The sequence below is a fragment of the Kluyvera genomosp. 3 genome (genome assembly GCF_011765685.1).
Classification (GTDB): Bacteria; Pseudomonadota; Gammaproteobacteria; order Enterobacterales; family Enterobacteriaceae; genus Kluyvera; species Kluyvera georgiana_A.
Genome location: NZ_CP050321.1, coordinates 3,367,872 through 3,425,094 on the forward strand (window position 1 = coordinate 3,367,872; position 57,223 = coordinate 3,425,094).

At 54.7% G+C, this 57,223-nt stretch carries 56 protein-coding genes (2 of these 56 only partly in view); 31 read left to right on the top strand and 25 right to left on the bottom strand.

Going from position 1 to position 57,223, the window contains the following annotated elements; all coding sequences use genetic code 11:
* The 4 genes from cydD to infA all read left to right on the top strand — a co-directional run.
* Nucleotides 1–1,635: the 3' portion of a heme ABC transporter permease/ATP-binding protein CydD gene (gene cydD / locus GY169_RS15830; protein ID WP_167576300.1), read on the top strand. It extends 132 nt beyond the left edge of the window; only the last 1,635 of its 1,767 coding nucleotides appear in the window; its start codon lies off the left edge, out of view; its stop codon occupies nt 1,633–1,635.
* Nucleotides 1,636–3,357, top strand: coding sequence for a heme ABC transporter ATP-binding protein/permease CydC (gene cydC / locus GY169_RS15835; RefSeq protein WP_167576301.1), 1,722 nt, complete (start codon nt 1,636–1,638; stop codon nt 3,355–3,357).
* 41 nt (nt 3,358–3,398) lie between these two features.
* Nucleotides 3,399–4,103 carry a leucyl/phenylalanyl-tRNA--protein transferase gene (aat, locus tag GY169_RS15840; RefSeq protein WP_163447742.1) on the top strand — a complete coding sequence of 235 codons (705 nt, stop codon included), beginning with the start codon at nt 3,399–3,401 and terminating at the stop codon, nt 4,101–4,103.
* A gap of 284 nt (nt 4,104–4,387) precedes the next feature.
* Nucleotides 4,388–4,606, top strand: a complete 219-nt coding sequence (gene infA, locus GY169_RS15845) for a translation initiation factor IF-1 (protein ID WP_001040187.1) — start codon at nt 4,388–4,390, stop codon at nt 4,604–4,606.
* 104 nt (nt 4,607–4,710) lie between these two features.
* On the opposite strand, the gene GY169_RS15850 is transcribed toward infA, so the two are convergent.
* From GY169_RS15850 to clpS, 3 genes are all read right to left on the bottom strand, one after another.
* Complete coding sequence (locus tag GY169_RS15850) at nt 4,711–4,941, bottom strand: DUF2554 family protein (protein ID WP_163447743.1); 231 nt, start codon at nt 4,939–4,941, stop codon at nt 4,711–4,713.
* 171 nt (nt 4,942–5,112) lie between these two features.
* Complete coding sequence (gene clpA, locus GY169_RS15855; RefSeq protein ID WP_163447744.1) at nt 5,113–7,389, bottom strand: ATP-dependent Clp protease ATP-binding subunit ClpA; 2,277 nt, start codon at nt 7,387–7,389, stop codon at nt 5,113–5,115.
* Between the two features lie 30 nt (nt 7,390–7,419).
* On the bottom strand, nt 7,420–7,740 hold the full coding sequence (gene clpS / locus GY169_RS15860) for an ATP-dependent Clp protease adapter ClpS (RefSeq protein WP_064548721.1): 321 nt from the start codon (nt 7,738–7,740) through the stop codon (nt 7,420–7,422).
* Between the two features lie 395 nt (nt 7,741–8,135).
* On the opposite strand from clpS, the gene cspD reads away from it, so the two are divergent.
* Nucleotides 8,136–8,357, top strand: a complete 222-nt coding sequence (gene cspD, locus GY169_RS15865; protein ID WP_163447745.1) for a cold shock-like protein CspD — start codon at nt 8,136–8,138, stop codon at nt 8,355–8,357.
* Between the two features lie 78 nt (nt 8,358–8,435).
* On the opposite strand, the gene macB is transcribed toward cspD, so the two are convergent.
* Together macB and macA are read right to left on the bottom strand one after the other, a co-directional pair.
* Complete coding sequence (gene macB, locus GY169_RS15870) at nt 8,436–10,376, bottom strand: macrolide ABC transporter ATP-binding protein/permease MacB (RefSeq protein WP_163447746.1); 1,941 nt, start codon at nt 10,374–10,376, stop codon at nt 8,436–8,438.
* On the bottom strand, nt 10,373–11,488 hold the full coding sequence (gene macA / locus GY169_RS15875) for a macrolide transporter subunit MacA (RefSeq protein ID WP_163447747.1): 1,116 nt from the start codon (nt 11,486–11,488) through the stop codon (nt 10,373–10,375). The genes macB and macA overlap by 4 nt, the downstream gene beginning before the upstream one ends.
* A 161-nt stretch (nt 11,489–11,649) precedes the next feature.
* Here macA and GY169_RS15880 point away from each other — a divergent pair, with 161 nt between their 5' ends.
* Nucleotides 11,650–12,603 carry a VirK/YbjX family protein gene (locus GY169_RS15880; RefSeq protein ID WP_167576302.1) on the top strand — a complete coding sequence of 318 codons (954 nt, stop codon included), beginning with the start codon at nt 11,650–11,652 and terminating at the stop codon, nt 12,601–12,603.
* Nucleotides 12,604–12,777: 174 nt separating this feature from the next.
* A complete protein-coding gene (locus GY169_RS15885; RefSeq protein WP_167576303.1) occupies nt 12,778–13,734 on the top strand; it encodes a VirK/YbjX family protein in 957 nt (318 codons plus the stop codon).
* Here GY169_RS15885 and GY169_RS15890 read toward each other — a convergent pair.
* Nucleotides 13,731–15,389, bottom strand: a complete 1,659-nt coding sequence (locus tag GY169_RS15890) for an ATP-dependent endonuclease (protein WP_163447750.1) — start codon at nt 15,387–15,389, stop codon at nt 13,731–13,733. The two genes, GY169_RS15885 and GY169_RS15890, sit on opposite strands and share 4 nt — an antisense overlap.
* The gene (locus tag GY169_RS23630) at nt 15,379–15,543 is read right to left on the bottom strand and encodes a hypothetical protein (RefSeq protein WP_411908097.1); all 165 of its coding nucleotides are present in this window, start codon (nt 15,541–15,543) and stop codon (nt 15,379–15,381) included. Before GY169_RS23630 ends, GY169_RS15890 begins: the two co-directional genes overlap by 11 nt.
* A 219-nt stretch (nt 15,544–15,762) precedes the next feature.
* Between GY169_RS23630 and aqpZ the strand changes: the two genes are divergently transcribed.
* The 4 genes from aqpZ (at nt 15,763) to hcr (ending at nt 20,286) form a co-directional block, all read left to right on the top strand.
* Nucleotides 15,763–16,455, top strand: a complete 693-nt coding sequence (aqpZ, locus tag GY169_RS15895) for an aquaporin Z (RefSeq protein WP_064548706.1) — start codon at nt 15,763–15,765, stop codon at nt 16,453–16,455.
* A 152-nt stretch (nt 16,456–16,607) separates the two neighbouring features.
* Entirely contained in the window at nt 16,608–17,507 is a 900-nt protein-coding gene (locus tag GY169_RS15900) for a lysine exporter LysO family protein (protein ID WP_167576304.1), read from the top strand.
* A gap of 147 nt (nt 17,508–17,654) precedes the next feature.
* Entirely contained in the window at nt 17,655–19,307 is a 1,653-nt protein-coding gene (hcp, locus tag GY169_RS15905; protein WP_065355661.1) for a hydroxylamine reductase, read from the top strand.
* Nucleotides 19,308–19,317: 10 nt separating this feature from the next.
* Entirely contained in the window at nt 19,318–20,286 is a 969-nt protein-coding gene (gene hcr / locus GY169_RS15910) for an NADH oxidoreductase (protein ID WP_167576305.1), read from the top strand.
* Between the two features lie 85 nt (nt 20,287–20,371).
* On the opposite strand, the gene GY169_RS15915 is transcribed toward hcr, so the two are convergent.
* Nucleotides 20,372–22,000, bottom strand: coding sequence for an SgrR family transcriptional regulator (locus GY169_RS15915; protein ID WP_167576306.1), 1,629 nt, complete (start codon nt 21,998–22,000; stop codon nt 20,372–20,374).
* Nucleotides 22,001–22,656: 656 nt separating this feature from the next.
* Here GY169_RS15915 and GY169_RS15920 point away from each other — a divergent pair.
* The 6 genes from GY169_RS15920 (at nt 22,657) to GY169_RS15945 (ending at nt 28,813) form a co-directional block, all read left to right on the top strand.
* On the top strand, nt 22,657–23,463 hold the full coding sequence (locus tag GY169_RS15920) for a GGDEF domain-containing protein (RefSeq protein WP_163447755.1): 807 nt from the start codon (nt 22,657–22,659) through the stop codon (nt 23,461–23,463).
* Between the two features lie 85 nt (nt 23,464–23,548).
* A complete protein-coding gene (locus GY169_RS15925) occupies nt 23,549–23,986 on the top strand; it encodes a FecR domain-containing protein (RefSeq protein WP_167576307.1) in 438 nt (145 codons plus the stop codon).
* Between the two features lie 12 nt (nt 23,987–23,998).
* Nucleotides 23,999–24,580 (top strand): OmpA family protein, encoded by a 582-nt coding sequence (locus tag GY169_RS15930; protein WP_167576308.1) that lies wholly within the window; start codon nt 23,999–24,001, stop codon nt 24,578–24,580.
* Between the two features lies 1 nt (nt 24,581).
* Complete coding sequence (locus GY169_RS15935) at nt 24,582–26,537, top strand: CHASE2 domain-containing protein (protein WP_167576309.1); 1,956 nt, start codon at nt 24,582–24,584, stop codon at nt 26,535–26,537.
* Nucleotides 26,538–26,578: 41 nt separating this feature from the next.
* Nucleotides 26,579–26,956 (top strand): hypothetical protein, encoded by a 378-nt coding sequence (locus GY169_RS15940; RefSeq protein ID WP_167576310.1) that lies wholly within the window; start codon nt 26,579–26,581, stop codon nt 26,954–26,956.
* Between the two features lie 240 nt (nt 26,957–27,196).
* The gene (locus tag GY169_RS15945) at nt 27,197–28,813 is read left to right on the top strand and encodes an FAD-NAD(P)-binding protein (protein WP_167576311.1); all 1,617 of its coding nucleotides are present in this window, start codon (nt 27,197–27,199) and stop codon (nt 28,811–28,813) included.
* Nucleotides 28,814–28,871: 58 nt separating this feature from the next.
* On the opposite strand, the gene GY169_RS15950 is transcribed toward GY169_RS15945, so the two are convergent.
* Nucleotides 28,872–29,306 carry a DoxX family protein gene (locus GY169_RS15950; RefSeq protein ID WP_167576312.1) on the bottom strand — a complete coding sequence of 145 codons (435 nt, stop codon included), beginning with the start codon at nt 29,304–29,306 and terminating at the stop codon, nt 28,872–28,874.
* Between the two features lie 152 nt (nt 29,307–29,458).
* Between GY169_RS15950 and poxB the strand changes: the two genes are divergently transcribed.
* The 4 genes from poxB (at nt 29,459) to GY169_RS15970 (ending at nt 34,771) form a co-directional block, all read left to right on the top strand.
* On the top strand, nt 29,459–31,177 hold the full coding sequence (gene poxB, locus GY169_RS15955; protein WP_167576313.1) for a ubiquinone-dependent pyruvate dehydrogenase: 1,719 nt from the start codon (nt 29,459–29,461) through the stop codon (nt 31,175–31,177).
* 38 nt (nt 31,178–31,215) lie between these two features.
* On the top strand, nt 31,216–32,217 hold the full coding sequence (ltaE, locus tag GY169_RS15960; protein WP_167576314.1) for a low-specificity L-threonine aldolase: 1,002 nt from the start codon (nt 31,216–31,218) through the stop codon (nt 32,215–32,217).
* 10 nt (nt 32,218–32,227) lie between these two features.
* On the top strand, nt 32,228–33,670 hold the full coding sequence (locus GY169_RS15965) for a DUF2867 domain-containing protein (RefSeq protein ID WP_167576315.1): 1,443 nt from the start codon (nt 32,228–32,230) through the stop codon (nt 33,668–33,670).
* 87 nt (nt 33,671–33,757) lie between these two features.
* Nucleotides 33,758–34,771, top strand: coding sequence for an NAD-dependent epimerase/dehydratase family protein (locus GY169_RS15970; protein WP_065355729.1), 1,014 nt, complete (start codon nt 33,758–33,760; stop codon nt 34,769–34,771).
* A 3-nt stretch (nt 34,772–34,774) separates the two neighbouring features.
* On the opposite strand, the gene GY169_RS15975 is transcribed toward GY169_RS15970, so the two are convergent.
* Nucleotides 34,775–35,614 carry an N-acetylmuramoyl-L-alanine amidase gene (locus tag GY169_RS15975; protein WP_163446968.1) on the bottom strand — a complete coding sequence of 280 codons (840 nt, stop codon included), beginning with the start codon at nt 35,612–35,614 and terminating at the stop codon, nt 34,775–34,777.
* Nucleotides 35,611–35,934 (bottom strand): heavy metal-binding domain-containing protein, encoded by a 324-nt coding sequence (locus GY169_RS15980; protein WP_064548683.1) that lies wholly within the window; start codon nt 35,932–35,934, stop codon nt 35,611–35,613. The genes GY169_RS15975 and GY169_RS15980 overlap by 4 nt, the downstream gene beginning before the upstream one ends.
* 192 nt (nt 35,935–36,126) lie before the next feature.
* Here GY169_RS15980 and GY169_RS15985 point away from each other — a divergent pair, with 192 nt between their 5' ends.
* From GY169_RS15985 to artJ, 6 genes are all read left to right on the top strand, one after another.
* Complete coding sequence (locus tag GY169_RS15985) at nt 36,127–36,642, top strand: lipoprotein (protein ID WP_064548681.1); 516 nt, start codon at nt 36,127–36,129, stop codon at nt 36,640–36,642.
* A gap of 311 nt (nt 36,643–36,953) precedes the next feature.
* The gene (artP, locus tag GY169_RS15990) at nt 36,954–37,682 is read left to right on the top strand and encodes an arginine ABC transporter ATP-binding protein ArtP (RefSeq protein WP_064548678.1); all 729 of its coding nucleotides are present in this window, start codon (nt 36,954–36,956) and stop codon (nt 37,680–37,682) included.
* A 17-nt stretch (nt 37,683–37,699) separates the two neighbouring features.
* Nucleotides 37,700–38,431 (top strand): arginine ABC transporter substrate-binding protein ArtI, encoded by a 732-nt coding sequence (gene artI / locus GY169_RS15995; RefSeq protein ID WP_064548676.1) that lies wholly within the window; start codon nt 37,700–37,702, stop codon nt 38,429–38,431.
* A gap of 6 nt (nt 38,432–38,437) precedes the next feature.
* Entirely contained in the window at nt 38,438–39,154 is a 717-nt protein-coding gene (gene artQ, locus GY169_RS16000; RefSeq protein WP_064548674.1) for an arginine ABC transporter permease ArtQ, read from the top strand.
* Entirely contained in the window at nt 39,154–39,822 is a 669-nt protein-coding gene (gene artM / locus GY169_RS16005; RefSeq protein WP_167576316.1) for an arginine ABC transporter permease ArtM, read from the top strand. Before artQ ends, artM begins: the two co-directional genes overlap by 1 nt.
* 174 nt (nt 39,823–39,996) lie before the next feature.
* Nucleotides 39,997–40,728, top strand: a complete 732-nt coding sequence (artJ, locus tag GY169_RS16010) for an arginine ABC transporter substrate-binding protein ArtJ (protein WP_163446970.1) — start codon at nt 39,997–39,999, stop codon at nt 40,726–40,728.
* 45 nt (nt 40,729–40,773) lie between these two features.
* On the opposite strand, the gene GY169_RS16015 is transcribed toward artJ, so the two are convergent.
* From GY169_RS16015 to GY169_RS16070, 12 genes are all read right to left on the bottom strand, one after another.
* Nucleotides 40,774–42,246: an ATP-binding protein gene (locus GY169_RS16015; protein WP_167576317.1), complete on the bottom strand. Its 1,473-nt coding sequence runs from the start codon at nt 42,244–42,246 to the stop codon at nt 40,774–40,776.
* Nucleotides 42,243–42,965: a response regulator transcription factor gene (locus tag GY169_RS16020; RefSeq protein ID WP_167576318.1), complete on the bottom strand. Its 723-nt coding sequence runs from the start codon at nt 42,963–42,965 to the stop codon at nt 42,243–42,245. The genes GY169_RS16015 and GY169_RS16020 overlap by 4 nt, the downstream gene beginning before the upstream one ends.
* A 225-nt stretch (nt 42,966–43,190) precedes the next feature.
* Nucleotides 43,191–44,327, bottom strand: coding sequence for a 23S rRNA (uracil(747)-C(5))-methyltransferase RlmC (rlmC, locus tag GY169_RS16025; protein WP_163446975.1), 1,137 nt, complete (start codon nt 44,325–44,327; stop codon nt 43,191–43,193).
* 41 nt (nt 44,328–44,368) lie between these two features.
* On the bottom strand, nt 44,369–44,857 hold the full coding sequence (locus GY169_RS16030; protein WP_167576319.1) for a YbjO family protein: 489 nt from the start codon (nt 44,855–44,857) through the stop codon (nt 44,369–44,371).
* A 60-nt stretch (nt 44,858–44,917) separates the two neighbouring features.
* Entirely contained in the window at nt 44,918–45,763 is an 846-nt protein-coding gene (gene potI, locus GY169_RS16035) for a putrescine ABC transporter permease PotI (RefSeq protein ID WP_064548659.1), read from the bottom strand.
* On the bottom strand, nt 45,760–46,713 hold the full coding sequence (potH, locus tag GY169_RS16040; protein WP_064548656.1) for a putrescine ABC transporter permease PotH: 954 nt from the start codon (nt 46,711–46,713) through the stop codon (nt 45,760–45,762). The genes potI and potH overlap by 4 nt, the downstream gene beginning before the upstream one ends.
* A 10-nt stretch (nt 46,714–46,723) precedes the next feature.
* Nucleotides 46,724–47,857 carry a putrescine ABC transporter ATP-binding subunit PotG gene (potG, locus tag GY169_RS16045; RefSeq protein WP_163446979.1) on the bottom strand — a complete coding sequence of 378 codons (1,134 nt, stop codon included), beginning with the start codon at nt 47,855–47,857 and terminating at the stop codon, nt 46,724–46,726.
* Between the two features lie 123 nt (nt 47,858–47,980).
* Nucleotides 47,981–49,093 carry a spermidine/putrescine ABC transporter substrate-binding protein PotF gene (gene potF / locus GY169_RS16050; RefSeq protein ID WP_065355638.1) on the bottom strand — a complete coding sequence of 371 codons (1,113 nt, stop codon included), beginning with the start codon at nt 49,091–49,093 and terminating at the stop codon, nt 47,981–47,983.
* Between the two features lie 406 nt (nt 49,094–49,499).
* Nucleotides 49,500–49,979 (bottom strand): YbjN domain-containing protein, encoded by a 480-nt coding sequence (locus GY169_RS16055; protein WP_065355637.1) that lies wholly within the window; start codon nt 49,977–49,979, stop codon nt 49,500–49,502.
* Between the two features lie 128 nt (nt 49,980–50,107).
* Entirely contained in the window at nt 50,108–51,010 is a 903-nt protein-coding gene (gene rimK / locus GY169_RS16060; protein ID WP_163446981.1) for a 30S ribosomal protein S6--L-glutamate ligase, read from the bottom strand.
* 132 nt (nt 51,011–51,142) lie between these two features.
* On the bottom strand, nt 51,143–51,865 hold the full coding sequence (nfsA, locus tag GY169_RS16065; RefSeq protein ID WP_167576320.1) for an oxygen-insensitive NADPH nitroreductase: 723 nt from the start codon (nt 51,863–51,865) through the stop codon (nt 51,143–51,145).
* Nucleotides 51,849–52,127, bottom strand: a complete 279-nt coding sequence (locus GY169_RS16070) for a DUF1418 family protein (protein WP_065355635.1) — start codon at nt 52,125–52,127, stop codon at nt 51,849–51,851. The genes nfsA and GY169_RS16070 overlap by 17 nt, the downstream gene beginning before the upstream one ends.
* A gap of 210 nt (nt 52,128–52,337) precedes the next feature.
* On the opposite strand from GY169_RS16070, the gene GY169_RS16075 reads away from it, so the two are divergent.
* Nucleotides 52,338–52,601 carry a GrxA family glutaredoxin gene (locus tag GY169_RS16075; RefSeq protein ID WP_064548642.1) on the top strand — a complete coding sequence of 88 codons (264 nt, stop codon included), beginning with the start codon at nt 52,338–52,340 and terminating at the stop codon, nt 52,599–52,601.
* 32 nt (nt 52,602–52,633) lie between these two features.
* On the opposite strand, the gene GY169_RS16080 is transcribed toward GY169_RS16075, so the two are convergent.
* Nucleotides 52,634–53,020, bottom strand: a complete 387-nt coding sequence (locus GY169_RS16080) for an inner membrane protein YbjM (protein ID WP_163446985.1) — start codon at nt 53,018–53,020, stop codon at nt 52,634–52,636.
* Between the two features lie 274 nt (nt 53,021–53,294).
* Between GY169_RS16080 and GY169_RS16085 the strand changes: the two genes are divergently transcribed.
* Both GY169_RS16085 and GY169_RS16090 read left to right on the top strand, forming a co-directional pair.
* Nucleotides 53,295–54,983, top strand: a complete 1,689-nt coding sequence (locus GY169_RS16085; RefSeq protein WP_163446987.1) for an aspartate:alanine antiporter — start codon at nt 53,295–53,297, stop codon at nt 54,981–54,983.
* A gap of 275 nt (nt 54,984–55,258) precedes the next feature.
* Nucleotides 55,259–56,056, top strand: a complete 798-nt coding sequence (locus tag GY169_RS16090; RefSeq protein ID WP_167576321.1) for an SDR family NAD(P)-dependent oxidoreductase — start codon at nt 55,259–55,261, stop codon at nt 56,054–56,056.
* On the opposite strand, the gene GY169_RS16095 is transcribed toward GY169_RS16090, so the two are convergent.
* On the bottom strand, nt 56,053–56,604 hold the full coding sequence (locus GY169_RS16095) for a TetR/AcrR family transcriptional regulator (RefSeq protein WP_163446991.1): 552 nt from the start codon (nt 56,602–56,604) through the stop codon (nt 56,053–56,055). The two genes, GY169_RS16090 and GY169_RS16095, sit on opposite strands and share 4 nt — an antisense overlap.
* 81 nt (nt 56,605–56,685) lie before the next feature.
* On the opposite strand from GY169_RS16095, the gene GY169_RS16100 reads away from it, so the two are divergent.
* Nucleotides 56,686–57,223 carry the 5' end (the start) of an MFS transporter gene (locus GY169_RS16100; RefSeq protein WP_163446993.1) on the top strand. Its footprint extends 665 nt past the window's final position, so 538 of the gene's 1,203 nt are visible here — the first part of the coding sequence; it begins with the start codon at nt 56,686–56,688; its stop codon lies off the right edge, out of view.

The window sequence follows — 57,223 nt, forward strand, 5'->3', positions numbered from 1 at the left end:
CTGGCCCGCATCCTTCACCATATGATTATGGAGAACATTCCGCGCGAGGCGCTGCTGATGCCGTTTATTCAGCTGGTGCTGGTTTTCGTCCTCCGCGCCTGGGTGGTGTGGCTGCGCGAGCGGGTCGGTTTTCATGCCGGGCAACAGATTCGCTTTGAGATTCGCCGTCAGGTGCTGGACCGTCTGCAACAGGCTGGCCCGGCGTGGATTCAGGGCAAGCCGGCCGGCAGTTGGGCGACGCTGATTCTTGAGCAAATTGACGATATGCACGACTACTACGCCCGCTACCTGCCACAGATGGCGCTGGCTGCCTGCGTGCCGCTGCTGATCGTCGTCGCCATTTTCCCGTCCAACTGGGTCGCCGCGTTGATACTGCTGGCCACCGCTCCGCTGATCCCGCTGTTTATGGCTCTGGTCGGTATGGGCGCCGCCGACGCCAACCGCCGCAACTTCCTGGCCCTGGCGCGCTTGAGCGGCCACTTCCTTGACCGTCTGCGCGGCATGGATACCTTACGTATATTTGGCCGTGGAAAAGCCGAGACCGACAATATCCGCGAAGCCTCGCAGGATTTTCGCCAGCGCACCATGGAAGTTCTGCGCCTGGCGTTCCTCTCCTCCGGCGTACTGGAGTTTTTCACCTCCCTGTCGATTGCACTGGTGGCGGTCTATTTCGGTTTCTCATACCTCGGTGAGCTGAATTTTGGTAGCTACGGCGCGGCGGTCACGCTCTCCTCCGGCTTCCTGGCGCTGATTCTGGCCCCTGAATTCTTCCAGCCGCTACGCGATCTGGGGACCTTTTACCACGCCAAAGCCCAGGCGGTAGGCGCTGCCGACAGCCTGAAAACCTTCCTTGAAGCGCCGCTGGCGCATCCGGAACAGGGTGAGCAGGTGCTGGAGACCAGCGAGCCGGTGTCGCTTTGCGCGAAAGATCTTTTCATCACTTCGCCGGAAGGCAAAATGCTCGTCGGCCCGCTCAACTTCACGCTCAATGCCGGGCAGCGAGTGGTGCTGGTGGGGCAAAGTGGTTCCGGTAAAAGCTCGCTGTTGAACGCACTGGCCGGTTTCCTCCCCTACAGCGGTTCGCTGAAGGTCAACGGTATCGAACTCCGTCACCTGCAACCGGAAAACTGGCATCGATTGATGAGCTGGGTCGGTCAAAATCCACAGCTGCCGGCCGCCACGCTGCGCGAGAACGTGCTGCTGGGCAACCCGGAGGCCAGCGAAGAACAACTGCATCAGGCGCTGGGAAAAGCGTGGGTCAATGAGTTTCTGCCGCAGCTTCCTGACGGCATTGATACCGCGGTTGGCGAGCAGTCCGCGCGCCTCTCCGTCGGCCAGGCGCAGCGCGTCGCCGTCGCCCGCGCCCTCCTAGCTCCTTGCCGTCTGCTGCTGCTTGATGAACCTGCCGCCAGCCTTGATGCTCATAGCGAACAGCGCGTCATGCAGGCGCTGGGTGAAGCCTCAACGCAACAAACGACCCTGATGGTCACCCACCAGTTGGAAGGCATTACCGAGTGGGACGCTATCTGGGTTATGGAAAACGGCCAGATTATCGAGCAAGGCTCGTATTCGCAGCTGGTTGCAGCCAACAGCGTTTTCGCCAGCCTGCTGGCCAATCGTCAGGAGGAGATCTAAATGCGCGCACTGTTGCCTTATCTGGCGCTCTATAAACGCCATAAATGGCTATTAAGCCTCGGCGTGGTTCTGGCGATTGTGACGCTGCTCGCCAGCATTGGATTGCTGACGCTTTCCGGCTGGTTCCTCTCCGCTTCGGCGGTGGTCGGGTTTGCCGGCGCTTACAGTTTTAACTACATGCTGCCTGCGGCGGGCGTGCGCGGCGCGGCGATTATCCGTACCGCCGGGCGTTACTTTGAACGTCTGGTCAGCCATGACGCCACTTTCCGCGTCTTGCAGCATCTGCGCGTCTTCACCTTCAGCAAACTGCTGCCGCTCTCACCTGCCGGGCTGGCGCGTTTTCGTCAGGGCGAGCTGCTCAACCGCATGGTGGCCGATGTCGATACGCTGGATCATCTCTATCTGCGCGTGATTTCTCCGCTGGTTGGCGCGCTGGTGGTTATCCTGGTCGTTACCGCCGGATTAAGCCTGTTGGACGTCAATCTGGCCCTGACGCTCGGCGGAATTATGCTCGCCACGCTGCTGATACTGCCACCGCTGTTTTATCGCGCGGGTAAACCCACCGGCGAGCAGCTCACTACGCTGCGTGGTCAATATCGCCAGCAGCTCACCGGCTGGCTGCAAGGACAGGCGGAGCTGACCATTTTCAACGCCAGCGATCGCTATCGTAAACAAATGGAACAGACGGAGCTTAACTGGCACGACGCGCAGCGCCGCCAGTCTGAACTGACCGCGCTGTCTCAGGCGCTGATGCTGCTGATTGGCGCCGCAGCCGTGGTCGCGATGTTGTGGCTTGCCGCCGGCGGCGTGGGCGATATCGCCCAGCCGGGCGCATTGATTGCACTGTTTGTTTTCTGCGCGCTGGCGGCCTTTGAAGCTCTGGCCCCGGTGACCGGCGCGTTCCAGCATTTGGGACAGGTGATTGCGTCAGCGCTGCGCGTGAGCCAGATTATCGAGCAACAGCCGGAAGTCACTTTCCCGCAGCAGGCCAGCGTTCGTCCACAGCAGGTAGCGCTCACGCTGAAGGAGGTCGCCTTCACCTATCCAGAGCAGACGCAACCCGCGCTGGAAAATCTCTCGCTGCACGTGGCAGCCGGGGAGCATATCGCTATCCTCGGGCGCACCGGCTGCGGCAAATCAACGCTCCTGCAACTGCTAACCCGCGCATGGGATCCGCAGCAGGGCAGAATTTTGCTCAACGATATCGCGCTTAATCAGTTCGATGAGCAGACGCTGCGTCAAACTATGAGCCTGGTGCCGCAACGCGTGCATCTGTTCAGCGCCACGCTGCGTGACAACCTGCTGCTGGCCCGGCCAGATGCCACCGACGATATGCTTAGTGACGTACTGCGTCGCACGGGGCTGGAGAAATTGCTGGAAGATGCCGGTCTCAACAGCTGGCTTGGCGAAGGCGGCCGCCAGCTTTCTGGCGGCGAACTGCGCCGTCTGGGCATTGCCCGTGCGCTATTGCACGATGCGCCGCTGATGCTGCTGGACGAACCGACCGAAGGACTGGACGCCACCACCGAAAGCCAGATTCTTGAACTGCTGGCTGAAGTCATGCGCGAAAAAACGCTGCTGATGGTTACCCACCGCCTGCGTGGCCTGGCGCGCTTTAATCGGATAATTGTCATGGACAACGGGCAAATTATTGAGCAAGGTAATCATACAGAACTGCTGGCAAAACAAGGTCGTTACTACCAGTTCAAACAGCGTCTGTAGACTATGATTGAGTTAACTTAGTTTCGTGGGGTTTTCGCGACATGCGCCTTGTGCAGCTTTCTCGTCATTCGATTGCTTTTCCCTCCCCGGAGGGCGCATTACGTGAACCCAACGGGCTGCTGGCGCTCGGCGGCGATCTTGGTCCCGCGCGTCTGCTAATGGCCTATCAACGCGGGATCTTCCCGTGGTTTTCGCCCGGCGACCCGATCCTCTGGTGGTCTCCGGATCCTCGTGCCGTGCTGTGGCCCGAGCAGTTCCACCTCAGCCGCAGTATGAAACGCTTTCATCGCCAGTCGCCCTATCGCGTCACGCTCAATTATGCCTTTAGTCAGGTGATCGAGGGCTGCGCGCAGGATCGCCACGAAGGTACCTGGATCACCACCAGCATCAGTCAGGCCTACCATCGCCTGCACGAGCTGGGTCACGCGCATTCTATCGAGGTCTGGCAGGGAGAAACGCTGGTTGGCGGTATGTACGGCGTCGCCATGGGCGAGCTGTTTTGCGGCGAGTCTATGTTCAGCCGCGCGGAGAATGCGTCTAAAACCGCGCTGTACGTCTTCTGTGAGGCGTTTAGTCGTGCGGGCGGCAAACTGATTGACTGCCAGGTGTTAAACAGCCATACCGCGTCTCTGGGCGCGATAGAGATACCTCGCCGCGACTACCTTGAATATCTCAATACGCTACGCATGCAGCCGCTGGAGGACAAATTCTGGGTTCCGGGGCAGCTCTTTTCACCTGAAGCGTAAATGTTTTCAGCACAATTTCCATCAGGATGATATAATTGCCGACGAGAGTCGCTTCTGCCTTTTGCCCCGCCGCCGTTTGGGAATCATTCGAGTCAGATAACGCCCACGTTTATCCTGCTATTTCCGGTCTGGTTCGCGCCCATCACACGCTGTTTTGGTGTGGTGAAAGGGTAATGCGCAAAAACGACTTTCGCCGATTAAGACGGACAATTCTTTACTTACATGATGAACTTCGGCATTATCTTGCCGGTTCAAATTACGGTAGTGATACCCCAGAGGATTAGATGGCCAAAGAAGACAATATTGAAATGCAGGGTACCGTTCTTGAAACGTTACCTAATACCATGTTCCGCGTAGAACTGGAAAACGGACACGTGGTTACTGCACATATCTCCGGTAAAATGCGCAAAAACTATATCCGCATCCTGACGGGCGACAAAGTGACTGTTGAGCTGACCCCGTACGACCTGAGCAAAGGCCGCATTGTCTTCCGTAGTCGCTAATCACCGCAGATAATGAGCGTCTGGCGCGAAGTTCGCCGAGCGCTATTTGCCGAATGTGATGCCCTGCTTATGCGGGGCATCTTTTTGGCTTTCTTTCATCCGTATCATAAAACATAAGTGTCGGGTTTATGCGCCTTTCGCCAGTTATGGCTATCCCGCAACCCTTCCGCCGACTCTTCCGCCACCACGCGCAATTCATCGCTATCAGCCTCATGGCGTAGCTGGTGACCGACGTTCTTAACCCACAAAAATTGGTGGCCTTTATGCCCCGCCATCAGTTGGCCAGAAAATAAGGCACACGTCAGCAACATCACCGATAACACTTTTGTCAACATCATCCCACCGTTCGGCTAAATCCTGTCGTTAGCATGCCGCGGCTTACGTCGGGTTATTATTCAACAGTTCAAATTTGCGAAAATGATCTGTCAACGTCGCCCGAGAAACGAGAGACAAAAAAAACCGAGCCACTATCAGCTCGGTTTTCGTTTTAATGCGAGTGCTCGCCGTTAATGCGCCGCTTCCGGTTTGTGCTTCTGGGCACTGTGGAAGCCGTAGGTCAGCGCATTTTTCTCTTTATCGAGCGCCACGGTCACCTGACCGCCGTCCACCAGCGAACCAAACAGCAGTTCGTTAGCCAGCGGTTTCTTCAGGTTATCCTGAATCACACGCGCCATTGGACGCGCGCCCATCGCCCGGTCGTAGCCTTTGTCGGCCAGCCAGTTGCGGGCTTCCTGGCTCACTTCCAGCGAGACGCCTTTCTGATCCAGCTGAACCTGCAGCTCGACGATGAACTTATCCACCACCTGATGGATCACGTCGGTAGACAGATGATCGAACCAGATAATGTTGTCCAGACGGTTACGGAACTCTGGCGTAAAGATCTTTTTGATCTCTTCCATCGCGTCGGTGCTGTTGTCCTGCTGGATAAGACCAATCGATTTACGCTCGGTTTCACGTACGCCGGCGTTGGTGGTCATCACCAGCACCACGTTACGGAAATCGGCTTTACGACCGTTGTTATCCGTCAGCGTGCCGTTGTCCATCACCTGCAACAGCAGGTTGAAGACGTCCGGGTGCGCTTTTTCGATTTCGTCCAGCAGCAGCACCGCGTGCGGATGCTTAATCACCGCATCGGTCAGCAGGCCGCCCTGATCAAAACCAACGTATCCCGGAGGCGCGCCGATCAGGCGGCTCACCGTGTGGCGTTCCATATATTCAGACATATCGAACCGCAGCAGCTCAATGCCCATCGCCTTCGCCAGCTGGACGGTCACTTCCGTTTTACCTACCCCTGTCGGGCCAGCAAACAGGAAGGAGCCCACCGGGCGATGCTCGTGGCCGAGACCCGCACGGCTCATCTTAATCGCTTCCGTCAGCGCATCGATGGCGTTATCCTGACCAAATACCAGCATTTTCAGGCGATTGCCGAGCGTTTTCAGCGTATCGCGATCGCTCTGGGAGACGCTTTTCTCCGGGATACGCGCAATGCGCGCGACCACGGATTCAATGTCCGCCACGTTAATCGTTTTCTTACGCTTGCTCACCGGCATCAGGCGAGCGCGGGCGCCAGCCTCATCAATCACGTCGATTGCCTTATCTGGCAGATGACGATCGTTGATGTATTTCACCGCCAGTTCCACCGCCGCGCGCACCGCTTTGGCGGTATAGCGTACGTCGTGGTGTGCTTCGTATTTCGGCTTCAGGCCGTTCAGAATCTGCACGGTCTCTTCTACCGACGGTTCGGTAATATCGATTTTCTGGAAACGACGCGCCAGCGCCCTGTCCTTCTCAAAGATATTGCTGAATTCCTGGTAGGTGGTCGAGCCCATCACCCGAATCTTGCCGCTGGAGAGCAGCGGTTTAATCAGGTTTGCCGCGTCCACCTGGCCACCCGACGCGGCACCCGCACCGATAATGGTGTGGATTTCGTCGATGAACAGAATGCTGTTGGTATCCTGCTCTAACTGCTTGAGCAGCGCTTTGAAGCGTTTTTCGAAATCACCGCGGTATTTGGTGCCCGCCAGCAGCGAGCCAATATCCAGTGAGTAGATAGTGCAGTCGGCCATGATTTCCGGCACGTCACCGCGCACAATGCGCCATGCCAGGCCTTCGGCAATCGCCGTTTTCCCGACGCCGGATTCCCCCACCAGCAGCGGGTTGTTTTTGCGACGGCGGCACAGCACCTGAATGGCGCGCTCCAGCTCTTTATCGCGACCGATCAGCGGGTCAATGCCGCCAACGCGAGCAAGCTGATTAAGGTTGGTGGTGAAGTTTTCCATACGTTCCTCCCCGCCTGCTTGCTCTTCATTAGGTTGCTGATTTCCGGAATCGGAAGGCTGGCTTGGCTCGTCTTTACGCGTGCCGTGAGAGATAAAGTTCACCACGTCGAGACGGCTGACTTCATGTTTGCGCAGCAAATAGGCGGCCTGCGACTCCTGCTCGCTGAAAATCGCCACCAGGACGTTAGCGCCGGTCACTTCGCTACGCCCGGAAGACTGGACGTGGAAGACCGCGCGTTGCAGAACACGCTGGAAGCTGAGCGTCGGTTGTGTTTCGCGCTCTTCTTCACTGACCGGCAGAACCGGCGTGGTTTGTTCGATGAAGGCTTCGAGTTCCTGACGCAGCGCCACCAAATCAACCGAGCACGCTTCCAGCGCTTCACGGGCCGATGGATTGCTAAGCAGAGCCAGCAACAGATGCTCGACGGTCATAAACTCGTGACGGTGCTCGCGCGCTCTGGCGAAAGCCATGTTTAAACTGAGTTCCAGTTCTTGATTGAGCATAGGCACCTCCCCCCAATTTTCATGCCTGTATCAGGCTTGTTCCAGCGTACACAGTAGCGGATGCTCGTTCTCCCTCGCGTACTGATTCACCATCGCAACTTTGGTTTCGGCGACTTCTGCCGTAAAAACACCACAAATTGCTTTACCCTGATAGTGAACCGTTAGCATCAACTGTGTTGCGCGTTCTACATCATAAGAAAAGAATTTTTGTAACACGTCAATAACAAACTCCATCGGAGTGTAATCATCATTGACCAATATCACTTTATACATTGACGGGGGTTTAAGCCCATCCTGAAGTTTATCTGCCGCAAGCTGGTCGAAGTCCAGCCAGTCTCTGGTCTTACTCATTGTCAGTCATCATCGTCGGTGTCATCAATTGCTGCTGACGAGGCTGCGTACACGTATGGCTCCGTATTATTGACAGGATTAATGACACATTTCCCCGGCCAGCACGTTACCTTTCGTTCTTGCACATACAGGCTCTCAATTTACTGTAGATCATAGATAACTATCACCTATAGCTGCCATTCGCGAACTCTGTCACATTCCCGTCAATAGCGTTAACTGCTTCAAATTTTGATGCATTTTACCCCTTTAGCCCTCCGCAAACGCTTGACGCACTGTGCGAAATATCTAAATTGTACTGGCGAGAGTTGGTGAGGTTTTGAACAACTCCTGACTCCACCACCGGTTCATTCCATCTACTTATAAACGTATAATAGAGTTACGAAGGATGTCGAAGTATGGAAATGGGTACTGTTAAGTGGTTCAACAATGCCAAAGGGTTCGGTTTCATTTGCCCGGAAGGCGGTGGCGAGGACATCTTCGCCCATTACTCCACCATCCAGATGGATGGGTACAGAACGTTAAAAGCCGGACAAGCCGTCCAGTTTGATGTCCACGAGGGGCCGAAAGGTAATCATGCTAGCCTGATTATCCCCGTGGAAGCAGAAACAGCCGCCTAGTTTACTGCCCCATTGTGTACATCCCGCCGTCAAAATGCCAGTCCTTCTGACTGGCATTTTTTCATTTATTTTTCGCCGTTATTCCCGCGCCAGCGCATCGACCGGGTCGAGCCGCGCCGCGTTCCTCGCCGGTAGCCAGCCAAAGAGCACACCGGTGAGGGTTGAGCAGATAAACGCCGTCAACAGCGCCAGCGGCGAAAAACCAATCTCCCAGCCCGGCAGCACCAGTTGGAGCAGCAGCGCAATCATCAACGACAGCGTGACACCCAGTGCGCCACCCACCAGGCACACCAGAATCGCCTCAATCAAAAACTGCTGCAGGACGTTACTGGCCCGCGCGCCGACCGCCATACGAATGCCGATTTCCCGCGTCCGTTCCGTCACCGACACCAGCATGATATTCATCACGCCAATACCGCCAACCACCAGCGAGATCACCGCCACCAGCGTTAAGAACAGCTGTAATGTATGTGTGGTGCGTTCTGCCGTTTTCAAGATGCTGTCCATATTCCAGACGAAGAAATCTTTCTTGCCGTGACGCAAACTGAGCAGTCGGGTCAACTGCTGTTCGGCGAGACTGCTGTCGTAGCCCTCTTTCACCCTCACGGTAATGGAGTTCAGCCACGCCTGACCCATCACCCGCCCGGACATCGTTGAATACGGTAACCAGACGCGCAGAATCTTGCTGCTGCCAAACATCGACTGTTTCTCATCCGCTACGCCAATCACCGTCGCCGGCGTATTACCCACCAGTATCACTTCCCCCACCACGCTGGCCTTATTGGGGAATAGCTGACGGCGCGTATTGCTGTCCAGGACCACCACCTGCGCGCGTTCTGCGGCCTGGACATCATTAAAGGTATTGCCCTCGCTGAAGGTCATGCCATAAACGTTGAAGTAGTGCTGACCAATGCCCTGCACGCTGGCCGCAACGTCGATATTCCCAGCGCGGATGCGTAGATTCTTTGATACCGACGGCGTCACCGAGCTGACCCACGACTGCTTTTCGATCGCCAGCAGATCGTCATACTTCAGCGATTGCTGGTACTGCGGATCGTCATCGCCGAAATCTTTCCCCGGATAGACATCGATAGTATTGGTGCCAATGGAACGGATATCCGCCAGCACCATCTGTTTGGCCGCATCGCCCACCACCACAATCGATACCACCGAGGCGATACCAATAATAATGCCGAGCATGGTCAGCAGCGTGCGCATTTTATTCGCCACCATGGCCAGCCAGGCCATCGACAGCGCTTCACGGAAACTATTGCTGAACTGCCCCCAGCCGGAAGCCGTCTGTATCACTGGCTGACGTGGGGCGACCGTCGTCTGTCGCGCCGGAGGGTTATGGACAATTTCACCGTCGCGAATCTCAATCACGCGCTCTGCTTGCGCGGCCACCTGCGGGTCGTGGGTGACGATAATAATCGTATGCCCTTGCTCTTTAAGCTGATGGAGAATCGCCATCACCTCTTCACCAGAGCGACTGTCGAGCGCGCCGGTGGGTTCATCGGCAAGGATCACCTGGCCGCCGTTCATCAGCGCGCGGGCAATACTCACCCGCTGCTGCTGGCCGCCGGAGAGCTGAGAAGGCGCATAATCGACGCGATCCGCCAGCCCCAGACGTTGCAACAGCTGCTTTGCCCGCGCCAGCCGCGCCTTGCGCTCCACGCCCGCGTACACCGCCGGCACTTCCACATTCTGCGCCGCCGTCAGGTGCGACAACAGGTGATAACGTTGAAAAATAAAGCCAAAGTGCTCGCGGCGCAGCGCGGCCAGCGCATCGCCGTCCAGCGTCGCCACATCGGTTCCCGCCACGCGGTAGGTGCCGCTGGTCGGCTTATCGAGGCAGCCGAGAATATTCATCAGCGTCGATTTTCCCGAACCAGAAGCCCCGACGATCGCCACCATCTCGCCGGCGTTAATTTGCAGTGAGATACCCTTGAGGACCTCAACGCTGCCATCTCCCGACGGGTAACTGCGGCGAATCTGGGTTAGCTCAAGCAGTGCGGTCATTTTTCCGCTCCGGCTTTACCTTCTCCAATAATCACCTCATCGCCCGCCTCAAGCCCTTTGGCAATCTCTACGTCGGTGTCGTTGCGCGCACCGATGACCACTTCACGCGTCTTGACTTCACCGTTGCGCAGTAGACGCACGTTGTAACGGTTATCCCCTACGCTATCGCCTAGCGCCGACAGCGGAATGGTCAACACATCGTTGACGCCACCGAGCTGGATATGCACCTGCGCGGTCATCTCCAGACGCAGCACACCGTTAGGATTCGGCACTTCAAAACGGGCATAGTAGAAGATGGCATCGTTGACTTTTTCCGGCGTCGGCAGGATATCCTTCAGGGTGCCTTCGTAGCGGGTCAGCGGGTCGCCAAGTACGGTAAACCAGGCTTTCTGTCCCGGTTTGAGATGAATGACATCGGCTTCGGAAACCTGAGCTTTCACCAGCATGGTGCTGAGATCCGCCAGCGTCAGAATGTTGGGCGCCTGCTGAGCGGCTATCACAGTCTGCCCTTGTAGCGTGGTAATTTGCGTCACTTCGCCACGCATCGGCGCCACAATACGGGTGTAGTCAAGGTTGGTTTTGGCCGTATCGAGTGAGGCCTGATTGCGTTTAATCTGCGCATCAATGGTACCTATTTGCGCCTGTTTTACCGCCATATCGGTGGCGGCGGTATCCAGATCCTGGCGCGAAACGACCTGAGTTTTCGCCAGCTGTTGCTGGCGTGAGAAGGTGACGCTCGCCAGCTTCCATTCCGCTTCTGCCTGTTTGCGCTGCGCGCGAAGCTCCATCAGCGTCGCTTCCACTTCTTTAATCTGGTTCTGCGCCTGTTCAGGGTCAATCACCCCTAAAAGCTGATCTTTTACCACCTTATCACCGATGTTCACTGACAGGGTTTTCAACTGCCCGCTCACCTGCGCGCCGACGTCAACTTTTCGCAGCGCGTCAAGCTTACCGGTGGCCAGCACGCTCTGCTCAAGCGAGCCTTTGCGCACAATGAGCGTCTGGTAATTGGGCAACGGTGCGTTGAGCATTTTCCAGACGGCAATGAGCGCCACGATAAGCACGGCAAGCATCAGCCAGTAGCGTTTTTTTAGTTTTCCCTTGATGATCATAAAATCCTGAAATCCCCGAAAATATCGACACAATGTGAAATCAAACTTCAATGCAAGCTAAACAAACCAAGAAAAGTCTGAGCAAATACCCCTGCCCCGCTAATTGATTCATCATGGTGATGTTAAAATCGCCATTCATATGTAATTCTGGATAGTAAACCATGTCACAGCTCAGCGAAAATTCATTCGAGTCTTCCCGCCACCCTTCCGCCCTCGGCCTCTTTTTTAGCCTGTTTAGCGGGCAATGGCGCCCCGGTGAATTCTGGAACAAGCGTAGCTTTCGTCGGAAGTTTATGCTGCGCTCTTTACTGATGCCACGTCTGAGCCGCGAATGGATGAACGAACTGTCCCAATGGTCCCATCTGGATACGCTGCTTACGCGCCAGCCTCGCCTGCCGGTGCGTCTGCATCGCCCGTATCTGGCGGTAAATTTTAGCCGTCACCAGGTGCTGGACGCGCTGCGTTATCACTATACGCTGCTGTCAGAGGCGATGTCCTCCGAAGAGTTAACCACCTACCTGAATACACAGGCCTTAACGCTGGCGCAGATTGAAGGGAAAAATGGTGACACCTTTACTCTTGAGCTGACCATGCAGATTAATCTGGATAAAGAAGGCGATAGCACTATTCTGATGCGCAACGCCGACGGCGATGTGCTGGCGGAGATGACCTTCACCCTGCTTGACCACCAGAACCAGCGCACGCTGTTTATTGGCGGCCTCCAGGGCGGCAAACGCGATTTGCCGCATGAAGCCATTCAGAATGCCACCAAATCCTGCCACGGTCTGTTCCCGAAACGCCTGGTCATGGAAGCTGTATGCCGCTTTGCTGAACGCCTGCACGTGGATCAGATCCTGGCCGTCAGTAACGATGTGCACATTTTCCGCGGCGAACGCTACCAGGATAAGAATAAAAAGATTCTTTCCGATTACGACACGTTTTGGGAAGCGGTGGGCGGCGAGCGCGACAACGAGGGCTACTTCCATATTCCGGTTGCCATCGCCCGCAAGGATATTGCTGAAATCGCAAGTAAAAAACGTGCGGAATATCGCCGTCGCTATGAACTGATGGATGCAATTCAAAGCCAAATGTCGGGCTTATTCCATCAGCCTTAATGTAAATTTCTGCGCGCTGAACCATCAGCGCGTAGAAAACAGCTAAAAATGATCATAACCAAACTTAAACCATTCATAAACAAAATGTAATCTTCACATTCTTTGCATTTGTTGAAATTACGTTGAAGGTTCCGTTGATTAAATAGGCAAAACCTCCTTAACGAGATTTTTCCTATGTCGAGCCTTGTCGATTTTTCCGCGTCCGCGCATCCACAACCTGAATCCAGCTGGCACCTTTTTCGACTACTGTCGACCGGCACGCTTGCGCCCGGCCGCGCGTGGAAAAACCCTGCGTACCGGCGTAAATTCCTGCTGCGCTCGCTGAGCACGCCGCGAATGACCGGTAAACTGCTGGGCAGCCTGGCGAAACAACCGCAGCTGATGCAAATTCTGAACGTACAGCCCGGCCTGCCGTGCCGACTGCATCGACCTTGGCTGTGTACACACCTGAGCCACCAGCAAACCATTGATGCGCTGTGCTGGCACTACCAGCAGTTGCTGGCCAGGCTGCCGGAAAATGTCGCCAATCATTATCTTTCCCCACGCGGCGCGCTGCTGACCACGCTTAGTGGTAAAGACGGACAGCAATACAGCATTCGTCTGTGCGCGGATGCAATGCTGGATAAAGAAGGCGAAGCGACGATTGTTTTCCAGGACGAGAACGACACCGTGCTGGCGGAACTGACGTTTACGCTGTGCCAGTACAACGGGGTAGACACGTTCTTTGTCGGCGGCCTGCAAGGGGCGAAAGCGGACGTGCCGCACCAGCTGATTCAAGCCGCCACCAAAGCCTGCCACGGCTTATTCCCGAAACGTCTGGTGGTGGATGCGCTGTTAACCCTGGGGTCACTGCTGTCCGTTGCACACGTGCGTGCCGTCAGCAACGAAACGCACATTTATCGCAGCCTGCGCTACCGCCATAAAAAACGCGGCAAGCTGCATGCCGACTACAACAGTTTCTGGGCGTCGTTGGGAGCACAGGCCGACGAGGAAGGTGATTACGTTTTACCGCTGACGCTGGCGCGTAAAACGATGGAAGAGATTGCCAGCAAGAAGCGCGCGGAGTACCGCCGTCGCTATGCGCTGCTGGACGAGCTCCAGCAGCAAATTACCGAAACAGTCCAGCGTTAATCCGCTTTCCCGCGCGCCAGCCAGACGACGCGGGAAAACATTTTCTTCAGCAGGGGCGGAACGGCTTCAATACCGCGCCGCCCGGCTTCCATCGCCACTTCAATCGCCAGATCGGGTTTCGATGAACGATGAATCGCTTTGGTGATCACCCGGCGCATATTCATCGGGATGTTTTCCGGCAATTGCGCCACGCGGTGATAAACGCTGGAAAACCCCTGCCGGTACATAAAGTGTTCCATATCCGGCGCGGGCAACGTCGTCAGGTGATGATGTTCGGCTTCACGATCGTTGTTGAGCAGGCTGCGCACCGTGGCCGCATATTTTTTTCCTGCCTCATCCCCATCGACCAGCACGTGCCACTCTATCCCCATTCGACGAGCGAATTTAATCAACGGTTTGAGTCCGGACTGGGCAAACTCAATCACTTTGACCCCTTCAGCATCGAAATGGTGCCCGCACTGGCGCGCCAGCTCGTTAATCACCCAGGTTTCGGTTTCACCTTCCACCAGCAGCCAGCAGCGCGCAAACAGTGATGAGGCGCGATTAAAACGAATGTGGAACGAAATGCGGCGACTGTCTTCAGCGTTCATTCCCTCCGGCCCCAGCCGCCATGCCGATACGCGGGAGGACTCACGGACCAGACGGCAAACGTTCTGCATCGGCGTGAGCGACAACAGCTCACCGGAGTTGGTGGTCGCCACGCGCTGTAATGGCAGCAAGTTCAGCAGATTCCAGGCCACCGACAGCATAATCGGATGCAGCCGCGTTTCCGGATCCTCCACGAGCAGCAGCGGACGCGCGTCTCTATCGAGTTTGACCGTCCCCTTCGCCTGCAGCAGCGTCGCGAACATGCCCAGCAGGATCACCCGGTGATTGCGCGCGCCGGGCTTGTCGATCATACGGTTAATCAAATCCAGATAACGCCAACTGCGCTGCTCGTCGTGCGAGCGACGGCGCATCAAGCGTTGAATCGCCGGGCCAGAGCCCTGCTCAGAGAAGTAGTGCTCCAGCAGTTGTCCCATCGCCGCCAGCCCCTGGCGTATCTGACCATCGCTGAGATTCTGCGGGCTCGTCACCAGCTCGCGGGAAAGGTAATCGAGCTGGCGCGCGGTGATTTCAACGTCAGGCACATCCGGCACGGTGCCGCTGCGGATGCGGCGCATAAAACGGGCATCACGCAGGCGTAGTACGGGCATCAGGCGAATCAACTCGCGCGCCTGGCCGTCAATATCGTCAATGTCCAACGCCTGACCATCGCTGTCGATAAAGCTACGGAGCGTCAGCACGCTACCGTCGGCGGCCAGTTCCCCCTCCAGGCGGTAGAAAATACGTCGAAAACCGTCGTCGCACAGCGTCCAGCAGTCGGAGAGCCCACGGTAGCGTCGGCCCCGGTAGCGGCCGGGTTCGTTTTCGCGAAAAGTCAGTATGATGTGCAGATGGTGCTCACGTCCCTGCACATCGCCGGGCGGAAACCAGAAATCGTTATAGACAAAGTGATACAGCTCATCGTGCGGTGAAAGCAGCAGCGTCAGCGCGTCCAGCAGGCTCGATTTACCCCACGCGTTTTCGCCGATTAAGACGTTATTCTCCTCCAGCATCAACGATAATCGATTAATGCCGCGAAACCCTGCAATTTCGGTGCGCTCAAGAAGCATAACCCCTCCGTAACACGATAGCTGCCATCCCTTCGTTATCGGCAGTATAGCGGCATGCGTCGCACTTGACACCAGACTGGCACGCCGCTTGCGTACGGAGTGATGCTTTATTAACCGCTGAAAGTAATAAAGTGCGTTCTCTATCACCTTCCACGATTATTCCGAAAATAATGCACTACACTCTACTTCAAAGAATAAATTGCTCAAGGAATAACACCACATTGTTTTGTATCAAAGTTCGGCTATTTATTTAACTGGTGAGGGATGACGTTCGTTTTTAAAATAATGAGGACTATGCCTGCCACCCATTTTGGTAGGGATATATTCAGTCGTCACCCTTTATGACGATAATAATTTTTAATTCGAGGTGGTTATGTTTAGAAAATTGGCTGCAGAGTGCTTTGGCACCTTCTGGCTGGTATTTGGTGGTTGCGGTAGCGCCGTTCTGGCTGCAGCATTCCCGGAATTAGGGATTGGCTTTGCGGGCGTTGCGCTGGCGTTCGGTTTAACCGTTCTCACCATGGCATTTGCCGTTGGCCATATCTCTGGCGGCCATTTTAACCCGGCAGTGACCCTGGGCCTGTGGGCTGGCGGTCGTTTCCCGGCCAAAGAAGTGATTGGCTATATTGTCGCACAGGTTGTCGGCGGGATTATCGCCGCTGCGGTATTGTATTTAATCGCCAGCGGTAAAGCGGGCTTTGACGCGGCAGCCAGCGGCTTCGCCTCCAACGGTTACGGCGAACATTCACCGGGCGGCTACTCAATGCTTTCCGCTATCGTGATTGAAATCGTACTGACCTGCGGCTTCCTGCTGGTGATCCACGGCGCAACCGACAAAAATGCCCCGGCAGGCTTCGCACCAATCGCCATCGGCCTGGCGCTGACCCTGATTCACCTCATCAGCATTCCGGTAACTAACACCTCCGTTAACCCGGCGCGTAGTACCGCGGTCGCTATTTTCCAGGGCGGCTGGGCGCTTGACCAGCTGTGGCTGTTCTGGGTGATGCCGATCATCGGCGGTATCCTGGGCGGCGTGATTTATCGCACCCTGCTGGAAAAGAAATAAGCCTTCTGTAAACCGGACATGGCGTGAATGCGCCAACCCGGCAAAGAAAGACCCGGTAAAGCCGGGTCTTTCTTTTTTCGCAGCTTTACTCGGTATGCGGTTTTCGGTAGTGTCTGTGCGCGATTTAAATACTACAAGGAAGCGTGTTCGTTATGTTATCGGGACTGCTCATCATTCTGGTGCCGTTGGTTATCGGCTATCTGATTCCCCTTACCCACCGCGGTGCGCTGCAGCTGATCAATCGCCTGCTCAGTTGGATTGTTTATCTGATTCTCTTCTTTATGGGGATCAGCCTGGCATTTCTGGATAATCTGGCAGCGAATCTATTATCTATCTTCCACTATTCTGCTATTAGCATTGTGGTTATTTTACTTTGCAATATTGCGGCACTGCTGTGGCTGGAAAAAGTGTTGCCGTGGGGACATCCTCATCATCAGGAAAAATTACCCTCACGCCTCGCGATGGCGCTGGAATCATTAAAGCTGTGCTTTGTGGTTATTGCCGGTTTTGTTCTCGGACTCAGCGGGCTTTCCTTTTTACAGCACGCCACCGATGCCAGCGAATATACGCTCATTTTCTTGCTGTTCCTGGTCGGTATTCAGCTGAGAAACAGCGGCATGACCCTGCGACAAATTATTCTCAACCGCCGCGGCATGGTGATTGCGTTAGTCGTGGTGGCCAGTTCGATGGTTGCCGGCGTCATCAATGCGTTTCTGCTTGGTTTGCCCATTAAAACCGGTCTGGCGATGGCCTCCGGATTTGGCTGGTACTCGCTGTCCGGTATTCTGCTGACCGACGCCTACGGCCCGGTAATCGGTAGCGCCACCTTCTTTAATGACCTGGCGCGCGAACTACTGGCCATTATGCTCATTCCCGGCCTGGTACGCCGCAGTCGCTCCACCGCGCTTGGCCTGTGCGGCGCAACGTCAATGGACTTCACCCTACCGGTCCTCCAGCGCTCCGGCGGCGTGGAAATGGTCCCTCCCGCTATCGTCCACGGTTTTATTCTTAGCCTGCTCGTACCGCTGATGATGGCCTTCTTCACCGCCTGATACCTCCATGGCGGTAGCCTTCGCTGCCGCCAAAATTGCGCTAAATCAACCTCCCTTTAAGTTGCACTAAAAATGCCTTTTCAAGGCTGAGTCTCAGGCTTACCCTTAAACATGTATATTAAATATAACTTTAAAAAGGTGTGACCCATGTTTTGTGTGCAATGTGAACAAACCATCCGTACTCCGGCAGGGAACGGCTGCTCTTACGCTCAGGGTATGTGTGGTAAGACGGCTGAAACGTCCGATCTGCAGGATCTGCTGATTGCGTCTTTGCAAGGTCTGTCCGCATGGGCGGTGAAGGCGCGTGAATACGGCATCATCAACCACGACGTTGATAACTTCGCCCCGCGCGCGTTCTTCTCCACTCTGACCAACGTTAACTTCGACTCTCCGCGTATCGTGGGCTACGCCCGTGAAGCGATTGCCCTGCGTGAAGCGCTGAAGGCGCAGTGCCTGACCAAAGACGCTAACGCCACCGTCGATAACCCGATGGCTGACCTTCAACTGGTCAGTGACGATCTGGGCGATCTGCAAAAACAGGCGGCGGAATTTACCCCGAACAAAGACAAAGCCGCCATCGGTGAGAACATTCTCGGTCTGCGCCTGCTGTGCCTGTACGGTCTGAAAGGCGCGGCGGCATACATGGAACACGCGCATGTCCTTGGCCAGTACGACAACGACATCTACGCGCAGTACCACAAAATCATGGCGTGGCTGGGCACCTGGCCTACCGATATGAACGCTCTGCTGGAGTGCTCTATGGAAATCGGCCAGATGAACTTCAAAGTGATGAGCATTCTGGACGCTGGTGAAACCACCAAATACGGCCACCCGACCCCGACTCAGGTCAACGTGAAAGCCACTGAAGGTAAGTGCATCCTGATCTCCGGTCACGACCTGAAAGATCTCTACAACCTGCTGGAACAAACCGAAGGCACCGGCGTTAACGTCTATACCCACGGTGAAATGCTGCCAGCGCACGGCTACCCGGAACTGCGTAAGTTCAAACACCTGATCGGTAACTACGGCAGCGGCTGGCAGAACCAGCAGGTGGAATTCGCTCGCTTCCCTGGCCCAATCGTGATGACCTCTAACTGCATCATCGACCCAACCGTGGGCGCGTACGACGACCGTATCTGGACCCGTAGCATCGTCGGCTGGCCGGGTGTGAGCCACCTCGAAGGCGACAACTTCGGTCCGGTTATCGCGCAGGCCCAGCAGATGGCGGGCTTCCCGTACAGCGAAATTCCGCACCTGATCACCGTAGGTTTCGGTCGTCAGACCCTACTGGGCGCAGCTGATACCCTGATTGACCTGGTGAGCCGTGAAAAACTGCGTCACATCTTCCTGGTGGGCGGCTGCGACGGCGCGCGCGGCGAACGTAACTACTTCACCGACTTCGCCACCAGCGTGCCGGACGACTGCCTGATCCTGACTCTGGCCTGCGGTAAATACCGTTTCAACAAACTGGAGTTCGGCGATATCGAAGGCCTGCCGCGTCTGGTGGATGCCGGTCAGTGTAACGATGCATACTCTGCCATCATCCTGGCGGTCACTCTGGCAGAGAAACTGGGCTGTGGCGTCAACGATCTGCCGCTGTCGCTGGTGCTCTCCTGGTTCGAACAGAAAGCGATCGTGATTCTGCTGACCCTGCTGTCGCTCGGCGTGAAAAACATCGTTACTGGCCCGACGGCACCAGGCTTCTTCACGCCGGACCTGCTGGCTGTGCTCAACGAGAAATTTGGTCTGCGTTCCGTGACCACTGTTGAAGAAGATATGAAGCAGCTGTTGAGCGCGTAAGGAGTTAAGCATGACAATGCCAACAAGTCAGTGCCCATGGCGGATGCAGGTTCACCACATCCATCAGGAAACGCCGGATGTATGGACCATTTCGTTGCTGTGCCACGACTATTATCCGTACCGCGCCGGGCAGTACGCACTGGTCAGCGTGCGCAACTCAGCGGAGACGCTGCGTGCTTACACCATTTCGTCTACGCCGGGAGTCAGCGAGTACATCACGCTGACCGTTCGCCGCATTGACGATGGCGCAGGTTCACAGTGGCTGACCCGTGACGTGAAACGCGGCGATTATATCTGGCTGTCCGATGCCATGGGCGATTTCATCTGCGAAGACAAAGCGGATGACAAATTCCTGATGCTGGCGGCTGGCTGTGGCGTGACGCCAATCATGTCTATGCGTCGCTGGTTGGCGAAGTACCGTCCGCAGGCCGATGTGCAGGTGATCTTTAACGTCCGTTCGCCGGAAGATGTGATCTTCGCCGACGAATGGCGTCAGTATCCGGTCACCCTGGTGGCGGAAAACAACGCCACCCACGGTTTTGTCTCCGGTCGTCTGAGTACCGAATTGCTGAAAAGCGTACCGGATCTGGCGTCTCGCACCGTGATGACCTGTGGCCCGGCACCGTATATGGAGCTTGTCGAAAAAGAAGTGAAAGCGCTGGGCGTGACCCGCTTCTTTAAAGAGAAGTTCTTCACCCCGGTTGCCGACGCGGCCACCAGCGGCCTGAAGTTCACCAAACTGCAGCCAGCGAAAGAGTTCTACTCTCCGGTTGGTACCACCTTGCTGGACGCGCTGGAAAGCAACAAGGTGCCAGTAGTGGCGGCCTGCCGTGCAGGCGTATGCGGCTGCTGCAAAACCAAGGTGGTTTCCGGTGACTATACGGTCACCAGCACTATGACGTTAAGCGATGCGGAAATTGCCGACGGGTACGTGCTGGCGTGTTCCTGCCATCCGCAGGGTGACCTGGTACTGGCGTAATTCACCCACTACTGCAAAAAGGCTACCCTGTAAAACGGGTGGCCTTTTTTAATGGGCATGCATAAAGATAAACAGCTGCCGATTGTCACCACGTATTGTTTTTATCATCAATCCATATCCTCGCAAAATCTGGCCAACACTGAGGATGGCAATGAATCCCCTTCACTGATTTTGGATACCGCAACGTGTACTGCTTTTGATAAAGAGGAACGATCAAATGATGGCGAATAGCATGGCGCTGAAGCGCAATAAGGAGCCGTTTATGACGTTCCGGTTCTCGGTGTACCGACCTGTCCAGTAACCTTATCACGCGTTTTTGACTCTCTTTTGGCCAGAACACCTTTACCATGCTGCTTCTGCGCCAGCGTTCCTCAAAGGTAAATGCTGCTTGCTGGACAGAACTTAAGTAGCCCAGGGCAATATCCATGCTTTCCCAGACCGCCCCGCTTGCCGGCCAGTGGGTATTATGAATGGCCCGTGTCGTTAACCGACATCCGACACGCAGCAAATATCGGGCAAACATTTTGACGAAAATTTCCGTATCCGGCGTACTGAAATAGGCCATGGAAAGCAGCGGAGGGAGCTCGGACATGTCCATTTCCTTTCCAGACATCGTCAGCCAACTCTCAACGGGCAGCAGATCAGACTGCTTCTTCATCATGCTGCTCGCCAGAGTTTTCGCGATTTCTGTCAGCGTGATGCGCTGCTGACGAGAGAGAATACTCGCGCTGCTATTGTTAAATGCCAGGAAGGAAAACGTATCGCTACAGGTCAAGGTTTCTGTCCTCTCCTGCCGCTCCGTAGAGCGCTCGGTCTCAAGTTGAACCACGCCCCAGTCCTTTACTTTCCGCAAACGCGTTTCAAGCGTAATCGCACGCGCTAGCGGCATTTCACCGTACCAGCCGGGAAAGCGGACAAGTGAGATACCGTCATCAGTATGTTTAGCGATCAAAAACGGGCCGATGCCAACAGTGGGGAAAACCGGATGCGGTATTGCAACAACCGGATTCGCCAAACGATGCAGTAACATCTCATCAGGTTGCGTCAGATGGAACTCAATACATTGCTGGTCAGCGGTAATATTCTGAACATAAGGTAACGCTTCTGTTCCTGCAAAAGCGCGCAATGTGCGCGCGCAATCAGCAACACTGAACGGATCGTTATTATGCCAGACCAGCCCCTGTCGAAGATAAAAGCGCCAGCACGTTCTATCGGTAGAAACCTCTACATGGTGGGCAAGAGCCAATTCTGGCTGCGTATTACCGTCAAGATACCTCGCCAATCCCACATGAACCATCCTGATTAAATGCCGGGTGAGATGCTGTGCCGATAATTTAGGAACGATCGCGGAAATCGGACGATAGTAAGGAAAGATGAAATGATACCCGCCAGACGCGGGTATCATCGGTAAGGGTGTCACTGAGGAGTTAACAGGAGCATCAATACCTTCCTGAAGGTGCTGGATGTCATGTCGGCACTGTATAAGGCTTTGCTTCCCCCGCCCAGGCAGGGAAGCCCAGCTAATCCAGCCAATTTGTTGCATCTCTTTTAATAGCGTACGAGCATAACGCGGCGAGCAAGCGAGGGTATCAGCAACATCCTGTAACTGTACTTCACGCCGCTGGTTTTGATAGCGGTTCAACAGTCTTTTATATTGTCGTGCCAGCCGGAGTAATCTCGCGTCTGGTGCTATATTGTTAGACTGCTGGATCATTTCTCACCACCATTTTTTACCGGGAAGTCTCTTTAAAACTAGCGCGATTCTAATACCATACAATAAATCACGTTTAACTTATTATAGTTGCAGGCTGGTCATCTATATTACAAATAAGCCGTTGACAAATCAAAACCAAAGCAAACAAAAAACAGAAAAAATCTCAACATTGCAAAATTTAACACCAATAAACCAATAAAAAACAGAATAAAAAACCGGATATCAGTGTCTGATTTGACACATAACACCAAAAACAAAATGCCAAATACATTTTCATAAATCATTTCAATTAGTTACATTAATTACCTGACAGTTGTTAAAAACAGAATAAAATCGTAATATATCCCCAATCCGATTTCCACGGGCCAAAAAATAAAACTTAAACCATCAAAAATGGGGTACGATTTATCGTGATTTAAGGTTTTTTATTACCTCACTGCAATATCTCAACAAAGACCTAAATTGCAATAATTAAACCTGCACTTGAATTTTAAAAGCATAGTAATTCTTATTATATGATGCAACAAAGAAATATTTTTATATCGTATCTTGTATTGATTATTTCATCCATCTCACTGTTATGTGTCTTTCAGTTAAATAACAGGGAAAACATTAGAGTAAGCAATGTTTTAAAAACCGTCTCGTTTCGGCATTTGATGTTACAAAAAACGCTCTCAGATCAACTTCAGGCAATGTGCCCTGAGGCGGACATTAACCGTAAAGATCTTCATCGTGAGATACAGAAAGAAAAACCAATTGAGTGGAAAAACACAACGACACAACCGATGTCAGAAGTACAATCCGGAGAAAACAATAATCATTGCCAAAAAATAAAAAGGATAAACATTAAACTTAATGAGGTGAGTAAAAAGGAACAACAGGAAGTAAAGTCAGTAATACATAACCTGTCTATACTGAGTTACCTCAATCCTATATTACTACTCATTATACCTCTGTCTTTTGCTATTTGGCGCACGGGAGGTTATATACGTTTAGTTCGCGAACGTAAAAACCTTTATATCGATTCTCTCACCGGAGCTTATAACCGACATTATCTTTATGAAGAGACAAAAAACAACAAACCAAGCCATCTCATCATGCTTGACCTGGATAATTTCAAGCAAATTAATGATAACTATGGCCATCTAATTGGCGATCGAATTTTGGTGGCCTTTAGTAGACTTTTGCGACATTCGTTACGTAGTACAGATCGTATCGTTCGTTTCGGTGGAGATGAATTCATCATTATGCTCTACGACTTCAAACCTGAAGATGCAGAACAATTGATTAAGCGATTACGATTTATGTCGCGTCAATATATAAAGGTTGATGAGCACAATATAATATTGTTACCAGAATTCTCTGTCGGGTTAGCTGAGTATTCAGGGACGCTTGAAGAAACGATTAGCAGAGCCGATGCTTTTGTTTATCAGGAAAAATCTGTTCATCAACATAATACATAACTTGGTTTAGTGCGCTTCTCTTTGCCTTATGTACTTGCTATTCACGAACTGAAACTATTGGTTTATTTTCATGATTGGAGAAAACATGCAAACAATTTCAAAGAGAATAATTGTAGCAGTACTTCTTTTCGTCTCCGCTGATGCTATGGCGGCCGAAAAGGTAGCTGTGATCAAAGAAACGGCACACGCCTGCAAAATGTTGCGTTCATCATGCCAGATCATCTCTTCCGGGGATGAAATACATGAAGGAGATGTGATTCAAACAGGAAAAGATGGCTATGCCGGATTAAGTTTTAACGATGGTACAACTGTCGCGTTAGATTCCGATAGCAAATTCCAGATCAATAAATATGACTACACGCCGTTAAAGCATAGCTACTCTTTTGACGTTTTATTAAGTCGCGGAGCCGCATTATATTCATCGGGAAGATTAGGAAAACTAGATCCTGCAGCCGTGAAATTTAAAACGCCAACAACAGTTATTGCTGTTCGGGGCACACGATTTCTTGTTTCGACCGATTGAGGCCTATTCCACGTGAGAAAGAAAATTATATTATCTGCATTATTATTATTGGCCGGTTGTACGAGCACCAAAGTAACGTTGCTTCCCGATGCCACCGGGCATGTCGGGCGTGTCATTGTAAAAAATAATGATAATCAACCCGTCACATTAGACAATTCGGGGCAAACCCTTGTCGATGGTCTTTTGGGAGAACATGAGGGCCAGTTATCTCCTGCTGATGCCCGCCAGCAGCGTCCTGCACTGTTTAAAGCAGAACCGGCGCCACTTGCCAGTGAAACGGTCTGGTTTCCTAATGATTCAGTTGAACCATTATCGACGACAAGCAACCTCATTCGACGCGTCAGAAAAGATTGTCTGCAGCGTAAACCTTGCCAGATAACCATCATCGGCCATACCGATGGCATTGGTAATAACCAATATAATATGCAGCTTTCCCTGCGCCGGGCACAAGTTATTCATGACATGTTATTACATGGGGGATTCCCTCAATCCGCTATGGATATTCGCTATCATGGCCCCTTTGATCCGCTGATTAAAACGCCATCAGGCCGCTCACAGCCTAAAAACAGGCGAGTAGAAATCATGGTGCACTAATATGCCTCTCACAAGTACGAAAAAAAAACGCCGGACCCATGGCGTCATTGGCCTCACCTTTATGGTTATCTGGCTCATTTTTATCGCCACATCCAATCATATCTTTATCTCACTTGAGGATCATCTACAGGAGATATTTAATATTCTTACTCCATACAAGCCGAAAGCTCCCGCCGTGGCGATTGTGGATATTGATGATTTAAGCTTACAGAAAGTTGGCCAATGGCCCTGGCCGCGTTATGTTCTTGGCAATTTGATCAAAGCCACCAGGCAGGAAAAGAGCCAGGTTATTGGCATGGACATTCTTCTTTTAGAACCCGATAGAACGTCACTGAATTATATTCAGCAACGTTATAAAATGGAGTTTGATATGGATATGTTTGTTGTCGGCGTGCCCGAGGGTATGCGCGACAACGATCATTATCTGGCGAGTGTTTTGCGGGATGAAGCCCCTATCGTTGGGGCGACACAACTTATTCTGAGTCGTGCTCGTGATACTCACACTCTTAAACACATTTTTAACACCAGCTTGAACTTACCCTATGCTGAAATGATATTAAAAAATACACCCGAAATCAGATCATCGCTTACACGCGCTGGTTTTGTTAACTTTATCAATGAAGGTGATGGTGTCCTACGTAATATTCCAATGATAATTAACAGCGACGAAGGTAATATCCCATCATTTACTCTGGCCATGTTAATGGAAAAAGAGGGAGTCGACCACTTTTCAATTGAGAAAACCGTCTGGGGACGGGAAATTAATGTCGGTCAATATCATATCCCGGTAGACAATGAAGGTAAGGCCTGGATAAACACAAAGCCAGGTGAAAGTCAGTTCGTTAGCATATCATCCTCAATGATACTCTCCGGACAATCAGATAAAATATCAGCGCCACTCGTTTTGATTGGCTCCTCTTCTGCAGCGCTCCATGACAAAGTCATCATGCCCGCTCACCATGCGATTGCTGGTGTTGGCGCGCATGCGACGATGCTGAACAATATCATGAACAATAACGTCGTGATACATCCATCATGGCTTAAAATATGGGATGTCATCACCTGCATTAGCTTATTGTCAGTAATTAATATACTCTATTTTTTATCGAGCAATTTTACTCGTCGCATTATTATTATTACATCTTTAGTTATCCTGTTAAATGCCGCCATGTTTTGCGCATTTTATTTCTATAACGTTTGGTTACCGGTTATCTATGCAGTTATAGGGGCATTCATTCTGATCATACTACATGAACTTGTAGAATATTTGATATTACGAAAAAATATGAATATATGGAAAGAAGACCTCGAGAATTCAAATCATGCTCTGCTGCATGCGATGGCCGCCGTATGTGATTCCAGAGATCCGGAGACAGGAGGACATACCAGCCGCACCCAGTTCTACGTGAAACGCCTTGCTGAAGTTCTGGAAAAGTATCATCCAGAAGCACAGCATCCTTTTTTTATCGATTCATTATTCCATGCGGCACCTCTGCATGACGTCGGCAAAGTGGCCATTCCTGACTCAATTTTACTGAAACCCGGTGCCCTTACCGACGAAGAGTTTGACGTGATTAAAACGCACACCACCATCGGTCGGCGGCTGCTAGCCGATGCCGCAGATAAACTGCGAGCACCCAGTGAGTTTCTCCACTGCGCCATTGATATGGCGGGCAGCCATCATGAACGCTGGGACGGCAAAGGCTATCCCGACCGCCTGTCAGGCACCGATATCCCCTTTTGCGCCCGTGTGATGGCCGTTGCGGACGTTTATGACGCATTAACCAGTAAGCGTGTGTATAAAAAAAGCATGTCCCATAGTAAAGCCCTCGACATCATTATTAGTGGGGCAGGAACACAGTTTGATCCCTCGGTGGTAAACGCATTTCTCGAATGTGAACAAGACATTAAGGAAATTTGTTCCCAATTTAATACCGCTCAGGGACATTCACGCTAAGCCTTAACTCCGTAACCTCGCTTTAAGGATTAATTTTCATTATGTTTAATGAAACACTAAGCATTATTAAAAACACAGTAATTATTGTTTTATTCATTCACTCTCAGGCGGTCTATGCTATTAACAACCCATTAAAACATTTAACGCTCAACTGCCAAAAGAGAGGGTACATTGAGGTCATTTTTCATCTATACGGTCATGTTCAGGAAAAATGGGGAGATAATTTTGAAGTGGGCACCAGGCAAAATAATACAGAGGGCTATGAGATAGCCTCGTTTACCAATGGTGATATTCTGTTCCATAACTTGCGCAGTAATACATTTATCTACCATTATTTTGATAATAGCTCGATATTATATTCTTGCGAAACGATTTATCAATCCGCTACGCACCCCGTCAATCTTATAAATATCGATTAAAACAGTTACCGACAGGCTGGCTGGGTTCAACATCAGCGGGCTGTCAATCGCCTATGATCCGGTCTTTTCCAGCGAAACGATGAGTCTCATCTAAACTTATCACTGGGCACACCGTTCAACTGACAGGTGTGTAAACAGCGTGGAATGAATATCGCCAAAATCAATTTATTGACCACAATAACTTTTGCAAGGCTACTCAAGCTCCCCGTCCCGTCTGCGAACGATTAACAAGGATCTGTCATGAAAAAAGTGGCCATCGTCGGCGTCGGCCCTACCGGTATATATACTTTCCACGCCCTGATTGAGCGGGGAGAGCCGCTGTCCGTCTTGCTCTACGAGCAGGCTGAGCACGCAGGCGTTGGTATGCCGTATAGCGGCGAAAATAACACGGAATCAATGCTGGCAAACATCGCCAGCATTGAGATCCCGCCCATTTACATCACCTATCTGACATGGTTACAAAACCAAAGTGATGAATACCTGGCGCAATTTAATATCGAACGTATGACGCTGCATGAGCGCCAGTTTTTACCACGCGTGATCCTTGGCGACTATTATCGCGATCGCCTTTTTGCCATCGCCGACAAAGCGCAATCTTCAGGCTTCGACATTACCCTTAACGAATCAAGTCAGGTCACCGACCTGAGGGCAAATCCGCACGGGGTTTCTCTGTGGATCAACCACGCGGAACGTCCGGTCGACGTTGATTTTGCCGTCATAGCCACGGGCCATCAGTGGCCTGAGGATGATGACTCTCCTCGCGATTTTTTCCCCAGCCCATGGTCCGGCCTGATGGAAGCCAAAATTGACGCCTGCCGCGTGGGGATTCTGGGCACCTCATTAAGCGCGATTGATGCTGCGGTAGCTGTCGTCAGCCAGCATGGTTTCTTCACCACCGATAGGGACAATGTGCCGCAGTTTATACGTAACCCCGGCAGCCAAAACCTGAAAATCACCCTAATGTCGCGCACCGGGGTACTACCGGAAGCCGATTTTTACTGCCCTCTTCCCTATGAACCCCTCAATATTGCCACCGAAGAGGCGATTGAGCATGTCATAGCATCGGGCGCTGATGGGCTATTAGATCGCATCTTTCAGCTCATTGTGAAGCAGTTACAGGACTCCGCACCAAACTGGAGTCAGCAGATTGGCCTGGAAAATCTCACCGCCGATACCTTTTCCACCGCCTACTTTGCCGACAGAATACGCCATGACCCTTTTGACTGGGCAAAGCTCAATCTGCTGGAAGTCGAACGTAACAAGCAACAGCAGCACACCGTGGCGTGGCGCTACACCCTGCTACGTCTGCATGAGATCATCGAAGAGCTTGTGCCTCATCTGGACGAGCGTGACAGGGAACGCTTCAAGCGCGGGCTGGCGCGCGTGTTTATCGATAACTATGCAGCAATTCCGTCTGAGTCGATTCGTCGTCTGCTGGCCCTGCACGACGCCAGGCTAATCGCAATACTGGCGCTGGGCGCGGATTATGAACGACAGAACGAAGGCGACACGACGGTTATTTACCACAATAATCAACGCAGCGAATTTGATGTCTTCATCGATGCAAGAGGACAAAAACCGTTAAAGAGCAAAGATATTCCCTTCCCGACACTACGCACTCAACTGCTGGCCTGCGGTGATGATATTCCGGATATCGGTGACGATTACACACTGCTGGCGCCGGATAACGCCCGTGGGCGGATAGCTTTTGGCGGCCTGCCGTGGTTAATGCACGATCGTCCTTTTATTCAGGGACTGGTGGCCAGCGCCGAGATTGGCGCAGCGATGAGCAACGCGTTAATTCAACACGCGGTGAAACGAAGAAAAAAACGGTTGTTTAGCGACGAAAGAGACTAACGCTCTTTTTAGAGAGAGGCGAGTGAGCTCGCCTCTGCGTTATGTCGTCAGAGAGTCACTACTGCCAGGCTGATTTGCTGCCCAGCGCAAATTTCCCCGCGCCCAGAAAAGCAATCGCCAGCCCCGCGACAAAGAAATAGACCAGGCTCTCAATCGCCCATGCCCCGGTTTTATCCAGCGCGGTGGTTTTATCGAGCCCCACCATCAACCAGGCAACGACCATGGTAAAGGCCAACACTAATGCCGCCGGGCGCGTCAACACGCCAAGAATGAGCAGGATGGGGGCGACCACTTCGCCTACCAACACGCCATAGGCGATAAAGCCCGGCAGACCTTTCGCCACCAGCATGGCGCTAATACCGTCAACACCGTCAAACAGCTTATGCAGCCCATGAAACAGCATCAGCCCACCCACCACCAGGCGCAGCAACAGCTTGCCAAAATCATCACACGATAGTGTGCGGTTTAGCGAATTTAATATGGTTGTCATCATTTATATTTTTCCTGTTTTATCCCTGTTGAACACTACGTTACTGCTTCTCATTTACAAAATATACCCGCTGAAAATAAGGGTATTTTCTCAGCGAAACGACAGGATTCATCTAAACTTGTAACCGGTATCACACTTCAGGAGATGGAAAACCAATGAAACAAACCGTAGCCAACTATATTGCCAAAACGCTCGAACAGGCTGGCGTGAAAAGAATCTGGGGCGTCACGGGCGATTCGCTCAACGGCCTGAGCGATAGCCTTAACCGCATGGGCACCATTGCCTGGATGCCGACGCGACACGAAGAGGTTGCCGCCTTCGCGGCAGGCGCCGAAGCACAGCTGACCGGCGAGCTCGCGGTGTGCGCCGGGTCGTGTGGGCCGGGAAACCTGCACCTCATCAACGGCCTTTTTGACTGTCACCGTAATCACGTGCCCGTCCTCGCCATTGCGGCGCATATTCCGTCGAGTGAAATCGGTAGCGGCTACTTTCAGGAGACGCATCCGCAGGAGCTGTTCCGTGAATGCAGCCACTACTGTGAGCTGGTCTCCACCCCCGAGCAGATCCCGCAAGTGCTGGCCATTGCGATGCGTAAAGCGGTGCTTAACCGCGGCGTATCGGTGGTGGTATTGCCGGGCGACGTGGCGCTGAAGGCCGCGCCGGAAAGCGCCAGCAGCCACTGGTATCCGGCCCCGCACCCAATAGTGACGCCGCCGCAAAGCGAACTGGAAAAGCTGGCCGACACGCTGAAATCCTCACGCAACATCACCCTGCTGTGCGGCAGCGGCTGCGCCGGGGCGCATGACGAACTGACCGCATTTGCTGAAAAGCTTAAGTCCCCCATCGTCCACGCACTGCGCGGTAAAGAGCACGTCGAGTACGACAACCCATACGATGTCGGCATGACCGGGCTCATTGGCTTCTCCTCCGGTTTCCACGCCATGATGAACGCCGATACGCTGATTCTGCTGGGCACCCAGTTCCCGTATCGCCCGTTCTACCCCAGCGAAAGCACCATCATTCAGATAGATATCAACCCCGCCAGCATTGGCGCGCACAGTAAAGTTGATATGGCGCTGGTTGGTGATGTCAAAGCCACCTTGTCCGCGCTGCTGCCGCTACTGGAAGAGAAAAGCGATCGCCGTTTTCTCGACAAAGCGCTGGAACACTATCGCGACGCGCGTAAGGGGCTGGACGATCTGGCCAAACCCAGCGACAAAGTCATTCACCCACAGTATCTGGCGCAGCAGATTAGCCGCTTTGCTGACGACGACGCCATCTTCACCTGCGACGTCGGCACGCCAACGGTGTGGGCCGCCCGCTACCTACAGATGAACGGTAAGCGCCGCCTGCTCGGTTCCTTCAACCACGGCTCAATGGCCAACGCCATGCCGCAGGCGCTGGGCGCGCAGGCGACAGAACCGGGACGTCAGGTTGTCGCGATGTGCGGCGATGGCGGCTTTAGCATGCTGATGGGCGATTTCCTGTCGGTGGTGCAGATGAAGCTGCCGGTCAAAATCGTGGTCTTTAATAACAGCGTACTGGGCTTTGTGGCGATGGAGATGAAAGCCGGAGGTTACCTGACCGATGGCACCGAACTGCACGACACCAACTTCGCGCGTATTGCCGAGGCCTGCGGGATCACCGGCATTCGCGTCGAGAAAGCCGCCGACGTCGATGACGCCTTACAACGCGCCTTCAGTATCGACGGCCCAGTACTGGTCGACGTGGTCGTGGCCAAAGAGGAGCTGGCGATTCCGCCACAGGTTAAACTCGAACAGGCCAAAGGTTTCAGCCTGTATATGCTGCGCGCCATCATCAGCGGTCGTGGCGATGAAGTGATCGAACTGGCGAAAACCAACTGGCTCAGGTAAAAATGGTGGCATTCTTCCGAGTTTAAAAAGGAAATGCCGTGATTGATTTACGCAGTGATACCGTAACCCGCCCGACGCGCGCCATGCTCGAAACGATGATGGCCGCGCCGGTCGGCGATGACGTCTATGGCGACGATCCCACCGTTAACGCCCTTCAGCAGTACGCTGCCGAACTGGCAGGCAAAGAGGCAGCCCTGTTCCTGCCCACCGGCACCCAGGCCAACCTGGTGGCGCTGCTGAGCCACTGCGAACGCGGCGAGGAGTACATCGTCGGCCAGGGGGCACATAATTATCTGTATGAAGCTGGCGGCGCGGCAGTGCTGGGCAGCATTCAGCCGCAGCCGATTGACGCTGCGGGCGACGGCACGCTGCCGCTGGATAAAGTGGCGGCAAAAATTAAAGCCGACGATATCCACTTCGCGCGTACCAAACTTCTGAGCATTGAAAATACCCACAACGGCAAGGTACTGCCGCGCGAGTATCTTAAATCGGCTTGGGAATTTACCCGCGAACGCGGCCTGGCGCTGCATGTCGACGGGGCGCGTATCTTCAACGCGCTGGTTAGCTACGGCTGTGAGCTAAAAGATATCGCCCAATACTGCGACTCGTTCACCATCTGCCTGTCCAAAGGGCTGGGCACGCCGGTCGGCTCGCTGCTGGTCGGGAATCATGACTACATCAAACGCGCCAACCGCTGGCGGAAGATGACCGGCGGCGGTATGCGCCAGGCCGGTATTCTGGCGGCGGCAGGACTGTATGCGTTGCAAAACAACGTCGCGCGTCTGCAGGACGATCACGACAATGCCGCCTGGCTTGCCGCTGCACTACGTGAGATTGGCGCCGACGTCATGCGTCACGATACCAATATGTTATTCGTCCGCGTGGGCGAAGAAAATGCTGCCGCACTGGGGGAGTTTATGCAGGCGCGCGGCGTGCTGATCAACGCCTCGCCCATCGTGCGGCTGGTCACGCATCTGGACGTCAATCGTGAGCAACTTACGGAAGTGGTTGCCCACTGGAAAGCCTTTTTAGCGCGATAAGGAGTTCGGCGTGTCACAGACTATTTTGGTTTTTGGGGCCAGTGGCTATATTGGCCAGCATCTGGTCACTGAATTAAGCCTGCGCGGCTATACCGTCCGGGCGGTGGCACGTCGTATTGAACGACTCCAGAAGCTACAGCTTGCCGGGGTGACTTGCTATTCCGTTGACCTGGAAAAAAACGGCGATATTGCCCGGCTGTTGAACGGCGTGGATACCGTTTATTACCTCGTTCACGGCATGGGTGAAAGCCAGGATTTTATCCGCCATGAACGTCGGGTGGCGGAAAACGTCCGCGACGCGCTGCGGATTACCCCCGTTAAGCAGGTGATTTTCCTCAGCTCGCTACAAGCGCCAGAGCATCAGCAGTCGCCGCACCTGCGCGCCCGGCAGCTTACCGGCAATATCCTGCGCGACGCGGGCGTGCCGGTCAGCGAGCTGCGCGCCGGGATTATCGTTGGCGCGGGCTCCGCCGCCTTCGAAGTGATGCGCGATATGGTCTACAACCTGCCGGTGCTGACGCCGCCGCGCTGGGTCCGTTCGCGCACCACGCCGATTGCGCTGGAGAATCTGCTGGTTTACCTGGTCGAACTGCTTAACCACCCGTCCGCAGAACACCGCGTGTTTGAGGCCGCCGGGCCGGAAGAGCTGACCTATCAGCAGCAGTTCGAACATTTTATGGCGGTCAGCGGTCGTCATCGGCCGCTCATTCCCATCCCCTTCCCCACAAGCTGGATCTCGGTCTGGTTTCTGAACGTGATCACCTCCGTACCGCCGACAATCGCCAAAGCGCTGATCCAGGGATTAAAACACGATCTGCTGGCCGACGATCGCGCGCTGCGCACGCTGATCCCGCAAACCTTAATCCCCTTCGATGAAGCGGTACGCCGCACGCTGGAGGAAGAGAAAAAACTGGCCAACTCCAGCGACTGGGGCTACGACGCGCAGGCCTTCGCCCGCTGGCGTCCGGAGTATGGCTTCTTTGCCAAGCAGGCAGGCTTCACCGTCAGCACTCAGGCAAGCCTGTCGGCGCTGTGGGAAGTGGTTAACCGTCTCGGCGGCAAAGAGGGCTATTTCTTTGGCAACGCGCTGTGGAAAACCCGCGCGGCGATGGATCTGCTGGTCGGGCACCGGCTCGCCAAAGGTCGCCCCGCGCACCCACTGCTCCAGCCCGGCGACATGGTCGACAGCTGGAAGGTGATTATCGTCGAACCGGAAAAAGCGCTGACGCTGCTGTTTGGCATGAAAGCGCCGGGGCTCGGGCGTCTTAGCTTTACGCTGGTCGATAAAGGCACTCATCGCGAACTTGACGTGCGCGCCTGGTGGCATCCGCACGGTATGCCAGGATTAATCTACTGGCTGTTGATGATTCCAGCACATCTGTTCATCTTTCGCGGAATGGCGCGGCGCATTGCCCGTCTGGCAGAAGAAGTCACAGGAAAAAGTGCGCAATAACCCTTTTTCGTCTTAGTTTCCCATTGCATACAAGTGAAATAAACGGAAGAATGCGCACGAAACTCTTTTTTAACACTGTGGATGATTATGAAGGTACTGGTCACCGGCGCCACGAGCGGATTAGGCAGAAACGCAGTTGAGTATCTGCGCCGCAAGGGCATTAGCGTCAGAGCGAGCGGTCGCAATGAAGCGATGGGCAAACTGCTGGAAAAAATGGGCGCCGAATTCGTCCATGCCGACCTGACCGAACTGGTCTCCTCTCAGGCCAAAGTGATGCTGGCGGGCGTTGACACGCTGTGGCACTGCTCCAGCTTTACTTCACCGTGGGGCACCCAGGCCGCCTTCGACCTCGCCAACGTCCGTGCCACCCGCCGCCTCGGCGAATGGGCCGTCGCCTGGGGGGTGCGCAACTTTATCCATATTTCTTCGCCGTCACTCTACTTTGACTATCACCACCATCGGGATATCAAAGAAGATTTCCGCCCGCACCGTTTTGCCAACGAGTTCGCCCGCAGTAAAGCCGCCAGCGAAGAGGTGATCCAGCTGCTGGCGCAGGCCAACCCGAACACGCGCTTTACTATTCTGCGCCCACAGAGCGTGTTTGGCCCGCACGATAAGGTGTTTATCCCGCGCCTCGCGCAGATGATGCACCATTACGGCAGCGTGCTGCTGCCGCGCGGCGGCCACGCGATGGTTGACATGACCTACTACGAAAACGCCGCCCACGCTATGTGGCTCGCCAGCCAACCGCGCTGTGACGGCCTGCCTTCCGGCCGTGCTTACAACATCACCAACGGCGAGCCGCGCACGCTGCGAAGCATCGTTGAGCGGCTAATCGACGAGCTGGACATTGCTTGCCGCATTCGTTCCGTGCCTTATCCGATGCTGGATATGATTGCGCGCAGCATGGAACGCTTTGGCGATAAAAAAGCCAAAGAGCCGTCGCTGACCCACTACGGTGTGTCGAAGCTGAACTTCGACTTTACCCTGGATATCAGCCGCGCCCGCGAAGAGCTGGGCTACGAGCCGATTGTGTCGCTGGACGACGGCATCGTGCGTACCGCCGCCTGGCTCGAAGATCACGGCAAGCTGCATCGCTAGGACTTAGCCCTGGCCATATTTCTCCAGCAGCGCCTCGGCAATCGCCAGACTCTCCATATCCGCGACGCCGTCATAGCGCGCCGGGCGGAAGTGCATCTGGAAGGCCGCAATCACCCGCATCTGCTGGAGCCGCGTCATATTCGGTTTGACCTCATAGCCATAGCGCGCCAGCAAATCCAGCAGGGTATACGAGGCAATCGGCGCATTCGGCGATCGACCGTTCAGATAGAAGGCCACGCGGCTGGCATCCGGCCACGCGCCGATACCCTGCTGCGCCAGCGATTGCCATGGGAATAACGGACCGGGATCGTCCTTACGCTGCGGCGCGATATCCGAATGCGCGACCACATTTTGCGGTTCGATGTTGTAGCGTTTGATAATGTCCTTCGCCAACGGCACCAGCGCCTGGATTTGCGCCGGTTCAAACGGCGTGAAGAACTTCGTCCCCTCCGACTTCTGCCAGCCACGGTTTTCCAGCTCAATACCGATAGAGGTATCGTTAATACGGGTTGCCCCGCGCCAGAAACTCGCGCCTGCATGCCAGGCCAGCTCGGACTCCGGCACCAGCTGCCAGATTCGCGGCTTGCCACGTACCAGCGGCGGCACGGCGGGAATGAGATAATGGACGCTGACATCCTTGCCGGTCAGCGCCGTGAGCGAGACGTCAAAATCGTCCGCCGTGTAGTGGATGACCAGCATTTTAATGCGCGGATATGCCGCCGGGGCCGAACGGCTGGTATCGAGTACATAGTCAGGTTTCTCGATAACCGCTTTTTTCTCTTCTTTACTCGCACACCCCGCCAGCAGCACCGCCAGCATCACGATCGTCAGAAAACGTTTCATCTGCGCGTTTTGACCGCCGTACCGCTCACGCTGACCATCAGCATACTGCTGTCTTTACCCACGGTTTCATAATCAATATCAATGCCCACAACCGCATCGGCACCCAGCGCCGCGGCCTGCTCGCCCAACTCTTTAAAAGCAATTTCGCGCGCTTTGCGCAGCTCTTTTTCGTATGCCCCCGAGCGACCGCCGACGATGTCGCGGATACCGGCGAAGAAATCGCGGAAAATGTTGGCGCCTAAAATCGCCTCTCCGGTGACCACGCCGCAGTATTCGACGATCGTTTGCCCTTCAAGGGTGGGGGTAGTTGAAAATTGCATGGACAGCTCCTTCTTTAACGTTCAATGCCTTAGCTCTCAGCGCTAAACGCATTATCGGACCGATACGCTATGCTTGAAAAGGGATTACTTCATTATCGTATACGTAAATCGCGCCCGCTGCATGGCGGCGGTTGATACGCCCGTGGACGGCGTAGAAGCGACTAATGTTGAGACAGCTAACAAGGAATCACTATGCGTTACACCAACCTTGCACTTATTCTTCCCGCCGCGCTGCTGCTGAGCGCCTGCACCACCGTAACACCAGCCTACAAAGATACCGGCACGCGCGTCGGGCAATGTGTAGAAGGCGGCCCGGATACCGTGGCACAAAAATTTTACGACGACCAGATCCAGCGCCGGACCAGCGATATTAACGCCCTGCGCCCTTACCTCAGCGACGGCCTGGCCAAACTGCTGAACGAGAGCAGCCAGGATGCCAGCAAACGTTCGCTGATGCAGTCCGGCCTGTTCTCCAGCAGCGCCACGGCGCCTGATTCGGCAAGCGTGGCTAGCGCCTCGACTATCCCGAATACCGATGCCCGCAATATTCCGCTGCGCGTCGATTTAAAACAGGGAACCCAGAGCTGGAAAGATGAAGTGCTGATGATTCGGGAAGGTCAGTGCTGGGCGGTGGACGATGTGCGCTACCTTGGCAACAACAGCCATGCGCCAGCCGGTACGTTGCGTCAATCTCTCGAGAAACGTTAATAAAGTGTAAACAAATCCTGCTAAATCGCTTATCCCGGCAAAATGTCTGGCATTCCTCCAGGAATGCCGACATTTATACCCCTCGCCCACCCCGACCGTTATTTTGTGCTAACTTTAAAAGAAAAGTTGGTTTATATTTAAGTTTTAACGCACAAATATTGCATAACTATTCTGTCAAAGGTACTATTTGCGGCCTCAATTGCTGATAATTCCTCTATGGCTGATGCCTTCAGCGGGGAAATAGAAGAGCGGCAGCAGAGTAAGCACCTGGCGTTTCCAGGGCGAGAACAACTCTTTCGTGACGGGTATCAATGAGCATTAAATTAGACGGCATTAACTGCTTTTATGGCGCGCATCAGGCGCTGTTCGACATCACGCTACAGTGCCCGGAGGGCGAAACGCTGGTACTGCTTGGCCCTAGCGGCGCGGGCAAAAGCTCACTGCTGCGCGTGCTGAATCTGCTGGAGATGCCGAAATCCGGTACCCTGGCGATTGCGGGTAACCATTTCGATTTTGCTAAAACCCCGTCAGACAAGGCGATTCGCGAACTGCGTCAAAACGTAGGGATGGTCTTCCAGCAGTACAACCTGTGGCCGCACCTGACGGTGGTACAGAACCTGATTGAAGCGCCGTGCCGCGTGCTCGGCTTAAGCAAAGACAGCGCGATGGCCCGTGCCGAAAAACTGCTTGAGCGTTTACGCCTCAAGCCGTTCAGCGACCGTTACCCCCTGCACCTCTCCGGCGGCCAGCAGCAGCGCGTGGCGATTGCCCGTGCGCTGATGATGGAGCCGCAGGTGCTGCTGTTTGATGAACCGACCGCGGCGCTCGACCCGGAAATTACCGCCCAGATCGTCAGCATCATTCATGAACTGGCGGAAACCAACATTACCCAGGTGATCGTCACCCACGAAGTGGAAGTGGCGCGTAAAACGGCCAGCCGCGTGGTGTACATGGAAAACGGTTATATCGTCGAACAAGGCGATGCAAGCTGCTTTAACAGCCCACAGACTGATGCATTTAGAAGTTATCTTTCTCACTGAGATTCAGGACAATGACGATGAAAAAAGTACTGATTGCCGCGCTGCTTGCTAGCGTTAGCCTCTCCGCTGGTGCTGCTCAAACCATCCGTTTCGCCACCGAAGCTTCTTATCCTCCGTTTGAGTCGATGGACGCTAACAACCAGATCGTCGGCTTCGACGTGGATCTGGCGAATGCTCTGTGTAAAGAGATCGACGCAACCTGTACCTTCAGCAACCAGTCTTTCGATAGCCTGATCCCAAGCCTGAAGTTCCGCCGCATCGACGCGGTCATGGCCGGTATGGATATCACGCCGGAACGTGAAAAGCAGGTGCTGTTCACCACCCCGTATTACGACAATTCCGCGCTGTTCGTGGGCGTGAAAGGTAAATTTACCGGCGTCGACCAGCTGAAAGGCAAAAAAGTGGGCGTGCAGAACGGCACCACCCACCAGAAATTCATCATGGATAAACATCCGGAAATCACCACCGTTCCTTACGACAGCTACCAGAACGCTAAACTGGATCTGCAAAACGGTCGTATTGATGCCGTCTTCGGCGACACTGCGGTGGTCACCGAATGGCTGAAAGCGAACGATAAGCTGGCGGCCGTTGGCGACAAAGTCACCGACAAAGGCTACTTCGGTACCGGTCTGGGCATTGCCGTGCGTCAGGGCAACACCGAGCTGCAGCAGAAATTCAACGCTGCGCTGGAAAAAGTGAAGAAAGATGGCACTTACCAAACCATCTACGCGAAATGGTTCCAGAAGTAAGACTTGATGAACGAAATGTTTCCTTTAGCGAGCGCCGCCGGCATGACCGTCGGCCTTGCCATTTGTGCACTGATTATCGGGCTCGCGCTGGCGATGTTCTTTGCGGTATGGGAGTCGGTAAAATGGCGCCCGATCGCATGGATCGGCTCCGCGCTGGTCACGGTGCTACGCGGCCTGCCGGAAATTCTGGTGGTGCTGTTTATCTACTTCGGCTCTTCACAGCTGCTGCTGACGCTGTCCGATGGGTTTAGCATCAACCTCGGTTTCGTGCAGATTCCGGTGCAGATGCAGATTGAAAACTTTGACGTCAGCCCGTTCCTGTGCGGTGTGATTGCCCTCTCCCTGCTCTACGCCGCCTACGCCTCGCAAACCCTGCGCGGCGCGCTGAAAGCGGTGCCGGTAGGCCAGTGGGAGTCCGGCCAGGCGCTGGGGCTGTCGAAAAGCGCCATCTTCTTCCGCCTGGTGATGCCGCAGATGTGGCGTCACGCGTTGCCGGGGCTGGGTAACCAGTGGCTGGTGCTGCTGAAGGATACCGCGCTGGTCTCGCTGATTAGCGTGAACGACCTGATGCTGCAAACCAAAAGCATTGCCACCCGTACCCAGGAGCCGTTTACCTGGTACATCGTGGCGGCAGCCATTTACCTGGTGATTACCCTGCTCAGCCAGTACATTCTCAAACGCATTGACCTGCGTACCACTCGCTTTGAACGGAGACCAGGCTGATGCTCGAGTATTTACCGGAACTGATGAAAGGGCTGCACACCAGCCTGACGCTAACCGTCGCCTCTATCGTGGTGGCGCTGGTGCTGGCGCTGATCTTCACCATCATTCTGACACTGAAGACGCCGGTGCTGGTGTGGGTGGTTCGCGGCTACATTACGCTGTTTACCGGCACGCCTCTGCTGGTACAGATCTTCCTGATCTACTACGGCCCCGGCCAGTTCCCGACGCTGCAGAACTACCCGGTGCTGTGGCATTTGCTCTCGGAACCGTGGCTATGTGCGCTGATTGCCCTGTCGCTGAACAGCGCCGCCTATACCACGCAGCTGTTCTTCGGCGCCATTCGCGCCATCCCGGAAGGCCAGTGGCAGTCGTGTAATGCGCTGGGAATGAGTAAGAAAGATACGCTGGCGATTCTGCTGCCTTACGCCTTTAAACGCGCGCTCTCCTCTTACTCCAACGAAGTGGTGCTGGTGTTCAAGAGTACCTCTCTGGCCTACACCATTACGCTGATGGAAGTGATGGGCCACGGGCAGCTGCTTTATGGCCGCACCTACGATGTGATGGTATTTGGTGCCGCCGGGCTGGTCTACCTCGTCGTCAACGGCCTGCTGACGCTGTTGATGCGTCTGATTGAACGTAAAGCGCTGGCCTTCGAGCGTCGCAACTGATTTTTGCATAACCATTAAAACAGAAAACGGATAAGCCTCTGGTCTATCCGTTTTTTTTCACCACCAATAAAATATTTAATCAAATATATTGCATATAAATTCACATAATGGCATTGTAACTCCATGCCACACGCAGGGCAGCATTCTATAAGCGAGACAGACAGGAGCTCATCCATGAAAAAATTAGTATTGGCCGCCTTACTGGCCACCGTAACCTTCGGCGCTCAGGCCGCAGAAAAAATCAGCTTCGGCGTTTCCGCGACCTACCCGCCGTTTGAATCCATGGATGCCAACAACCAGATTGTCGGCTTCGATATCGATCTCGCCAACGCGCTGTGTAAGCAGATGCAGGCCGAATGTACCTTCACTAACCATGCGTTCGACAGCCTGATTCCGGCGCTGAAGTTCAAGAAATATGACGCGGTGATTTCCGGTATGGACATCACGCCGGAACGTAGCAAGCAGGTGGCCTTTACCGACGCCTACTACGCTAACTCCGCGCTGGTCATTGCTAAAAAAGGTGAGTTCAAAAGCTTTGACGATCTGAAAGGCAAGCGCATCGGTATGGAAAACGGTACCACCCACCAGAAATACCTGATGGACAAGCATCCGGAAGTCAAAACCGTGGCCTACGACAGCTACCAGAATGCGATTATCGACCTGAAAAATGGCCGTATCGACGGCGTGTTTGGCGACACCGCGGTGGTCAACGAGTGGCTGAAAACCAACCCGCAGCTGGGTACCGCGACCGAGAAAGTAACCGACCCGCAGTACTTCGGTATTGGTCTCGGCATTGCGGTACGTCCGGATAACAAAGCGCTGCTGGAAAAACTGAACGGCGCGTTGAAAGCGATTAAAGCCGACGGTACCTACCAGAAAATTAACGATAAGTGGTTTGCTGAGTAAGCCATCTTTATCCCGGTAAGCGCCCTGCTTACCGGGTTCATTACTCTACAGCGGCACGAAAAAGCGAAAACAGGCGCCCGCCGCCGCGTCGACCAGACGAATACTGCCGCCATGCAGTTCCAGCATCCTGCGAACGATCAGCAATCCCAAGCCTCCGCGGTTTTCACGCGCACTCTGCGGGCTTAACGCGGAAGGACGCTGGAAGAGCTGTTCCCGCAAAGCCGCCTCGACGCCCGGCCCGCTGTCCGCCACCTCGACCTGCAGGCGTTCATTTTCCTGCCACACCCGCAGCATCACCGTGCCACCCGGCGGCGTATGACGCACGGCGTTATCCAGCAGATTCGTGACGACTCGTTCAATCATCGAAACGTCGGCATTCAGTAACGGCAGCGCGCGCGGGATCTCAACCTTCAGCGTAAGTCGACGCGTCTCAATCGCCAGATCGAATTTTTGCGCCACATCCTGCAGTAGCTCACCAATGGCAAAAGGTTCCCGCTGCGGCTTGATGCCGCCGTGCTCCAGTTTTGCCAGCTCAAACAATTGCTGTGACAGATGGCGTACCTTTTGCCCCTGGCGCAGCGCAATCGCCAGATACTGACGATTATCCTCCGGCGTCAGGGTATCGGCCTTCAGCGAAAGCGTCTCCAGATACCCCAACAGCGAAGTCAGCGGCGTGCGCAGGTCGTGGGAGATATTGGCGATAAACTCGCGGCGCTGCCGATCGCTGTCAGAAAGCTGGTCCCACTGACCGGCAATTTTGCGCGCCAGCTCGATAAAGGTGTTGCGCAGAATCGCCACCTCGTTCGAGGAATCCCCCTCCAGCGGTTGCTGAGCGAGTTGCCGGATAGCGCTGATACTGTCCCGGTCCAGCCCCTCAACATCTGCGGTAAGCTGACGTACCGGGCGGGTGACCCAGTACCAGATCATCACCCCCGCCAGCAGGCCAAACAGCGCCACCAGCAGCAGCGACCAGACCACGGTGCTCCACAGCGTTTTCTGCCAGGCGCTCTCCGCCAGCGCGTTGAAATTTTCCCCTTCGAGGACGATATAAAGATAGCCGCGCAGATTGCCGTTTTGCATCACCGGTGCTGCGCTGAAGACCTTGCGTTTATTCAGATTGCGCGGGTCGTCGCCGTACACCGGCCAGGCAGCGCCGCTCAGGAAGGTTTTTACCGGTTCAATGTCGAGCTGCTGGCGCTTAATGTGTCCGGGCGGCGCCGCGTCGGCGATAATCGTGCCTTCGGGCGACAGAAGATAGAGCTCGACGCTGGGATTGAAGGTCATCAGCCGATCGAACAGCATTTTCAGGGTCTGACCATTCACCTCGCCGCGCGCTTCCAGCAGCGGCTCGCGGTTGACGATCTGCTGCGCCAGCCCGGAGGAGAGACGCTGCACCATCGCATTACCGTACTGGTTGCTGTTATACAGCTGTATGCTGCAAGCGGCGATCGCACACAGCAGCAGGATGGCGGTGAAGACCAGCGTCAGACGCTGGCTCAGGCTCAGCCGTCGATTCATGGCGCAGACTCCGGTTTGTCAGTGGCGAACTTATAGCCTTTTCCCCAGACGGTGAGGATGATCTCCGGCTCGGCCGGATCCTTCTCTATTTTGATCCGCAGGCGATTGATATGGGTGTTGACGGTGTGTTCATAGCCTTCGTGCTGATAGCCCCAGACGTTTTCCAACAGCGACAGGCGCGAGAAGACCTCACCAGGATGGCGCGCAAACCAGTACAACAGGTCGAATTCTCGCGGCGTAAGCTCGATTGACTCCCCATGCAGTCGTACCTCGCGAGAGAGCGGATCGATAGTCAGACCATGGCTGGCAATCGCCCCGCTTTCCAGACGGATGCTTTGCCCCATCGCCTCCTGACGACGAAACAGCGCTTTGACACGGGCAACCAGCTCCAGCACTGAAAACGGTTTCGGCAGGTAATCGTCAGCCCCCGTCTCAAGCCCCAACACGCGGTGCGTTTCGCTGGTGCGGGCGCTGATAATAATCACCGGCAAATAGCGCGTCATCTGCCGAATACGGCGACAGATCTCCAGCCCGTCAACGCCGGGCAGCATTAAGTCAAGAATCACCGCGTCCCACACGCATTGCTCAAGCTGCTGTAACGCTCGCGCACCGTCCGCCTCATGCACAATCTGATAGCCCTCATCCTGCAGATTCAGGCGCAACAGGGTTGCAATATCCTGGTCATCTTCCACCAGTAAGATTTTTTTTGCGTTATTCATGACGCTCCACCTACGCTTTTTTTCAAGCTTAACTCAGGCGAGCGTCACGAGTTATCACATTTTATTTAAACTTCCGGGAGTGAAGGCTTAACGCTTAGAGCCTATCCCAGTAGGCGTAATTGTTGAAGCCAGTTTGGGGCCAGACAGCGCGCAGAAACCGGAGCGTACACGTAGTACGTGAGGATTTCGAGCACTGCCCGGCCCCAAAATGGCGAATAAAATAGCCTAATGGGATAGGCTCTTAACCAGCAGCGTCAACACCTCATAGTGCGCGGTATGCGGGAACATATCGAACAGCTGTACTTTTTCGATCCGGTATCCCGGCAGGTGGGTAATGTCTTTTGCCATCGTCTGCGCGTTGCAGCTGGAGTAAATAATATACTGCGGCGCCATCTCGCTGAGATAGTCGCATAACGCTTTACCAATGCCCCGGCGCGGCGGGTTGACCAGCACCAGTTGCGGAATATCCGCCTGGGCGGTGGCAAATTGCGTGGAGTCCAGCGCCTGGAAATGCAGCTTGTCCAACCCCAACTCTGCCGCCGACTGCTTCGCACAGGCAATGGCTTCCGGGGCAATCTCAATGCCGGTCAGGGTCATCTCCGGCGTCGCGCAGTGCAGGCCAAAGCCGCCCACACCGCAGAACAGGTCCCACATGTGATTCACCGGCAGCGCCCGTACCCAGTCACGCGCGGTAGCGTATAACGCGCTGGCCACCGTTGGGTTGGTCTGGAAAAAGCTTTGCGGGCGGATCCACAGCGGCACGCCGTTAAAACGCTCCGCCAGCGCCTGCTGTTCGGTAAAGAAAATCTCCTGCTCGCCTTCCATAATCGCCATATGCACCGGCTGGATATTCGCGGTGATCACCTTCAACTGCGGCAGTTGCGCCTGTAGCCACGGCAGCGCGGCGCGCAGCTGTTCCAGCTTGGTTTCTGACCGCAGTACGAAGCGCAGCATCATCCCACCGTCGAGCTGGCTTTCCGTCAACAGTAAATACTTCAGTTCACCGCGCTTGCGCGCCACGTTGTACGGCGTTAGGCCCGCCCGGGCAATAAACGGCTTAAGCGCGGCGAACACCGGCGCGAACGACGGCGGATAAAGAGGACAATCGGTTAAATCTTCCGGCGTGCCGTCTCGATGCAACATGCCGAGCAGCGGGCGCTCTACGCTGCCGCTGACCACCATTTTGGCTTTATTGCGAAAAGCCTGCTCCGGCCCGCAGACGGGTGCGCACCAGTCGCCGACGGTAGAACCCGCCAGCAGCGTCTGGAGATCGGCCATTTTAGCGGCAAGCTGTTCGGCGATGGGCCGCTCAATCCACTGGCAGGAACGACAGCGGTCGGCATCATAAAGTGCGCACTGCATAGAAAAACCTTGAGACGAATGGGGCGTGGATTGTATCACCGTTATTGTAAGCGGAAAAATCGCCGGGAGGCGGTGGGGATGAAAAGCAGGCATAAAACCAGCAGATCCGGCATTTTTTGCATCACCAGCGAGCGGAAGATCTCGCGCTTCGATTCACCGGCAATGCTGAACAGCTCCGGGTAGCCATAACCCAGCGAGGCTGCCCACAGGTAGCTGGCGGCAATCACCTGCGTTAGCAGATAAACCCAGCGCGCCCAGTTGCGCCCTTTGACCAGCGAAAAGGCGCAGGCAATCTCGATAAACACCAGCACCAGACTGGAGAGAAACACCAGCGTCAGCGACCAGGTCTGGACGCTGCGATGAATAAATTCGCCTATCCCACTTAGCCCCAACAGGTTGAACACCATCAACAGATCGAGACAGCGGATTAAAATAATGGCGAGCGCGGCCACCTGCACTAAAGCAGGAACATTCAGACGGGCGTGCGACCGACGGCTTCGAGTAAACAGTTCCAATGTATCGCCTTCCATGAAAACGATGCCGCGAAAGTTCGCGGCATCGACTGCATATCCGTATCGATTTTAAGTGGATTATCCGCGTCTTGCACGCTGGATATCACGCACCCGTTGTTTTTCCGCGCGCGCCATCAAATACCAGGCGATAAATCCGACAATTCCGACCACGCCAAGGATCAGCGACGCCAGAGCGTTAATCTCCGGATTCACCCCCATACGCACGCTGGAGAAGACCAGCATTGGCAAGGTCGTCGCTCCCGGGCCGGAGACGAAGCTGGCAATCACCAGATCGTCCAACGACAACGTAAAGGCCAGCAGCCAGCCGGAAACGACAGCCGGCATAATCATCGGCAGCGTAATCACGAAAAACACCTTCAGCGGCGTGGCACCAAGATCCATCGCCGCCTCCTCAATGGAGCGATCCAGCTCGCGCAGTCGCGAGGAGATCACCACCGCCACGTAGGCGGTACAGAAGGTCACGTGCGCCAGCCAGATGGTCAGCATGCCACGATCCGCCGGCCAGCCGATGGCGTGCGCCAGGGCGACGAACAGCAGCAGCAGCGACAATCCGGTAATGACGTCCGGCATTACCAGCGGTGCGGTGATCATAAAGGCAAAACCATTGGCACCGCGGAAACGGCCAAAGCGAACCATCACCATCGCGGCAATGGTGCCAAGCACCGCCGCCGCCGTGGCGGCCGCTGCGGCAATGGTCAGGCTCAGCCCCACCGCGCTCATCATCGCATCGTCACGGAACAGCTCGCCGTACCAGCGCGTCGACCAGCCAGCCCACACGGTGACCAGCTTCGAGCTGTTAAACGAGTAGATCACCAGCATCAGCATCGGCGCGTACAGGAAGGTGAAGCCAAGCACCAGAATCAGGATCCGCCACGGTGAGCGGACGACCGGTAGATTGTTCATCCGTGGTCCCCCATCTGTTTTTGCTGATATTTATGGAACCACATGATCGGCACGATCAACAGCAGCAGCATGACGATCGCCACCGCCGAGGCCACCGGCCAGTCGCGGTTGTTGAAGAACTCCTGCCACAACACGCGGCCAATCATAATGCTGTCCGGGCCGCCGAGCAGTTCCGGGATCACAAACTCCCCTACCGCCGGAATAAACACCAGCATCGAACCGGCGATAATCCCCCCCTTGGTGAGCGGCACAATCACGCTGAAGAAGGTTTTCAGCGGGCGAGCGCCAAGATCCAGAGAGGCCTCAACCAACGAATAGTCAATGCGGGTCAGCGCGGTGTAAATAGGCAACACCATAAACGGCAGATAGGCGTAGACAATGCCGATGTAGACCGCGAGATTGGTGTGCAGAATAGTCAGAGGCTGATCGATTACCCCCAGCCACATCAGGAAATTATTCAACACGCCGTTGTTTTTCAGGATCCCCATCCACGCGTACACGCGGATCAGGAACGAGGTCCACGACGGCAGAATCACCAGCAGCAGCAGAATATTTCGCGTTGACGGCTTGCTGTGCGCTACCGCCCACGCCAGCGGGTAACCAAGCAGCAGGCAGCAGATCGTCGAGATGGCGGCAACCTGTAACGACTGGAGATACGCTTCAAAATAGAGCGGATCGTCGGTCAATTGCAGGAAATTGCCAAAGTTCAGCGCGATCGTCAGCTGACCGTCGGCCCACTCCATCAGGTCGGTATACGGCGGGATCGCCCGCGCCATTTCCGCCAGACTGATTTTAAACACAATCAGGAACGGCAGCAGGAACAGCAGGATCAGCCACACATACGGCAGCGCGATCACCAGCTTGCGCCCGTGCTTCATGTTGACCCGCGCCAGCCACAGGGCGAAGCCGCCCGGTTTGTGCGGGCGGGCCGGTGGTTCGTACGTACTCATAACCCCCTCCTTAAACCGTCAACACCACGCAGCTGTCGGCTTCCCAGCACAGACGGACCTCATCGCCCCAGGTCGGCAACCCTTTCTGGTAACGGTGAGCATTCTGCAGCTGTGCGCTGATCATCTGGCCGCTTTTGAGGCGGACGTGATAAATGGAGAGATCGCCAAGGTAAGCAATATGCTCAACCTCCCCCACGGCGAAGTTGTAACCATCCGCTGGAGGATCTTCACAGAGCATGATTTTTTCCGGGCGTAAGGCCACGTACACCGGCACGTTATCGACCACCGAGGCATCCGCATCCACCTTCAACGGATGAACCAGCCCCGGAGACTCAATCACCAGCCCGTCTTCGTCGCGCGCTTTCAGCAGCCCTTCGAAAACGTTGACCGAGCCGATAAACTCGGCGCTGTAGCGGGTGGTCGGGTGTTCGTAAATTTCTTCCGGTTCGCCAATCTGTACAAACTTACCGCGGTTCATAATGGCAATGCGGCCCGCCATGGTCATGGCCTCTTCCTGGTCGTGGGTGACCATCACGCAGGTCGCGCCAACACGTTCAAGAATATCAACCACTTCCAGCTGCATCCGGTCACGCAGCTTTTTATCTAATGCGCCCATCGGTTCATCGAGCAGCAACAGTTTCGGACGTTTGGCGAGGCTTCGCGCCAGCGCCACACGCTGACGCTGGCCGCCGGAAAGCTGGTGCGGCTTACGCTTCGCGAACTCCTGCATGTGCACCAGCGCCAACATCTCGGCGACGCGGGCGCTAATTTCCGCCTTCGGTAGCTTGTCCTGCTTAAGACCAAAGGCGATGTTTTGCTCGACGGTCATGTGCGGAAACAGCGCGTAGGACTGGAACATCATGTTAATCGGACGCAGATACGGCGGAACCTGCGCCAGATCGACGCCGTCCAGCACGATTTGCCCGGCGGTTGGCTGTTCAAAGCCCGCCAGCATGCGCAGCAGCGTCGATTTCCCACAGCCGGAAGCGCCCAGCAGCGCAAATATTTCGCCTTTATAGATAGTGAGATTAACGTCATCCACGGCGTGCTGGCCGTCGAAGGATTTAGTCAGATTACGGATTTCCAGCAGCGGGGTGAGCGCTTTGCGGGTTTTCGCCTGTGGGCGGGGAATAGCGTCGTTCAATCTGGTGCTCTCCGGCAAAAAACGAATATCGATATGACCCGGTTGTCATATCAACCTCTGGACACCCGCCATGTGGTGGGTGTCCAGATTGGGGCAGTTGCACTACCCCGGTGCATAACGGCATTATTTCCCGCTTTTCACTTTGGTCCATGCGCGCGTTCTGACGCGGTCGATTTTGGGATCCTGGACTTTCAGCGTAAACAGCTTGGCGAAGACATCAGCCGGCGGGTAAATCGCCGGATTGTCGCGAATCTCCGCGCTCACCAGCGGCGTAGAAGCCTTGTTGCCATTGGCGTAGAACACATGGTCGCTAATATGCGCAATCACGTCCGGACGCATCAGGTAATCAAGGAATTGATAGGCTTCGTCTTTGTTTTTCGCATCGGCAGGCATTGCGAAGACGTCAAAGAATGCCAGCGCCCCCTCTTTCGGAATGAAGTAGGAGACGTTCACGCCGTTCTTCGCTTCTTTCGCACGGTTCGCCGCCTGCCACACGTCGCCTGCCCAGCCGATGGCCACGCAGATATCGCCGTTAGCCAGATCGTTAATGTACTGAGAAGAGTGGAAGTAGCGAATATTCGGGCGCAGCTTCAGCAGCAGGTCGGTGGCCGGGCCGGTGTAATCATCCGCCTTGCTGCTGTTCGGATCTTTGCCCAGATAGTTCAGCACGGTGGCAAAAATCTCTTCCGGCGCATCGAGGAAGGAGACGCCGCAGCTCTTCAGCTTCTCGAGGTTCTCTGGCTTCATCACCAGATCCCAACTGTTCAGCGGCGCGTCTTTACCCAGTACGGCTTTGACCTTATCAACGTTATAGCCAATACCGGTGGTCGCCCACAGGTAAGGCATGGCGTATTTATTCTCCGGATCGTGCTTAGCGACCAGCTTCAGGACTTCCGGATCGAGATTTTTCCAGTTTGGCAGCTTGCTCTTATCGAGCGGCTGGAACACCCCCGCAGTGAGCTGGCGTTCCAGGAAGCTTGCCGACGGCACCACCAGATCAAAACCGGTGCTTCCTGCCATCAGTTTCCCTTCCAGCACTTCGTTAGAGTCGAATACGTCGTACACGACTTTAATCCCGGTCTCTTTCTCGAAGTTCGCCACGGTATCCGGCGCGATATAGTCGGACCAGTTATAGACATGCAGCGTTTTTTGTTCTGCAGCGAGCACGCTTGCCGAGGCAGCCATCAGCGCCCCCGTCACCAGACCTGTTAACCATTTTTTATTTAAGGCGGCCATATCTCTTATCCTTCTCGTCGCCCGTTAACAAACGGACTAAATATACGCAATTTAGAGTATGCAGAAATCATGCATATTTTTTCGTACTGCATGAAAGAGAAGAGACCGGGCTCCCCTGCAGTCATTGCTCGCGCTATCGATGCAAAATTCTCGCCAACAATGAGTATTGCCAGCAATAATTAGGGGGTGCACCGATATGTCGCAAGAATAACTGTAGCCCGAGCCGGAGGCTATAGGTCAGCGTAAAAAACGCCTTTTATCAATTTTTTATGCAAGATCACTCTATCTGATAAGCCAAAAGCGCCAATCAGGTAGTGAAAGAATCTTTAAAATAAGGTTAAAAGCAGAATAAAAGCGTGTAATACGCAGCCACCATGGCAGTGACTGCGCTATTTAGCGGGGAGGATTAGTGAAGAAAATGGTATTGAACATCTTCCGGCGGCTGTTCTTCTTCTTCCGGCTTATACAGCAGCTGCTGGGCGGACGCCTCGAGGATGACCATCGAGACCTGCTCTTCGCTTTGCTGCACGAAAGCCGCAAACTGTTCGAAGCTGACCCCAACCGCAGCGGATAAAGACTGGCAAACCACCAGCTTTGGCAGATTATCATCCTGCATATCGAGAAACGCTTTCACGGTCAGCGAGCTGGCGTTAATCGCAGACAGATCTGCCCCCACCGCCAGCAGCGCAGACGGCTTAACCTCGGCCAGCGCCGAGAAGAGCACGACGTTATCAATGAGGTCAATTTTGGCATCGAAGACGCCATCAAAATTTTGCATATGCGGCAGGTGCAGCGCCTGACAGGTGTCACACTCAAAAAAGCTCATGCCTATTTCGTCGAGCCACTGACGTAACGTATCCAGACTCGGGACGACGAGAGAATCCATATTGCCTATGACCTCATGCGGTAAAGTAACATTTCATAAAACACAAACGACCGGGACAGGGCCCGGCCTGAGTACCAGATTGCCATATAGCTTACGCAAAAAAAGCGTCACATACCATGAAAGCCGCACTAGCCACCGATTTTCAGGCAAAATCCAGGGTGTGCCTGTTGCTCGATCCACGCGATCATTTTTCCGGCAATATCGATACCGGTCGTGGTTTCCACCCCTTCCAGCCCCGGCGAGGCGTTCACTTCCATCACCAGCGGTCCGCGCGCTGCGCGCAGGATATCCACTCCCGCCACGTCGAGGCCCAGGGTTTGAGCCGCCTTAATAGCAATCTCGCGCTCGGCGTGAGTAATGTCGGCCACCGTAGCGACACCGCCGCGATGCAGGTTGGAGCGAAAATCGCCCTCCTTCGCCCGGCGCTCAATCGCCGCCACTACCTGATTGCCCACCACCAGGCAGCGAATATCGCGCCCTTTGGCCTCTTTGATGTATTCCTGCACCAGGATATGCGCGTTCAGCCCGCGAAAGGCGTCAATCACGCTCTCCGCCGCCTGTCGCGTTTCGGCCAGCACCACGCCGATTCCCTGCGTCCCTTCCACCAGCTTGACCACCAGGGGCGCGCCGCCGACCATGTCGATAAGATCGCTGGTATCGTCCGGCGAATGGGCAATACCGGTCACCGGAAGGTCGATGCCCTGGCGCGCCAGCAGCTGGAGCGAACGCAGCTTATCGCGGGCGCGGGTAATCGCTACCGATTCGTTGAGCGGGTAGCTGCCCAACATTTCAAACTGACGCAGCGCCGCCATGCCGTAGTAAGTGATAGCCGAGCCGATACGCGGGATCACCGCGTCATAATGCGGCAGCTGGCGCCCTTTATAATGAATGGACGACGCCGACGGATTGATATTCATGTAGCACGAAAGCGGGTCGAGGATCTCGACGATGTGGCCACGGCGAAGGGCAGCCTCGCGCAGACGTTTGCACGAGTAGAGCGTTCCATCCCGGGATAAAATGGCGATTTTCACCCTTTACCTCTCCAAAAAGACCGTAAAAAAAGCCGACGTAGCATACCGCTTTGCCCTGGCCGAATGTATGCGCCCTGACAAAGATTCAGCCCGATAGCGTTGCGCTTATCGGGCCTCCGGGTAACGCATGCTTTAGCGTGTCGCCCAGCCCTGCTTGTGGAGATAGTCCAGAATAAACGGTCGACTTTCTTTCACCAACGTACGGCGAATATGGTCGCTCCAGGTATCGCGGCGCGCGTTGGTGCTGCGCGACAGATAATACTGCGCCAGCTGTTCGTCGTACTGCGCCAGCACTTCGCGATCCATCGGTTGGTAGTGGTTTTCATGCACCAACAGCGTGGCAGGTAGACGCGGCTTGAGATCCGGATGGCTTGCCGGCCAGCCCAGGCACAGACCAAACAGCGGCAGCACGTGCTTTGGCAGCGCCAGCAGCTCGGTCACGGTTTCGATGTTATTACGCAACCCGCCGATATACACGCCTCCCAGACCCAGCGATTCCGCCGCGGTCAGCGCGTTTTGCGCCATCAGCGCGGTATCCACCACGCCCAACAGCAGTTGTTCCGCCAGGCCCAGCTGCGCATCAGGAAAAATCTGTAGATGACGGTTAAAATCGGCGCAGAATACCCAGAATTCTGCCGCCTGCGCCACGTGCTGCTGCCCGCCGGTCAGGCCGACCAGCTGCTCGCGCATCGCCTTATCGGTAATGCGAATAATCGATGTACACTGCAAAAAGCTCGAGCTGGACGTTGCCTGGGCGCTGGCGATAATCGCCTGACGCTGATCGTCGCGAATCGGTTCGTCGGTGAATTGACGAATGGAGCGATGGTTAAGCAATACCTCAATGGTCGGTGTCATCTTTGTTTTCCTTTTTTCGCGACTGGCCAGGATTCATCAGCTGCGGCGCTACGGCGCGGGCTATGCCGAGAAATAGCACGCCAGCGGCAGGCAGCATCAGCGCAATTCCCACGAAGATCATCACCACCGCCGCCAGCGGGCTGGCGAACGGCGCGGGCAGCGTGACGTACTGATTCAGCGACAGCCATGCCACCGCCAGCACAATCATGCCGATGGTCTCCAGAATTAAAACGCTTTTCGGTAGTGCTCCCAGCGAACGCATGCCTCTCCTCCTGTGAACCTGTCGCGTATTTTGATAGCCAATTCAGCTCGAGTATAACGGTAAGCGGGGGAAAAATAATTAGCCAAACATAGCCTTGATGAATCAGAACAACAGGCAGAACCTTCTTTCCCCCGCGCGTCCGGCGCGGCATGATAAGCGCCATTCGCCGACAGGCACATTGATTATTCCGCTCGTTTGAGGAGAGACACTATGTTTACCGTAATTTTTGGTCGTCCGGGCTGCCCTTATTGCGTTCGTGCAAAAGAGCTGGCGGAGAAACTGACTCAGGAGCGCGACGATTTTAACTACCGTTACGTGGATATTCACGCAGAAGGCATCAGCAAAGCCGATCTGGAAAAAACGGTGGGTAAACCGGTTGAAACCGTGCCGCAGATTTTTGTCGATCAGAAACACATCGGCGGCTGCACCGATTTTGAAGCGTGGGCGAAAGAGAACCTGGGCCTGTTTGCCTGATTCGCTTAACGAGACGTGACACGACGCCCGCCCTATAGCGGGCGTTTGTTTTCCCGGCGTTTGTCGTGCAGCAACGAACTGACGAACAGATAGCACAGCGCGCCGAGTGCACACCAGAAGATAGCGCTGAACAACCACGCCAGTTCCTGCCAGAAAGAACCGTGATTCTCGAGAAACAGTCGCGTCAGCAGCAGGCACAGCGGTGCGGCAAGAATCGCCCCCACCAGCGGCAACATCACCCGACGACGCGGAGAGATAAAGCTGGACACGGCGCCTGGAATAATAAAAAACAGCAGGCCGAGTTCAGGATTTCCGGATGCGCGAAATGCGCCCTTGACGTGCAGGACGAGTGAAAAAAAGACCACTATAAAAAGTAAAAAGCAGCATATTATACCGACCCAACCGCGTTCAGTTTTCACACGCATCTCCTGAAAAATTCTCTATCAAACCCCATTCATCACCCTTACGGGCGCCCAGTCAGATAAAGTTTTTGGCTTTCCCTGCCAAAACACTTCGGTGCTAAAAGCGATTGTTGCTAGCCGTAGCTTTCAGGAACGATTAAACTACTGACCGCTATTTTCTGGTTATTTTTTGGGTACAGGATAGCATTAAGCCAACCATCGCCCTTGGTCAACAGTAGACCAAATAACCCTTTCTTTCAACACGTTACTGGTAAACAATAAGTTAGATTCCGTGAATATAAACGTCGCAGATTTGTTAAACGGGAATTACATCCTGTTATTATTCGTGGTATTAGCGCTGGGGCTTTGTCTTGGCAAATTACGTCTGGGCTCCATCCAACTTGGTAATTCCATTGGCGTTTTAGTCGTCTCCCTCTTATTAGGACAGCAGCACTTTAGTATTAACACCGACGCGCTGAATTTAGGCTTTATGCTGTTTATTTTCTGCGTTGGTGTTGAAGCCGGACCCAACTTTTTTTCTATTTTCTTCCGCGACGGTAAAAATTATCTCATGCTGGGGTTAGTGATGGTCGGCAGCGCGCTGCTGATTGCGCTGGGCCTCGGTAAACTCTTCGGCTGGGATATCGGTCTGACCGCCGGTTTGCTTGCCGGTTCCATGACGTCTACGCCGGTTCTGGTGGGTGCGGGAGATACCCTGCGCCACTCCGGCATGGAGAGCGCTCTGCTGGCGCAGGCGCAAGATCATCTGAGTCTTGGTTATGCCCTGACCTACCTGATTGGTCTGGTGAGCCTGATCGTCGCCGCCCGCTATATGCCGAAGTTCCAGCATCAGGATCTGCAAACCAGCGCCCAGCAGATCGCCCGCGAGCGCGGTCTGGACACCGACACCAATCGTAAAGTCTATCTGCCGGTGATCCGCGCCTACCGCGTGGGGCCAGAGCTGGTTGCATGGGCCGACGGCAAAAATCTGCGTGAACTGGGCATCTATCGCCAGACCGGCTGCTATATCGAACGTATCCGCCGCAACGGCATTCTGGCGAACCCGGACGGCGACGCTGTCCTGCAAATGGGTGATGAGATTTCGCTGGTTGGCTACCCGGATGCCCATGCGCGTCTGGACCCGAGCTTCCGTAACGGTAAAGAGGTGTTCGACCGCGATCTGCTGGACATGCGCATCGTTACCGAAGAGATCGTGGTGAAAAATCACAATGTTGTGGGTCGCCGTCTGGCGCAGCTAAAGCTGACCGACCACGGCTGCTTCCTCAACCGCGTCATCCGTAGCCAGATTGAAATGCCGATCGACGATAACATCGTCCTCAACAAAGGTGATGTGCTACAGGTGAGCGGCGACGCGCGCCGCGTGAAAACCGTCGCCGATCGTATCGGCTTCGTCTCCATCCACAGCCAGGTGACCGACCTGCTGGCCTTCTGCGCCTTCTTTATCATCGGCCTGATGATTGGCATGATCACCTTCCAGTTCAGCAACTTTAGTTTCGGCGTCGGCAACGCTGCCGGATTGCTGTTTGCGGGCATCATGCTTGGCTTCCTGCGTGCTAACCACCCCACCTTCGGCTATATCCCGCAGGGCGCGCTGAACATGGTGAAAGAGTTTGGTCTGATGGTGTTTATGGCGGGCGTCGGCTTAAGCGCTGGCGGCGGCATTGGCAACAGCCTCGGCGTGGTTGGCGGCCAGATGCTGGTTGCGGGACTGTTTGTCAGCCTGGTTCCGGTGGTTATCTGCTTCCTGTTCGGTGCTTACGTCCTGCGCATGAACCGCGCGCTGCTGTTCGGCGCCATTATGGGAGCGCGTACCTGTGCGCCAGCAATGGAAATCATCAGCGACACCGCGCGTAGCAATATTCCGGCGCTGGGTTATGCGGGCACATATGCGATCGCAAACGTGCTGTTAACCCTCGCCGGTACGCTCATTATCATCATCTGGCCAGGACTAGGCGGCTAGCCCTGACAGGGGGAAAACAAAGAAAAGAAAATTTTTTTGCGCAACGCAGAACTTTTCCTCAGGGTGCGAGTCTTAATTAGTGCCACTGCTTTTCTTTGATGTCCCCATTTTGTGGAGCCCATCAACCCCGCCATCTTTGGTTCAAGGTTGATGGGTTTTTTGTTGCCTGAAATCCAGTTAAACCAAACAAAATCAATACATTAAACTCGCTTCGCTTGCATCCCCTCCCCCCTATCCCATACTGATAGAACACGCACCGAACCATGAGGTGACCTATGTTATTAGCAGGCAAAGTCGCGATTATCTTCGGCGGCAGCGGTGCTATTGGCGGCGCGGTAGCGCATGCCATGGCCCGCGAGGGCGCGCTGGTGCATCTCGCGGCGCGCCATCAGGATAAGCTCGACGCGGTGGCCGAAAGCGTGCGCGCGCAAGGGGGCACTGTCAGCACCTTTACCGTTGATGTACTCGATGAACAGGCAACGCAGCGGCGCGTCGCGCAGCTGGCCGATCAGTCTCACGGCATCGACGTGGTGGTGAACGCGACCGGCTTTATGCATGAGCAGGGAAAACATCTGGAGCGGCTGTCCCTTGCCGAGTTCAGGCAGGGAATCGATCCGTTTCTGGCAGCCCAGTTTATTATCGCCAAATCGGCTGCCCCCTATCTGGGTGGACGCCGCCAGGGGGTGATGCTGACCGTCGTCGCCCCGGCAGCCGCGATGGCAATCCCAGGACATCTGGGACATATCGTTGGCTGTGCGGCAACGGAGGCGTTTATTAAAGCGCTGGCAAGCGAACTGGGCCCACGCAACATCCGCGTGCTCGGCGTACGTTCACACGCGATTATTGGGGCCGTAGAAGCGGGCTCCTATACCGGCGAGATCTTTCGCCAGAAGGCGCAGGCAATGGAACTCACCGTCGACGAATGGCTGGGCGGCGCGGCGCAAGGCACCCTGCTTAAACAATTGCCTACGCTCGAGCAGGTCGCCGGAGTGATAACATTTTTGGCCGCTGACGCAGCCGGAGCCATGACCGCGACCATCGTCAACGTGACCCCTGGCGCGACGCTAAGCTAGCGCAGCTTCTCTCCAGCAATGCGCCCTACCATGCTGCGAATATCCTCGCGCGTCAGCGGCTGGCGATCGGTGACAAAATGCAGCGTCATGCCTTCGATAAAGGCGTCCAGCGCGCGGGCGGTCGTCGGGTCGAACCACTGCGCCAGCGTCTGCTGGCTGCGCTTCATCCAGTTCTGCATAATCGCTTTCATCGACGGCGTACTGCTCGCCAGCGCGTACAGCTGATACATCAGCGTCATGTTCTTCGGTGTTGTCACCTGGCTGCTGAAGATGATTTCAGCAACGGCATCACAGGCTTCCGTGGTGTTGGTCACATCGGCAAAGAACGCCGTATACTCTTCTGACATCCGATCGGTAAAGGTGCGAAACGCCTCGCCCAGCAGCGCTTCAATGCCGTCGAAATAATAGGTCATCGACCCCAACGGCACATCAGCGCAGGTGGCGATTTTACGGTGCGTGACCGCATTAATGCCGTGCGTGGCGATCGTTTCCAGCGTAGCGTCAACGATGCGCTCCCGGCGCTGCGGGTCATTCGGTCGGCGAGCCATAATTCTCCTCATGCAGATTATGTACAAATGTACACAGTCTTGTTAGTGTTGTCTGCACACTTTCCGACCCGACGCGAATGGATGACAACGTTAACTTCCCGTAAAGCCCTGCAACTGCGGATGTGGGCGCTCTTTATGTTCTTCTTTTTACCCGGTTTATTGATGGCCTCCTGGGCTACGCGTACGCCTGCGATCCGCGATATTTTATCGGTTTCTACTGCTGAAATGGGCATCGTGCTGTTTGGCCTGTCGATTGGTTCGATGAGCGGCATCCTTTGTTCGGCTTTTTTAGTGAAACGATTCGGGACCCGCGCGGTGATTCGCACCACTATGTCGTGCGCCATCTTTGGCATGATGATCCTCAGCCTGGCACTGCACTTTGGCTCGGCGTGGATCTTCGCTATCGGCCTGGCCATCTTTGGCGCCAGCTTTGGCTCAGCGGAAGTGGCGATTAACGTTGAAGGCGCAGCGGTCGAGCGCGAAATGAAAAAAACCGTACTGCCAATGATGCACGGCTTTTACAGCTTCGGCACGCTGGTTGGCGCCGGCATCGGCATGGCGGTCACTGCCTTTGGTCTTCCTGCGATGTGGCATATTTTGCTGGCGGCGCTGGTGGGTA

What these genes read in the sequence shown, in the direction of transcription:
- GY169_RS15975 (WP_163446968.1), bottom strand. Translation starts at nt 35,614, where the DNA reads ATGAAACGTTTTCTGACGATCGTGATGCTGGCGGTGCTGCTGGCGGGG.
- GY169_RS16095 (WP_163446991.1), bottom strand. Translation starts at nt 56,604, where the DNA reads ATGGCTCGCCGACCGAATGACCCGCAGCGCCGGGAGCGCATCGTTGAC.
- nfsA (WP_167576320.1), bottom strand. Translation starts at nt 51,865, where the DNA reads ATGACACCGACCATTGAGGTATTGCTTAACCATCGCTCCATTCGTCAA.
- GY169_RS15980 (WP_064548683.1), bottom strand. Translation starts at nt 35,934, where the DNA reads ATGCAATTTTCAACTACCCCCACCCTTGAAGGGCAAACGATCGTCGAA.
- GY169_RS15985 (WP_064548681.1), top strand. Translation starts at nt 36,127, where the DNA reads ATGCGTTACACCAACCTTGCACTTATTCTTCCCGCCGCGCTGCTGCTG.
- macB (WP_163447746.1), bottom strand. Translation starts at nt 10,376, where the DNA reads ATGACCGCACTGCTTGAGCTAACCCAGATTCGCCGCAGTTACCCGTCG.
- GY169_RS16030 (WP_167576319.1), bottom strand. Translation starts at nt 44,857, where the DNA reads ATGGAAGGCGATACATTGGAACTGTTTACTCGAAGCCGTCGGTCGCAC.
- rlmC (WP_163446975.1), bottom strand. Translation starts at nt 44,327, where the DNA reads ATGCAGTGCGCACTTTATGATGCCGACCGCTGTCGTTCCTGCCAGTGG.
- GY169_RS15915 (WP_167576306.1), bottom strand. Translation starts at nt 22,000, where the DNA reads ATGATCCAGCAGTCTAACAATATAGCACCAGACGCGAGATTACTCCGG.
- aat (WP_163447742.1), top strand. Translation starts at nt 3,399, where the DNA reads ATGCGCCTTGTGCAGCTTTCTCGTCATTCGATTGCTTTTCCCTCCCCG.
- clpS (WP_064548721.1), bottom strand. Translation starts at nt 7,740, where the DNA reads ATGAGTAAGACCAGAGACTGGCTGGACTTCGACCAGCTTGCGGCAGAT.
- GY169_RS15885 (WP_167576303.1), top strand. Translation starts at nt 12,778, where the DNA reads ATGTCGAGCCTTGTCGATTTTTCCGCGTCCGCGCATCCACAACCTGAA.
- hcp (WP_065355661.1), top strand. Translation starts at nt 17,655, where the DNA reads ATGTTTTGTGTGCAATGTGAACAAACCATCCGTACTCCGGCAGGGAAC.
- artQ (WP_064548674.1), top strand. Translation starts at nt 38,438, where the DNA reads ATGAACGAAATGTTTCCTTTAGCGAGCGCCGCCGGCATGACCGTCGGC.
- GY169_RS15950 (WP_167576312.1), bottom strand. Translation starts at nt 29,306, where the DNA reads ATGATGACAACCATATTAAATTCGCTAAACCGCACACTATCGTGTGAT.
- GY169_RS15890 (WP_163447750.1), bottom strand. Translation starts at nt 15,389, where the DNA reads ATGCTTCTTGAGCGCACCGAAATTGCAGGGTTTCGCGGCATTAATCGA.
- GY169_RS16070 (WP_065355635.1), bottom strand. Translation starts at nt 52,127, where the DNA reads ATGCGTTCGCTGGGAGCACTACCGAAAAGCGTTTTAATTCTGGAGACC.
- aqpZ (WP_064548706.1), top strand. Translation starts at nt 15,763, where the DNA reads ATGTTTAGAAAATTGGCTGCAGAGTGCTTTGGCACCTTCTGGCTGGTA.
- GY169_RS15925 (WP_167576307.1), top strand. Translation starts at nt 23,549, where the DNA reads ATGCAAACAATTTCAAAGAGAATAATTGTAGCAGTACTTCTTTTCGTC.
- artJ (WP_163446970.1), top strand. Translation starts at nt 39,997, where the DNA reads ATGAAAAAATTAGTATTGGCCGCCTTACTGGCCACCGTAACCTTCGGC.
- artM (WP_167576316.1), top strand. Translation starts at nt 39,154, where the DNA reads ATGCTCGAGTATTTACCGGAACTGATGAAAGGGCTGCACACCAGCCTG.
- GY169_RS15880 (WP_167576302.1), top strand. Translation starts at nt 11,650, where the DNA reads ATGTCACAGCTCAGCGAAAATTCATTCGAGTCTTCCCGCCACCCTTCC.
- infA (WP_001040187.1), top strand. Translation starts at nt 4,388, where the DNA reads ATGGCCAAAGAAGACAATATTGAAATGCAGGGTACCGTTCTTGAAACG.
- artP (WP_064548678.1), top strand. Translation starts at nt 36,954, where the DNA reads ATGAGCATTAAATTAGACGGCATTAACTGCTTTTATGGCGCGCATCAG.
- GY169_RS16055 (WP_065355637.1), bottom strand. Translation starts at nt 49,979, where the DNA reads ATGGATTCTCTCGTCGTCCCGAGTCTGGATACGTTACGTCAGTGGCTC.
- GY169_RS16075 (WP_064548642.1), top strand. Translation starts at nt 52,338, where the DNA reads ATGTTTACCGTAATTTTTGGTCGTCCGGGCTGCCCTTATTGCGTTCGT.
- GY169_RS16015 (WP_167576317.1), bottom strand. Translation starts at nt 42,246, where the DNA reads ATGAATCGACGGCTGAGCCTGAGCCAGCGTCTGACGCTGGTCTTCACC.
- cspD (WP_163447745.1), top strand. Translation starts at nt 8,136, where the DNA reads ATGGAAATGGGTACTGTTAAGTGGTTCAACAATGCCAAAGGGTTCGGT.
- GY169_RS15935 (WP_167576309.1), top strand. Translation starts at nt 24,582, where the DNA reads ATGCCTCTCACAAGTACGAAAAAAAAACGCCGGACCCATGGCGTCATT.
- GY169_RS15850 (WP_163447743.1), bottom strand. Translation starts at nt 4,941, where the DNA reads ATGTTGACAAAAGTGTTATCGGTGATGTTGCTGACGTGTGCCTTATTT.
- GY169_RS15900 (WP_167576304.1), top strand. Translation starts at nt 16,608, where the DNA reads ATGTTATCGGGACTGCTCATCATTCTGGTGCCGTTGGTTATCGGCTAT.
- GY169_RS15970 (WP_065355729.1), top strand. Translation starts at nt 33,758, where the DNA reads ATGAAGGTACTGGTCACCGGCGCCACGAGCGGATTAGGCAGAAACGCA.
- poxB (WP_167576313.1), top strand. Translation starts at nt 29,459, where the DNA reads ATGAAACAAACCGTAGCCAACTATATTGCCAAAACGCTCGAACAGGCT.
- GY169_RS15920 (WP_163447755.1), top strand. Translation starts at nt 22,657, where the DNA reads ATGTTACAAAAAACGCTCTCAGATCAACTTCAGGCAATGTGCCCTGAG.
- potF (WP_065355638.1), bottom strand. Translation starts at nt 49,093, where the DNA reads ATGGCCGCCTTAAATAAAAAATGGTTAACAGGTCTGGTGACGGGGGCG.
- GY169_RS16020 (WP_167576318.1), bottom strand. Translation starts at nt 42,965, where the DNA reads ATGAATAACGCAAAAAAAATCTTACTGGTGGAAGATGACCAGGATATT.
- GY169_RS16090 (WP_167576321.1), top strand. Translation starts at nt 55,259, where the DNA reads ATGTTATTAGCAGGCAAAGTCGCGATTATCTTCGGCGGCAGCGGTGCT.
- artI (WP_064548676.1), top strand. Translation starts at nt 37,700, where the DNA reads ATGAAAAAAGTACTGATTGCCGCGCTGCTTGCTAGCGTTAGCCTCTCC.
- clpA (WP_163447744.1), bottom strand. Translation starts at nt 7,389, where the DNA reads ATGCTCAATCAAGAACTGGAACTCAGTTTAAACATGGCTTTCGCCAGA.
- cydC (WP_167576301.1), top strand. Translation starts at nt 1,636, where the DNA reads ATGCGCGCACTGTTGCCTTATCTGGCGCTCTATAAACGCCATAAATGG.
- macA (WP_163447747.1), bottom strand. Translation starts at nt 11,488, where the DNA reads ATGATCATCAAGGGAAAACTAAAAAAACGCTACTGGCTGATGCTTGCC.
- potI (WP_064548659.1), bottom strand. Translation starts at nt 45,763, where the DNA reads ATGAACAATCTACCGGTCGTCCGCTCACCGTGGCGGATCCTGATTCTG.
- hcr (WP_167576305.1), top strand. Translation starts at nt 19,318, where the DNA reads ATGACAATGCCAACAAGTCAGTGCCCATGGCGGATGCAGGTTCACCAC.
- potH (WP_064548656.1), bottom strand. Translation starts at nt 46,713, where the DNA reads ATGAGTACGTACGAACCACCGGCCCGCCCGCACAAACCGGGCGGCTTC.
- GY169_RS15945 (WP_167576311.1), top strand. Translation starts at nt 27,197, where the DNA reads ATGAAAAAAGTGGCCATCGTCGGCGTCGGCCCTACCGGTATATATACT.
- GY169_RS15940 (WP_167576310.1), top strand. Translation starts at nt 26,579, where the DNA reads ATGTTTAATGAAACACTAAGCATTATTAAAAACACAGTAATTATTGTT.